Genomic DNA, 45326 nt, shown 5'->3' with positions numbered 1-45326 from the left:
GCCCTCGGCGCCCACCGACGCCGCCCCCCGGTCCGAGGCGGCCGTCCCGCCGGCGGCCCCCGCCGAAACGACGGCGCCCGCGGAAGAGGCGGCAAAGCCCACCAACGCCCTCGCCGGCCCCGCCGAGGTCATCGACACGGCGACCCTGCGCGTGGCGGGCAAGCTCGTGCGCCTGTTCGGCGTCGAGTGGGTGCGGGGCGGGCAGGCCGACGAGCTGACGCGCTACCTCGCCGGACGCACGGTCACGTGCCAGCCCGTGGCGGGCAGCGAGGCGCGCCTGTGCAACGTCGAGGGCCGCGATCTGTCGGAGGTGGTGCTGTTCAACGGCGGCGGCCGCGCCTCGTCGGAAGCGACGCCCGACCTCGTCGCCGCCGAGGATCGCGCCCGCTCGGAGCGCCTGGGGGTCTGGGCCCGGTAGGAACCGAAACGGGCGGATTGCATGAAGATGAAGCAATCCCTGCCCACTCCATGCTCAGGGGGCATAGGTGACCTACCCGCTTTCCCCCTCGTCGTTGCAGTGCACAAACCTTACTTTCCGATCAGACGCCGCCGCACGAGACCCTAGGCGGCGAAGACAAAGCCGGAAAGCAAAGCCCGTGACCCTCTCCCTCATCACCAGCCTCAAGTCCCACTGGAAGGACAACGAAACCGCCCGCCAGATCGCCCGGCTGACGGACCGCGAGCTCGCGGATATCGGCGCCCAGCACATCGGCGGCCGCATCCTGTCCAAGGCCCAGAACTACCGCGTCGCCGACGGCCTGCGCGGAACGCAGTCGCCCCTGCGCTACGCTTCGTTCCCCTCCGCCTAACCGGATGTCCCGGCCAACGCCGGGTCCCCTCGACCGCCTGAACACGCCGGCCCCCGTGGCCGGCGTTTCCATGTGCGAAGCAGCACACGGCGATGCGGTTACCCGAACGCCCCGACCTCGTGCTGGATCATGCCGGAGAGTTCGCGCACCCGGGCGAACGAGCGGCGGATGGGCTCGAACAGGGTGCTGTGCTCGGCTTCATAGGTGCCGACGTCGCGCGGCCCGGCCGGCTCGCCGAAGTTGAGGCCGAGCGTCGGGTCCGGCGTCACCGGGAAGATGTCCTCCAAGAGCGTCAGGCAGCCGTCGATGTCGAGGCGCAGGAAGCGCTCGATGAGCGCCTCGCGGCTGATGCCCGATTGCGGCCGGAACCCGGGGATGTGCACGGCCAGGAACCAGATCCGGTGGATCAGGGCGAGGCGGATGGCGTGCAGCAGGGTCAGGCGGGGCGACATCTTGCCCAGATCGGGGGCCGCCGCCTGGAGGCTGAGCCAGTCGCAGGTGAGCCGCCCGAACAGGCGCCGGAGATCCGGCGCCAGGCGCAGGCGGTCGAGGGCGGTGGCGATGACCACGAGTTCCTCGCGGCGGCCGTCGCGCTGGGTCCGCCGCGCCCGCTCCAGCCACACCGCCGGATCGAGGGTGTCGACGTAGGCGCGCAGCACGTCGAGGTCGCCGACGCTGGCGGCGTGCTGGACCAGGCGGAAGGCGCGGGAGAACCGCACGGACTCGCGGCGCATGTCGCGAAACAGGTCCGGCGCCCGGCCGGCGGCGCGGCCGATGCCGTGCACGGAATTGGCGAGGAAGCCGAGCTGCTGCAGGATCGCGTTGTTGGGGATCGCCCGCATCTGGCGCGGATGGGTGATCATGGTCGGCCCGCCGCCATCGGACTGGCGCGCCACAGGCCGTGAGCCGGTGCGATCCAGAAGGCTCGGGCCGAAGGTCCCCAGAAGCGCCGCGTAGCCCGGATCGTCCACCAGGGTCTCCATGTCCTGGCGCACCACCGTGAAGAACTCGGCCGAGAAGTCAGCCTCGCCGTAGATCGGGTCGTCGGCCTCGTCGGCGCCGCTCGCCGCATCGGACAGAACGTAGTCGGCAAATGAATCGTCGTCGGCGAGGTCGAGGGCGAAGACGTGCTCGGCGATGCGCTCCACCGTGGCCTTGGCCAGCGGCAGGGTGCCGAACATGAGGTAGCCGTCCGAGCCCTGGAAGCTCGATTCGAGGCGGACCCGGATGCCCGCCGCCCGGTTGCGCCGGCGCGCATCCTCGGGGGCGAGGTAGGCGAGGCGGTCGCGCAGGCTCGTCGGGTGGGCGCCCCGGCCGATGGATTCGCCGTGGGTGTCGAAGATCGCGAGTTCGACTCCCGTGAGGTCGTTCTGCACCATGAGTTCGGTGATGCGCAGGCGCAGGCGCTCGATCCAGAAGCTCGCCGCGAGCTGGCCGACGTAGCGGCCGGAATCCGAGTAGCCGAACTGCACCGTGAGCCGGCCGATGCGCTTGAGGTACTGCCGCCAGTGCGGGTTGCGCAGGGCGTCGTCGAGGACGCGGATGCCCTGTTCGAGGGCGGACGCCGTCTCGAACAGGGGGGTGATCTCGACCTTGTCACTGATGCCGTAGTGGCGCGCCAGCCAGAGGGCGGCGAGCAGGGTGTAGCCCGTCTCCGTCTCGGCGATGAGGAAGCGCACGGGATGGGTGCCGTCCACGTGCTTGAGGATCTGGGTGATGGTCATCATCAGCCGGGCGGCCGAGGCCCGCTCGGCGGCGAGGGCCCCGAAATCCACGTCGACGGCGTGGACGTCGTTGAGCAGCGCGTGGATCGTCGAGAGGTGGGAGCGCCGCTGGGCGGCGTCCGTGGGCTCGCCCTCCAGATCCGTCACCCGCCGCACGGCGTTGTGGATCTGGCTGGCGTTTAGCCGGAAATGGGGCAGGGCGTTGGAGAGGCCGTGGGTGGCGATGCCCGAGCGCAGGATCGCGATGGCGCGCCGCTCCTCGTCCGTGGTGACGCCGCCCATGGCCCCGGCGAGGCCGGCGAGGATGGCGGTGGCGTCGGTCTGGGCACGCTCGCGCTCGATGATGAGGGCCAGGGCGAAGCGGTGCACCGACTCCAGGGACGGCTTGGTGCCGAGCCGGGGGGCCACGGCGAGCTGGCGGTTGACGGCGGCCAGCGCCCCGGCCGTGAGATCGCGCACCACCTGCGTCGCTGGCACCTGCGGCAGGTGGCGCATCACCCGGTCGAGCTGCATGCGCTTCGATTCGATGCGGTAGCGCAGGGTGTCCCACCACCCGATATCCGTGCGCCCGTCGGTGTCGCAGCCGACCCAGCTCGCGATGGCGAAGGGCTTTGGCACGAGCTCCGTCCAGCGGTCGGGCCAGCGCTGCCGGGCGGCGTCCAGGAGGGCGTCGTTGAAGGCGTCCAGGGCCGAGCGGCCGTGATTGGCCGCGACGCAGGCCTGGTCGAACTCGTCGTCGAGGGAGATGGCCGGATCGGGCCGGGTCGAGAGGGCGGCGGCCTTCTCCGTTAGGGGCCGGCGCGCGGCCGCATCCGCCTCGCTGGCGGCCTCGGCGATGAGGCGGGCCACGGCCTTGGGCATGCCGAAGGTCGGGTGCGCAGTGAACACCACGGCAAAGCCCGTGCGGCCGACGAGGTCGCGGAACGCCTCGAAATCGCCCTGGCGCTTCGGGATCGCCGCGACGAGGCGGGCCGGCGTGAAGGCCTCGTGCGTCGCGCCCGCATCCCGCTCCAGCCCGACATAGGCCCGCAGGCGCTCGGCCCGGTCCGCCAGGGCGTGGGCCCGCAGCCGGGCGAACAGGCCGTCGAGGGCGTCCTCGTCGATCTCGCCGCGATCGAACCGGCGGGTGATGGCCAGGGTCACGGCCAGCACGGGGTTGCGGAACGGGTCCTCCGCCGCCTGCTCGCGGGATTCCTCGATCAGACCCAAAAGATCCGCTTCGAGGAGATCCGCTTCGAGGGCCTCGGGGTTCGAAACCGCGTGATCCGGGCTGCGGTCATGCATGCGCATCGCTCGACCTTGATGGGGAGGTGGACGGGGACCGTCATAGGACAGTCCGATGACGATCGGGCAATGCCGGCACGGAACGCCCCGGTGGACAGGCGGCGGATGCCGTTGCGCGACCCCGGACCGCCGGACCGGACCGAACGACCCCCGGGCCGCCCGGGCGCCACGCAAGGACCGTTCCGGCCCGCGCGGCCGATCACCGCCCCGGTCGCATCGCCGGCCATCCTGGGGTAACGCTGGTGGCGGCATGGAAACCACCCTGATCCTGGCCGCGATCGCGGCCTTCACCCTGTCGTGCATCGTGGTGATGACCGTGATGGCCCGCGCGCGACGGCCCGAGCTGCGCATGGAGCGCGAGGAAGACCTGATGGAGGATGGCGAGGAGACCCTGATGCGCAGCCTGCAGCCGCCCCGGATCAGCCCCATCGACCGCTCGGCGCCGATCCTGCCCATCGAGCCGCAGGCGGAGGCCCGGCGTCTCCCCCCCGGCGGCGAGCTGCGATGATCGGTCCGCGGATGCGCCCGTCCCGCCTCGCCCTGGCCGCCCTCGTCGCCGCCTGGACACACGCCGCCTCCGCCCAGGCACCGGCCGTGGACGGGCCGGCGGTGGACGCCCCGGCGCCCGCGAAGAAGCCGGCGCCCCGGAAGGCGGTCCCCGCCAAGCCGAAGCCGGTCGCGCCCGCCACCGCCGCGCCCGCCATGACGCCCGCGGCCGTCACGCCCTCAGCCTTGCCGCCGCCCGTGCCCGCCGCGCCGCGTCCGGACCTGACCGTCGCCTGTGCCGAGAAGGCCGCCCTCTACGAGGGGCCGAAGAATTTTTCCGTCTGGGTGACCCGCACGGGGCTCATCGTGGTCGAGAACCCCCTCCTGCCCCTGACGCCGGACTCGGCGCGGGTGCTGCAGGTGGTCATCGCCGGCAAGGTCGCCACGGCCTACGGGCCGGACCTGTTCGCCCTGCGCCGGGGCGGCGCCCCCGCGGTCCTGGAGGGAAGCAAAGGCGGCAGCATCCGCTGGGACGCCACGCCGACGCCCCTGCCCGACACCCTCAACATCGTCTCGGAGGCGGGCCAGCCCCTGGCGCAGCTCGCCTTCCAGTCCTGCGGCGACGCACCGGTGGTCAAGGCGGCGCCGGTGGCGAAGGCGAAGGCGGCCCCGCGCCCGAAACCGGGCAAGCCGGCCGGACAGGCCGAATCCCCTTCGGGCATGCGGATGCCGGCCTCGGCCCTGGAGCCATGATCATGCGACGGGAAGGAGTACCCATGGGCGCAGCACCGGCCGGCCCGACGGCCGCCGAGATCATCGCCCGCTTGGCGCTGGCCCCGCATCCCGAGGGCGGCCATTACCGCGAGACTTTTCGCGATCCCCGCACCCTCGACGGGCGCTCGGTGGGCAGCGCGATCTACTACCTGCTCGATACGGGCGAGGTGTCCGAGTGGCACCGGGTCGATGCCGCCGAGATCTGGCACTGGCACGCCGGCGCGCCCCTGGTGATCACCCAGAGCCCCAACGGCCACGATGCCGCGGCGGCCCATCTCGGCCCCGACCTCGCGCGCGGCCAGCAGCCCCAGATCGTCGTGCCGGCCGGCCATTGGCAGACGGCCACGAGCCTCGGCGCCTGGACGCTCGTCGGCTGCACGGTCTCGCCGGCCTTCGAGTTTTCGGGGTTCGAGATGGCCCCGCCCGACTGGCGGCCGACGCCGCGGGGATAGGTCGGGCCGCATGCATCGCCACCGCGGGCAACGGCGTCCGGGCCTGCGAAGCGCTGTCCGCTTGAAGGATCGCGAAACGCTCCTTATCCGAGGATGGCGAAGCTCTTGGCGTTCTCCAGGCTCAACTCCATCCCCTTGACCATGTCGTCGTAGGTCAGGAACGCCACCGGCGTTCCCTCGATCCGGGTCTTGAAGCGTCGGTGTTCGAAGCGCTTGCGTTCCATCTCATCGACCAGGCTCGCATCGCGTCCGCACACGACGAGGTAGGCACTGTCATGGATCGGGCCGCCGAACGCGGCGGTCAGCACCGTATCGTTGGGGTGATCGTTGCGAATCCACGCCCAGTCCAGCACCTGCCCGAAGCCGTGTTCGAGCCGCCGCGACCAGTGCCGGTACTGTCGGGTTCCGCCGGCAAACAGGCTGTCGGCCTGGGCATCCTCGAACTCGATCAGGGCGAACTGCCGGAAGTGATCGTTCCCCAGGACCAGATCCGTCCGGAACAGACCCTTGAGGGCCAATTCGAACCGGATCAGATCGGGCGCCCTGATTCCGGCATGGGACGCCAGAAGGCAGCACATTTGTGCGCGCGCCCTGATCTGCGCGACCACCTCGGCTTCGCCGAAGAAGGTCCGCCCGGCAAGCCACGCCTTGAAGGAGAGCAATTCGGTTTCGGCAGCCGAAAGACTGTAGGCGATCGGCCTGAACTGGCTCACCGATCAATCGGCGTAGGAGCGATCGAGAATACTGAGAATTTCAGGGCGCCCGCCGTCGGAGCGCTGCCACAACACACGCCGTGCGCCCAGGCGCGACACGAACCGCCCCGTGGGGGTCGGCTGGGTGTTCTCGGGTCTGGCGAACGCGTCGCCCGAGAACAGACGGGTCAGCGCGCGCTTCTCGGGCGGCGGCAGGCGATCCACCTGCATCCGAGCCGACGATGCGACAGCGAACTTGTCGACGCTCATGGCCTTCACCCGGGAGCCGCAGGGGCCGAATCCGTCATCGGCCTGCGGACTACAGTATAGGATACGGCGGCAGATTCTTTAAGGGGCGCTGGACCGGAACGGATGAGGGGTGAACGGCCGGGGGGCCGTCCACCCCGCCGTTTCAGGCGATGTACTGGCCGCCGTTGATGGTGAGGGTCGAGCCGGTGACGAAGCCCGAATCCTCGGCGGCGAGGTACTCGACGGCGCGGGCGATCTCCTCGGCCTCGCCGAGGCGGCCGACGGGGATCGTGGAGATGATCTTGTTGCGGATGTCCTCCGGCACCGCCATCACCATCTCGGTGGCGACGTAGCCCGGCGCGATCACGTTGACGGTGATGCCCTTCGAAGCGCTCTCCTGGGCGAGCGCCTTGGCGAAGCCGATGACGCCGGCCTTGGCGGCCGAGTAGTTGGTCTGGCCGGCCTGGCCCTTCTGGCCGTTGATCGACGAGATCAGGATGATGCGGCCGAAGTTGCGCGAGCGCATGCCTTCGATCAGCGGGCGCGTGCAGGTGAACATCGAGTCGAGGTTGGTCTTGAGGACCGCCTGCCACTTCTCGAAGCTCATCTTGTGGAACGCGCCGTCGCGGGTGATGCCGGCGTTGTTCACCAGGATGTCGATGGGGCCGACCTCGGCCTCGATCTGCTTGATGCCGGCCTCGCAGGCGGCGTAATCGCCGACGTCGAACTTGAAGACCGGGATGCCGGTCTCGGCCTTGAAGGCGTTGGCGGCCTCGTCGTTGCCGCCGTAATTGGCGGCGACCTTGTAGCCCTTGGCCTGGAGGCCCTTCGAGATGGCGGCGCCGATGCCGCGCGTTCCACCCGTGACGAGGGCGACGCGTTCCTGAGCCATGATTTCCTCCGATGTGTCGTTTTTTGGCAGGTTCGTGAGCGGGTCGTGCGCGGCTCTAGCTGGCGAGGCGGCCGTCGCGCGACCCATTTAAATTTGCGGCGGCGTCAAGATTTCCGTGACGCCGCCGCGGGATAGGCCGTCTCAGACGCGCTCGATGCACATGGCGACGCCCATGCCGCCGCCGATGCACAGGGTGGCGAGGCCCTTCTTGGCGTCGCGGCGCTTGAGCTCGTGCAGCAGGGTGACGAGGACGCGGGCACCGGAGGCGCCGATGGGGTGGCCGATGGCGATGGCGCCGCCGTTGACGTTCACCTTGGCCGTGTCCCAGCCCATGTCCTTGTTCACGGCGAGGGCCTGGGCGGCGAAGGCCTCGTTGGCCTCGATCAGGTCGAGGTCGGACGGCGTCCAGCCGGCCTTGTCCAGGGCTTTGCGCGAGGCCGGGATCGGGCCGGTTCCCATCACCTTCGGGTCGACGCCGGCCGTGGCCCAGGACACGATCCGGGCGAGGGGCGTGATGCCCCGACGCTCGGCTTCCGAGGCCGACATCAGCACGATGGCAGCGGCGCCGTCGTTGAGGCCCGACGCGTTGGCGGCCGTCACGGTGCCGTCCTTCGAGAAGGCGGGCTTCAGCTTGGCCATGGTCTCGACGGTGGCGCCGTCCCGGATGTACTCGTCGGTGTCGACGATGGTGTCGCCCTTGCGGCCCGGCACGGTGACGGGGCAGATCTCGTCCTTGAACCGGCCTTCCTTGCGGGCGGCCTCGGCCTTGTTCTGCGACTTCGTCGCGAAGGCGTCCTGCTCCTCGCGGGTGAGCTGGAAGGCCTGGGCCACGTTCTCGGCGGTGGTACCCATGTGGTAGCCGTTGAAGGCGTCCCACAGGCCGTCCTTGATCATGGTGTCGACGAGCTTGACGTCGCCCATCTTCTGGCCGCCGCGCAGGTACTGGGCGTGGGGGCTGAGCGACATGGATTCCTGGCCGCCGGCCACGATCACGGTCGCATCGCCGTTGGCGATCTGCTGCATGCCCAGCGCGACGGTGCGGAGCCCCGAGCCGCAGACCTGGTTGACGCCCCAGGCCGTGGCCTTCTCGGGGATGCCGGCCTTGATGGCGGCCTGACGGGCCGGGTTCTGGCCCGCACCCGCGGTGAGCACCTGGCCGAAGATCACCTCGTCCACGTCGTCGGGGGAGACGCCGGCCCGCTCCAGGGCGGCCTTAATCGCCACGGCCCCGAGGTCGTGCGCGGGCACGGTGTTGAACACTCCGCCGAACGAGCCGACCGCCGTGCGCGCCGCGCCGACGATGACGATATCTTCTGCTGCCATGGTTATGGTCTCCTCATGCCGGCCGGCGCTGCGTTGTCGCTTTCGGGTGAGCGGGCGCGCCTTGTGCCGTAGCGTTCGGATGAAAGCCCACGACCCCGCGAAGTCAAGGCGCTTTGGCGAGGACGCGCGGACGCTGTCACGCCGAGTCCATGCCGGGTCCTCGGCCGGGTCCTCGGCCGAGTGCTTGACCGGGTCCTCGGCCGAGTCCTTGGCCGGGCCGACGCGGAGACCGGCACTATTCCGCGTGGACGGCGGCGAGATAGGTGTTTTCGTCGGCGGGCGAAGGCCTTAAGATGGGATCAGGCGGATCGGGAGCGTTCTCGGCTCCGAGCGTGTCGCCGACGATCGCGCGGCAGAGATCGAGCGACCTGCATGATCGCGTTGGGAGAGGCCCCCAGAAATGGCGGACAACGGTAAGTCCAACCACACCGTTATCAAGAAGTACGCCAACCGGCGCCTCTATCATACCGGCACCTCGACCTACGTCACCCTCGAGGATCTCGCGACGATGGTCCAGAACGGCGAGGACTTCCTCGTCTACGATGCGCGCTCGGGCGACGACATCACCCGCTCCGTGCTGACGCAGATCATCTTCGAGCAGGAGAACAAGGCCGGCGACGACAACCTGCTGCCGGTCGCCTTCCTGCGCCAGCTCATCCGCTTCTACGGCGACAGCATGCGCACCATGGTGCCGAGCTTCCTCGAATTCTCCATGGCCAATTTCGCCCGGGACCAGGACGGTCTTCGCGAAAAGATGACCCAGAGCTTCGCCCCCACCGTGTTCCAGAGCGCCATGGAAGAGCAGGTGCGGGCCAACATGAGCTTCTTCGGCGACGCCATGAAGATGTTCACCGCCTTCGGCACCGGCCCCCTCTCCGGCATGGGCTCGCACCCCTCGGCCGCGCCGCGCCCGGCGCAGGCCGCCGTGGCAGCGGCCCCCGCCGGCGCCGACCTCGACGATCTCAAGCGGCAGATGGCCGAGATGCAGTCGCGCCTCGAGGATCTGTCGAAGAAGTAGGCCCCGATCCGGGTCGGCCCGACCAAAGGTTGACGAACCGTTAACGTCGGCCCACCTCTTGCGCATCTCACCCCGGTTCACGCGGGAATGGATGCCATGGGGCGATTGGGAACAGACGGACGTCCGGAAACGGAACAGGTCCCGGCCTACGACCTCGTGGTGATTCCCGGGACGGGCGAAGCCTACGGCGCCCGCCGCCGCGCCGCCGCGCGTCCCGATGCGGGATTTCTCATCCAGCTCCTCGTCAGCGCCGATCCGGGCCTGCGGTCCGCGCGCCTGGAACGGACCCGGAATGCGGCGGCCACCTACGCCGAGGCGGCCCGGCGCAGCGCCTGACCCAGGCCCCGAACTGACGTCCCGAACCGACACCCCGACGCAAAAAACCGCGCCCGCTCTCGCTGGGCACGGCTCTCGTCGTGGTTCCGACATGGGCCGCCGGAGCGGCCAGCCTCGCCCGCGGACGAAGCCCGCAGGCTCAGGCCTCGGCGGACTTGACCTTGAGGACCTGACGGCCCCGGTACATGCCGGTCTTCAGGTCGATGTGATGGGGACGGCGCAGCTCGCCCGAATCCTTGTCGGCGACGTAGGTCGGGGCCTTGAGGGCGTCGGCGGACCGGCGCATGCCGCGCCGCGAGGGGGAGGTCTTGCGCTTCGGAACGGCCATGGGATGATCCTGTCGATGGCAAAAAGGGCGCCTCAGGCGGTCCCCCTCCGGGAGGACGCCTCGGCACCGTGTTCAAACGGAGATTCGAGGCCGGGCTTATAGCCGCGTGCGGCCGCCCTGGCTAGAGCACGCGTCCGAAAAGTGGAGTCCGCCCTTCGGCCGCCGCCGGGGCCGCAGAGCCATGGCGCGCGTTCATAGCGCAAGTTCAGGACGCATGTTTCGGCGCGTTCGCCCCGGCTTCCGTGACGCGCGGGCGCCGACCGATCAAGACGTCGGATCGTCCCGTCGCCATCTCAGCCGAAATCCGCATCGATGTCGCACCGTTAAGCAGCGGTTCAACCGCGCCTTTCTAAGTCTTCGTTCGAGGGCGGGGCATCGCGACCGCGCCATCGACCCGGGAGTGTCCCATGTTGTCGTCACGTCTGCCGTCATCCCTCCTGCGCAGCCTGACCGTTCTGGCCTGCCTCGCCGCCGCCCCCGCCCTGGCACAGGCGCCGAGCCCCGCGGCCCCGACGACGAAGCCCGCCCCGGCGGTCCCGGTCCCGTCGAATCCGACGCCGCCGACCGTGACGCCGCCCAAGGCCCCGGAGGCGGCCAAACCGGCCGCCAAGCCGGAGACCAAGGCCGACGCCAAATCCGAAAAGGCCGCGCTCATCGACCTCAACAGCGCCAGCCCCGCCGAGCTCGACGCCCTGCCGGGCATCGGCGCCGCCCGCGCGGCCGCCATCGTCAAGGGTCGGCCCTATCGCGGCAAGGACGAGCTCGTCTCCAAGAAGGTGATTCCGCAGGGCGTCTACGACGGCATCAAGGACAAGGTCATCGCCAAGCAGAAATAGGTTTCGCGTAGATCTCGTGTTCGGGCGGAGATCGTCTTCGGACAGGCGCGGCGGATCGACGATCCGCCGCGCTTGTCCGTGAGGGGGGCCGGGTGTTACGCGCGGGTTCGCGTCCCGCTCCCCCGAGAAGTGTTCCATGGCCCCCCAGCCCCTCGTGCGCGTCCATCGCGGCGACCTGCCCGCCGACTACGTCGCCGGCCCCGCCATCGCCATCGACACCGAGACCCTGGGGCTCAACCCGCACCGGGACCGGCTCTGCGTCGTGCAGGTCTCGCGCGGCGACGGCAGCGCCGACGTCGTCCAGATCATCCCCGGCGGGCCGGTGCCGGAGGTCCTGGCACGGGTCATGGGCGATCCGGAAACCCAAAAAATCTTCCATTTCGCCCGGTTCGACCTCGCCGTGCTGTTCAACGCCCTGGGGGTGATGCCGGCGCCGGTCTACTGCACCAAGGTCGCCTCCAAGCTCGCCCGGACCTACACCGACCGCCACGGCCTCAAGGACGTGGTCCGCGAGCTCGTCGGCGTCGATCTCTCGAAGCAGCAGCAATCCTCCGACTGGGGCGCCGATACCCTGAGCCAGGCGCAGGTCGACTACGCGGCCTCCGACGTCCTCTACCTCCACGCCGCCCGCGCCCGCCTCGACGCCATGCTCGCCCGCGAGGGCCGCACGGAGATGGCCCGGGCCTGCTTCGACTTCCTGCCGACCCGCGCCCGCCTCGACCTCGCCGGCTGGCCCGAGACCGACATCTTCGCCCATACCTGAAAGCCGTTCCTCGAAGGTTCGTGCGCCCCCGCACATGATCGCGGCGACGGGCGCCGCCGCCCTTGATGATTTGGCAACCGGGTGGTCATAACTTCGCCATGGCCCGCGCGCATCCGGCGGCATGTTTGGGACGATCATGCACGTGGGTGAGGCCATCCAGACCGAAGCACCGCGCGCCGATGCGCGCCGGACCCGTGCCCACGCGCGGGCGCGCAACCACAGCACCCGGGTGCGGACCCTGCGGCGGGTCATCCCCCTCGTCGCCGGCACGGCGGTGCTGGCGCTCGCCGCCGTGATGTTCAATCCCTTCGGCACCACCCTGCCGGGCGTCAGCATCGGCCCCGTGAGCCTGTCGGGCACCAAGGTGAAGATGGAGAGCCCGCGCCTGTCCGGCTTCCGCCAGGGCGAGCGCGGCTACGAGGTCACCGCCACCGCCGCCTTCCAGGACGTGCGCAAGCCGACCCTCATCGAGCTGCAGGCCATGAAGGGCCACCTCAACACCGACGACAAGGGCGGCATCGCCCATCTCGAGGCGGCCTCGGGCCTGTTCGACACGGCGCGGGAATCCCTGACCCTCGAACAGGACATCCGCATCTGGACCGACAAGGGCGAGGAGATCCGCCTGAAATCGGCCGCCGTCGATTTCAAGGCCGGCACCGTCAAGTCGAACGAGACCGTGGCGGTGGCGATCCCGAGCGGCACCGTGACGGCCGACACCCTCGACGTCACCGACAGCGGCCACGTCATCTCCTTCGTGGGCAACGTCCACACGGTGCTGCACGAGCTCGAGAAGCCGGACAAGCCGGCGAAGCCCGCCCGCGTCCTCACCTCCGCCGCGGAACCGCACGACGGCGAGGGCCGGCGGTGACGGCGGCGCGGTCCCTCGGCTGGGTGGTGCTCGTCGCCGGTCTGGCCCTGGCGGCGCCGGCCGGCGCGCAGACGGCCGCGCCGAAGAAGGAGAAGGCGACGAGCGGCCTCGGCAACCTCGGCGGCGGCGGCAAGGAGCCGATCAAGATCGACGCCGACCGCCTCGACGTGTTCGACCGCGAGAACAAGGCGGTGTTCGCCGGCAACGTCGTGGCCGTGCAGGGCGACAGCACCATCCGCTGCTCCAGCATGACCGTGCGGTACAAGCGGGCCAAAAAGGACGACAAGTCCAAGGACGACAAGAAGGGCGAAGCGGCGAAAGAGCCCGCCGCCGACACGGCCGACGCTTCGGAGAAGCCCGCCGGCGGGATGGGCGAGAACGGCATTCAGCGCGTCGAGTGCGCCGGCCCCGTCACCGTGGTGCAGAAGGACCAGGTCGCCACCGGCGACAGCGCCGTGTTCGATCAGGAGGCCAAGCGCATCGTGCTCACCGGCAACGTCGTCCTGAGCCAGTGCCAGAACGTGACGCGCGGCTCGCGCCTCGTCTACGACATGAACACCGGCCGGGCGAACATGGACCCCGTGGCCGGCGGCCGGGTCTCGGCCCTGTTCGTGCCGCAGAAGGAGGACGGCCCCAAGACCGGCAAGGGCTGCGCCCAGCCGCCCGCCGCCGCCAAGGCGGCTCCGAAGCCGGCAGAGAAGCCCGCCGAGGCGATCAAGCCCCGGGCGCAGGCCAATTGAGCGACGCGTCACCGGTGTCCGCCGCCCCGGTCCGGCCCTCCCTGTTCGGCCGCCTGTTCGGTCGGGGCCGCCGCGACGCGGCCGCCGCGCGCGAGGCCGCGATTCTCGCCGAGGGCGGCGGTCCGGGCATTCTCCACGTGCGCGGCCTGCGCAAGAGCTACGGCGCCCGCACCGTCGTGCACGAGGCCGGCCTCACCGTGCGCAACGGCGAAGCCGTGGGGCTGCTCGGCCCCAACGGCGCCGGCAAGACCACGATCTTCTACATGATCACCGGCCTGGTCTCGGCCGATCGCGGCTCCATCAGCCTCGACGGCCTGCCGATCACCCACCTGCCCATGTACCAGCGCGCGAGGCTGGGCATCGGCTACCTGCCGCAGGAGGCCTCGATCTTTCGCGGCCTCACGGTGGAGGACAACATCCGCGCCGTGCTGGAGGTGGCCGAGCCCGACCGCAAGGAGCGCGCGAAAAAACTCGAATCCCTGCTGGAGGAGTTCGACATCGCGCGCCTGCGCAAATCCCCCTCCATCGCCCTGTCGGGCGGCGAGCGCCGCCGCTGCGAGATCGCCCGGGCGCTGGCCTCGTCCCCGAGCTTCATGCTGCTGGACGAGCCCTTCGCCGGCATCGACCCCATCGCCGTGGGCGACATCCAGGATCTGGTGAAGCACCTGAAGCAGCGCGGCATCGGCGTGCTCATCACCGACCACAACGTCCGCGAGACCCTCGGCCTCATCGACCGGGCCTACATCGCCCATTCGGGCCGCATCCTCACGGAGGGGACGCCCGCCGAGATCGTCGCCAACGCCGACGCGCGCCGGCTCTACCTCGGCGAAGATTTTCGGCTCTAGGATTCCGGCTCCCGGACGGGTTTTCGCGGAGTCCGCGATGCCTGCGATGCCTGCGAGAAATTCCGCACCAGACCGCAATCCGCGATGGGCCCAGGCTCGAACGCCGTCGAAGCTGTGGCCTGCGAGAAGGCCCGGCGACCGCCCCCGCTGTGATGCCGACACCACGCCGCCCCGGCGATCCATGAGCGTGGGCATTTTTTAGGCAGGGCCGGCCCAACACGCTTTGACGTCCGGGCGGGTTGGGTCTAAACCTTGGAACAGTAAAAAGAAGCAAGATTGATGCCGGTGTTCGGCCCGCGGTGACGCGCGCCGTCGGGCGGCGGTGCGACTCGGGGATCGGGACCTTATCATGAGTCTGGTGCAACGGCTGGAAATGCGCCAGGGCCAGGCCCTGGTGATGACGCCTCAGCTCCTGCAGGCGATCAAGCTCCTTCAACTCTCGCATCTCGACCTCACCGCCTACGTCGACGCCGAACTCGAGCGCAATCCGCTCCTCGAACGCGCCGAGGGCGAGACCGGGGACGAGCGCCCGCCCGGCGAGACCCCATCCGAATCCTCCGTCGATCGCCCCGCCGACGGCGAGGCAAGCGATTTCGACGGCAGCGATTTCGACGGCGGCGACGAACCCTGGATCGCCACCACCCTGACGGCGAGCGGCGCCGACATGGAGAGCGCCCTCGACACCCGCCTCGACAACGTGTTCGCCGACGAGAACCCGACCCATGCCCGCGAGGCGGCGTCGGGCGACATGCTGTCCCTGACCCCGGCGCCCTACGGCAACACCGGCGGCTCCTTCGACGGCGACGCCCCGGATTTCGAGGCGACGCTCACCTCCGAGATGTCCCTGCGCGAGCACCTGGCCGCGCAGCTCGACCTCGCCACCCGCGATCCCGTCGACCGCCTCATCGGCGGCTTCCTCATCGATGCGGTGGACGACGCCGGCTACTTTCGCGAGTCCATCGACGAGGTCGCCGAGCGCCTGGGCACGCCCCTCGACACCGTCGCCCGCGTGCTGAAGCTGGTGCAGAGCTTCGAGCCGGCGGGCATCGCCGCCCGCGACCTCGCCGAATGCCTCGCCCTCCAGCTGCGCGACCGCGACCGGTTCGATCCGGCGATGCAGGCCCTGGTCTCGCGCCTTGACCTCGTGGCCAAGCGCGATTTCGCGTCCCTGCGCCGCCTCTGCGGCGTCGACGACGAGGACCTCGTCGACATGCTGGCCGAGCTGCGCCGCCTCGATCCGAAGCCCGGCCGCGCCTTCGGGGCGCGGGCCGTCGAGGTGCTGATCCCCGACGTGTTCGTGCGGGCCGCCCCCGACGGGTCGTGGCTGGTGGAGCTCAACGCCGAGGCCCTGCCGCGGGTGCTGGTGAACCAGAGCTACTACGCCCGGGTCTCGCGCGGGGCGCAGGCCGAGGGCGACAAGGCGTTCCTGTCCGAGTGCCTGCAGACGGCGAACTGGCTCACCCGCAGCCTGGAGCAGCGCGCCCGCACCATCCTCAAGGTCGCCTCCGAGATCGTGCGCCAGCAGGACGCGTTCTTCCTGCACGGGGTCGCGCACCTGCGCCCCCTCAACCTCAAGACCGTGGCCGAGGCCATCGGCATGCACGAATCCACCGTCTCGCGGGTGACCTCCAACAAGTCCATCGGCACCAGCCGGGGCACCCTGGAGATGAAGTACTTCTTCACCGCGGCGATTCCCGGTGCGGCCGGCACGGCTTCGCACTCGTCGGAGGCCGTGCGCCACCGCATCAAGCAGCTCGTCGACGGCGAGGCCCGCAGCGACGTGCTCTCCGACGACGCCCTGGTGCAGCGCCTGCGCGACGAGGGCATCGACATCGCCCGACGCACGGTGGCGAAGTACCGGGAATCCTTACGGATTCCGTCCTCCATCGAGCGTCGCCGCGAGCATTTCGCCTACGCGCGCTGACGCAGAGCGCGCCTCAATACCCCTCGGCAAGGGTCCCGCGCTGGCGGGGATCGGCGGCCCCGGCCACGAGCCCGTCGACGGCCATCACCGAATTGGCCGAGCCCGAGGCCGGGGCCACCACCACCCGGTGGCCGCGCGCCCGCAGGATGGCGAGGGTGTCGGGCGAGACGCCTTCCTCGACGGTGAGCACGTCCGGGCGCCACTGGTGGTGGATGCGCGGGGCCGCCACCGCCTGCAGCAGGGTCATGCGGAAATCGACGACGTTGACGATGGTCTGCAGCACCGTCGAGATGATGCGGCTGCCGCCCGGACTCCCCGTCACCAGCAACAGCTTGCCGTCGCGGAACACGAAGGCCGGCGTCATCGAGGACAGGGGCCGGGCGCCGGGCGCCACGGCGTTGGCCTTGCCGCCGACGAGGCCGTAGGCGTTCAGCGCCCCGGTCTTGGCGGAGAAATCGTCCATTTCGTTGTTGAGCAGCACCCCGGTGCCCGGTGCGACGAGGCCCATGCCGTAGGAGAAGTTCAGGGTGGTGGTGTTGGAGACGGCGTTGCCCTCGGCATCCATCACCGAGAAATGCGTGGTCTGGTCGGATTCGTGGGGGAGGGGATCGCCGGCCCTGACCTCCGCCGCCGGGCGGGCGCGGGCGGGGTCGATGGCCGCGCGCAACCCCGCGGCGTAGGATTTCGCCGTCAGCCCCTCGACAGGAATCTGCGAGCGGGTCGGGTCGCCGAGCCAGGTGGCACGGTCGGCATAGGCCGGCTTCATGGCCTCGGCGAGGGTGTGGATCGCGTCGGCGCTGCCGGCCCCCATCTTCGCCAGATCGAAGCCCTCCAGCACGTTGAGGATCTCGACGAGGTGGATGCCGCCCGAACTCGGCGGCGGCATCGACGCGATCGACAGGCCGCGATAGGTGCCGCGCACGGGTTGGCGGATCACCGGTCGGTAGGCGGCTAAGTCGTCCGCCGTCATGACCCCACCGGCGTCGCGCACCGCTTGCGCGATGCCCTGCGCGATGGGTCCGGTGTGGAACGCGTCGGGTCCGTCTTTCGCGATGGATTGCAGGGTCTTGGCGAGGTCGGTCTGGACGAGGCGCTCGCCGCGTCCCAGCGGTCTGTCGCCGGCAAAAAAGATCGCCCGGCTCGACGGCCAAACTCCCAAAAGATCGGCGGCGCGGGGCAGGGAATCGGCGAGCCCGGCTTCGACGTCGATGCCGTCGCGCGCCAGGCGCTCGGCCGGCGCGACGAGGTCGGCGAGGGTGAAGCGGCCCGAGCCGTAGCGCCGGTGCGCCTCGGCGAGGCCCCGCACGGTGCCGGGCACGCCCACCGCCTTGCCCGTGCGGGTGGAGGCGGCGTGGTCGGGCTCGCCCCGCGTGTCGAGGAACATGTCGGCGCTGGCGGCGGCCGGGGCGGTCTCGCGGTAATCGATGGCCACGGTCTCGGCCGTTCGCGCCAGATGCACCATCATGAAGCCGCCGCCGCCGAGGTTGCCCGCCCTCGGCAGGGTGACGGCGAGGGCGAAGCCCACGGCCACGGCCGCATCGACGGCGTTGCCGCCGGCCTTCAGGATCGCGACGCCGACCCGCGTCGCCTGGGCGTCCTGGGACGAGACCATGCCGTGGGCCGCCAGCACCGGCAGCATCCGGGCGGTGTCCGCCTGGATCGGCGAGGAATCCGCCTGGGCCCACGCCGCGTGTGGGAGGCCGAGCAGGAGGCAGAGGGCGAGCCAAGGAGCGGAGGGGCGGCGCATTCACACGGCTCCGTCGCGCGGGCCGAAGCGACCCGCCACCAGCCAGTAGACGAGGCCCGAGGCCGCGCCCGTCAGGAACAGGATGGCGGTGATGCGGCCCTCCTGGGCGAAGGCCTGTGGGTCGCCGCCACGGGCCGTAGTCCGGGCGAGCCACGGCACGAGGGCCGTGAGGAGGCCGGTGCCGGCGCCGTACCACGCGGGGCTCCGCCAGTTCAGGGTCTCGCCGATGACCGCCATGGCGACGGGCGGCGCCACGAGGAGGAGAAACAGGGCGCGGGCGAAGGCCGCGAGGGCGAACAGGATGGTTTCGGGGCCGATGCCGGAGGCGAGATCGTTCAGCCCCTCGAACAGGCCGACCAATCCGAGGCTCCCGAGCACGTCCCGCGAGACCGGATCGAGCATGGCGCCGAGGCCGAGCACGAACGCGCCGCAGGGGATCGCCAGGACCAGGGCGAGGCACCCGACGAAGACGCGGCCGAGGAACCGCATGGTGAAGCCCCTATGGGTTTGTCGGATGAACGGTCGTTCGCCGTTCTTTTTGCTTCGCAAGCCTAGCAAACCTACGTCTTCGGGAAAGGCGCAGGTCCCTCTCCTGAAAGGAGAGGGACAGGGTGAGGTGTGGGACCTATTCGGAGAGTTCGCACACCTCACCCCAACCCTCTCCTTCCAGGAGAGGGAGTCCGTCGCGTCTCGCACCGTCACGCGCGGTCTTCGCGATACCAGCTTCGTCACCGCCACAAGGCGGAGGGCATTGCCCAAAAAATCAATCGTCGTCGCCGTCGTCGGCGCCCGCGTAGACGCCCTCGGCGCCGATGCCGTCCTCCAGCATCATCCGGGCGCGGGCGCGCAGCTTCTCGGTCTCGCTCTTGAGCTGGCCGCAGGCGGCGAGGATGTCGCGGCCGCGCGGGGTGCGCACGGGGGAGGCGTAGCCGGCCTCGTAGACGATCTCGGAGAAGCGCTCGATGCGCTCCCAGTCCGAGCACTCGTAGACGCTGCCGGGCCAGGGGTTGAACGGGATCAGGTTGATCTTGGCCGGAATGCCCTGGAGCAGGCGCACGAGCTCGCGGGCATCGGCGTCGGTGTCGTTGATACCTTTGAGCATCACGTACTCGAAGGTGATGCGCCGGGCGTTGTTGAGGCCGGGATAGTTGCGGCAGGCGGCGATGAGTTCGGCGAGCGGATACTTGCGGTTCAGCGGCACCAGGGTATCGCGCAGGTCGTCGCGGACGGCGTGGAGCGAGATCGCCAGCATGGCGTGGGCGTCGGTGCCGAGGCGCTGCATCTGCGGCACGACGCCGGAGGTGGAGACGGTGATGCGCCGGCGCGACAGGCCCAGCCCCTCCTGGTCGGCCATGACGCCGACGGAATCGATGACGTTGTCGATGTTGTAGAGGGGCTCGCCCATGCCCATGAACACGATGTTGGTGACCGCGCGGCGGACCTCGTCGGCCCCGGCCGGCGTCGGGTTCTGGCCGGCCCAGTCGTTGAGGTGATCGCGGGCCACCACCACCTGCGCGACGATCTCGGCCGCCGTCAGGTTGCGCACGAGGCGCTGGGTGCCCGTGTGGCAGAACGAGCAGGTGAGGGTGCAGCCGACCTGGCTCGAGACACAGAGGGTGCCCCGTCCCCGGCCGGGAATGTAGACGCACTCGATCTCGGCGCCGCGGTTGTGGTCGTGCTTGCCCGTGGGCGCCATGCGCATGAGCCACTTGCGGGTGCCGTCCCGCGAGACCTGCTCGGTGATCACCTCCGGGCGGTCGAGGGTGTAGGCGCTGGCGAGGTCCGCCTTCAGGCCCTTGCCGACATTGGTCATGTCGTCGAAGTGCTTGGCGCCGCGCACGTTGACCCAGTGCCAGATCTGGCCCGAACGCATGCGCTGCTCGCGCTCGGACACGCCGATGGCCGACAGCCGCGCCTTGAGGTCGTCCCGGGTCAGGCCGACGAGGGACGTGCGTCCGAGGGGGCCTCCCAGGGGGCCTCCAAGCGGCGCGGAGGCCGGCTCGAACTCGGGCAGCTTCTCGATTGCGGGGGCGGCGCTCGCGTCGCCCCGGGCGGTGTCGAACGACGCCGTCGCCATGGTCTTGGAACCTTCGATCTGGAATCGGTCCGATATAGGCGATCGGCGCGTCAAACGCGAATACGGGGGCGCATGGGCGGGGTGCGCCGGGTGTGATACCGGGTCCACGCCTGTTTGCCCGCGAGGTTCGCCGTGATTCCCTGGGTCGCCCTCGACACCGCCCCGATCCCGGGCACGACCGACGAGCTGCGCCTGCTCCAGCGCGGCCACGAATTCCTCATCCGGATCGGCCGGGACGACCTGATGAACAGCCGCCTCAGCGGTTCGGAGGAGGCCCTGGCGACCCTGACGGCGGCGCGGATCGGCGGACGGGCCGGGGCAAAGATCCTCATCGGCGGCTTCGGCATGGGCTTCACCCTGCGGGCGGCTCTCGACGCCCTGGGGCCGGATGCCCGCCTCGTGGTGGCCGAACTGGTGCCGGCGGTGCTCGCCTGGGGGCGCGGTCCCCTCGCCCACATCTCCGCCGATTCCCTGTCCGACCCCCGGGTCGAGGCGCGCGAGGCCGACGTCGCCGGCCTGATCCGGTCCTCGGCGCTCGCCTGGGACGCGATCCTCCTCGACGTCGACAACGGCCCCGAGGGGCTGACCCGGGCGGAGAACGACCGGCTCTACGATGCCGGCGGGCTGGCGGCGGCGCGGAATGCCCTGCGCCCCGGCGGCGTGCTCGCCGTGTGGTCGGCCCACCCCGATCCGGCCTTCACCCAGCGCCTCGTCCGCGCCGGCTTCGCCGTGGAGGCGGTGCCCGTGCGGGCCGGGCGCGGGCGCGGCGCCCGCCATACCGTCTGGCTCGCCGTGCGGCCGGAGCGGGGACGGTGAGTCGAAGTCAGCCGGCGGCGCGCAACCGGTCGCGCCGGCGACTCAGGCGGGTGGCGCCGTAGACGGCCGCGAGTTCGCGCCGGGCCGCCTTGACCGGCGGGGCGTCGCGCTCGGCGCAGGCCGCCGCGATGGTCCGCAGGGTGTCGGCGACGGAACGCTGCAGGCGCAGATCGCCGGGTTGCCGCGCGACGGGTTCGATGGTGTTCATGACGATGGCCCCTCGGTGCCGGCCCTCTCACGGGGCGTCGGGGCCAGCATCGGCACGGGGCTTGGCCGCAACAAGGCAGCTTGGCCGTGGGGACCGCCATCGCGCGCCCGCTCTATTCCCGGCCGGCGCCTTCGGTGAACCGGTCGTGGCAGGTGTATCCGACAAAGCAGCGCGCCGCGTCGCGGGTCGCCTCGAAGGCGGGCTTGGGCACCTCCGGCAGGGGGCAGAAGCCGCCGTCGCGGACGAGGCGGGCATAGGTGAACGGCCCCGTCGTCAGCACGATGGCGCCGGTCCGGGTCACGAGACCGGCCGCCTCGGCACAGGTCATGTCCGGCGTCGCCAAGCGCGCCTGGGCCACGGCCGCGCCCGCGGGGACGAGCAGAAGGACGCCGGTGAACAGGGTCCGTCGCATGGCGGTCACCTCACGGGCGCGTCGCGCGCCGGGCCCCACACTGGCCTCACGCGGCGGCCAGCGCCAGGGTGAAGTCGAACGCCTCGGTCACCCCTTCCTGCCACAGGGAGACCGGCGTCGGGTGGGCGAGGTGGAGGGCGCCCTCGGATTCGCCGCCCGCCATCCGCAGGTCGACGCCGGCCCGGGCCGCGAGGCCGAGCATCGGCCGGTTGCGGGCGAGGCAGCGCACGCGGAGATCCCGCACGCCGCGGTTGCGCGCCGCCCCGGCGATGCGGCGAAACAGCGCCTGGCCGAGGCCGTTGCGCTGGTAGTCGCGTTCCACCGCGAAGGCGGCTTCCGCGTCGGGGCCGAGGGAGAAGCCCGGCGGCGGGGCGCGGGTCGGGCGCAGTTCGCCCAGGGCCCGCAGGGTGCCGTCGACGAAGGCGCCGAAGACGACGCCGTCGACCTTCAGGGCCCGGCGGGCATAGGCGAGGGCCGCCGCGTCGCTCAGGGTGCCCATGAAGCGGCTGGCGCGGGTCTCGGGATCGAGGCGCAGGAAGTAGGCCTCCACGGCGGCGGCGTCGCTCGGCCACAGGCGGCGGATGAGGGGGTGCAAGGGGCTGGATTCGGCGCGGGGCTCGGGTCGGGGTTCTGGCATGGTGATGCCTTTCCGGTGCTGGGGCGCGCTCGTCGCGCCGGGGTCCGGACGTCACCTCCCTCAAGGTCAGGCAGATGTGGCACCGCTGCCAGTTTTGTGCAATGCAACAAAACGTCCTGCCGCCGGTGTTTCTGGCATACCAACCATTCGGCTTGATCGGGCCTCGGGCCCGCGGCAGACCCGGAGCGGGCCGCCCGTTCCGGTCCGGCCCACGCGTCGAGGCTTTGTCCGTCGTGAGTTCATCAGCCCCTCCGGCCCCCTCCGATCACGCCCGCTCCGGCGCGATCCCCCACGGTCCGGTTCTGGAGCGCTACGAGGCCCTGGTGGGTTCCGGCGCCATCGAGCGCGACCCGGCGCAGGTCCACCTCGTGCGGGCGCTGGACGGCCTGGCGCAGGAACTCGGCCGGCGCCGGCGCGCCCGCAAGGGCAGCGCGCTGGGCTGGCTGTTTTCCCGCAAGGACGACCCGGCCGCCGTGCCGAAGGGCCTCTACATCTGGGGCTCCGTCGGGCGCGGCAAGACCATGCTCATGGACCTGTTCCACGAGGCGGCGCCCGGCCCGAAGCGCCGGGTGCATTTCCACGGCTTCCTCGCCGACGCGCACGAGCGCATCCACGCCCACCGCCAGGCCCTCAAGGCCGGCACGGCCAAGGGCGACGACCCGATCCCCGTGGTCGCCGATGCCCTCGCCGACGAGGCCACCCTGCTGTGCTTCGACGAGTTCACCGTCACCGACATCGCCGACGCGATGATCCTCGGCCGCCTGTTCGACGCCCTGTTCCGCCGCGGCGTCACCGTGGTGGCGACCTCCAACGTCGAGCCCGACCGGCTCTACGAAGGCGGGCTCAACCGGGCCCTGTTCCTGCCGTTCGTCGCCGAACTGACGTCCCGCGTCGCAGTCCTGCGCCTCGATTCGCGCACGGATTTCCGCCTGGAGAAGCTCGGCGGCGCCGCGGTCTACCACGTGCCCGCCGACGCCGACGCCGAGGCGGCCCTGGCCCGCGCCTTCAAGGGCCTCACCGGCAAGGCCCGGGGCAGGCCCGCCGCCGTGCGGGTGAAGGGCCGCGACGTCTCCGTGCCGGAGGAGGCGGCCGGGGTCGCGCGCTTCACCTTCGCCGATCTCTGCGCCCAGCCCCTCGGGGCCTCCGACTACATGGCCGTGGCGCGGGCCTTCCACACGGTGATCCTCGCCGACATCCCGGTGATGAGCGCGGAGACCCGCAACGAGGCCAAGCGCTTCATCACCCTGGTCGACACCCTCTACGACGCCCACGTGAAGCTCGTGGCCTCGGCGGCGGCCGAGCCGCAGGGGCTCTACACGGCCACCGATGGCCGGGAGGCCTTCGAGTTCGACCGGACCGTGTCGCGCCTCATGGAGATGCGCTCGTCGGACTACCTCGCCCTGCCGCACGGCGCCGGGCATTCGGAGGCGTCGGGGTCGAGCGCGGGCCTGGTCGAGACCTGACCCGGCCACGGGCCTCGGCCTGAACACGACCGCCGGCCGCCCTTTGTCTGACAACGGCCACCGGCCGTCCCTGCCGTCAGCGGCGGGCGGTCGCACCGCTGGCCGTACCCCTGGTGCGCCATCGCACATACGCCATGCCGAAACGTCCCGGGCACGGAGCCTGATCGGACCGGCGGCGTTGCACTGCAGCACGCGCTGCATTTAATTGGTCTCATTCCGAAGAACGGCGACGCGCCCGCCGCGCCGCGTCCGCCGCCGCATCCCGGCGGCAGCCGTTCCTGCAGGAAGCCGGGGCTCTCCGCGCGAGCGATCGATGCGGGACCGCGACACGGATCGCGTGCCCGGACGCCGACGACGTGGCTCATGAGTGGCGACCCAGACGGGCAACCGGCGGATCACGACCGCCGGCCTCGCCCGATTCAGGACAGGATAGACCGATGATCAAACTCACCGTGAACGGGGCTGAACGCAGCTTCGACGGCGATCCCGACATGCCGCTGCTGTGGTACCTGCGCGACGAGATCGGGCTGACCGGAACCAAGTTCGGCTGCGGCCAGGCGCTGTGCGGCGCCTGTACCATCCATGTCGGCGGCACCGCCGTGCGCGGCTGCGTGACGCCGGTCTCGGCCGCCGAGGGCCAGGCCGTGGTCACCATCGAGGGCCTGTCCCCCGACGGCAACCACCCGGTCCAGGCCGCGTGGCGCGACCTCAACGTCGCCCAGTGCGGCTACTGCCAGTGCGGGCAGATGATGCAGGCCGCCTCCCTGCTGACCGACACCCCGAAGCCCACGGACGCGCAGATCGACGAGGCCATGAGCGGGAACCTGTGCCGCTGCGGCACCTACCCGCGCATCCGCGCCGCCATCCATCAGGCCGCCGGTCAGGCTGCCCCCGCCGCCAAGGGAGAGCGCCTGTGATCCACGATTCCCAGATGATGTCCGACACGCTCGTCTCCGAGCCGACCACGACCGCCCCGACCGCCCTCGCTAATGTCAGCCGCCGCGCCATGCTCGGCGGCATGGGCGCCCTGGTGCTCGCCCTGTCGTGGCGTGATTCGGCGAAAGCCGAGGACAAGACGAACGAGCCGAAAAAGTTCGGTGCCGATGCCATGCCGCATGGCTGGCAGGACGACCCGAAGGTGTTCGTCGCCATTGCGCCGGACGGCACCGTGACGGTGACCTGCCACCGGGCCGAGATGGGCCAGGGGGTTCGCACCTCCATCGCCTTCGTGGTCGCCGACGAACTCGAAGCCACCTGGGACAAGGTGAAGGTCACGCAGGCCTGGGGCGACGAGACCCGCTTCGGCAACCAGGATACGGACGGCTCGCGCTCGCTCCGCCACTTCTTCCAGCACCTGCGCCACGCCGGTGCGGCCGCCCGCCTGATGCTGGTCCAGGCCGCCGCCAAGCAGTGGAACGTGCCGGTCTCGGAAGTGAAGGCCGAGAACCACGTCGTCACCCACGCCAAGTCCAAGCGCACGCTGGGTTACGGCGAGATCGCGGCGGCGGCCGCCGAACTGCCGGTGCCCGCCCGCGAATCCGTGACCCTGAAGGAGTCGAAGGACTTCAAGTACATCGGCAAGGGCAAGATCGGCCTTGTCGACAACCGCGACATCACCACGGGCAAGGCCGTCTACGGCCTCGACACCAAGATCGACGGGATGCTCTACGCCCTCGTCGCCCGCCCGCCGGTCTTCGGCGGCAAGGTCGCGAGCTACGACGACACCGAGGCCAGGAAGGTCGCCGGGGTGGTCAAGATCTTCAAGATCGACGCTCCCGAAGCCCCGGTGGAGTTCCAGCCGCTGGGCGGCGTCGCGGTCATTGCGAAAAACACCTGGGCGGCGATGAAGGCCCGCGAGGCCCTCAAGATCACCTGGGACGATGGCCCCAACGCCACCTACGATTCCGTCGCCTTCCGGGGCGAGTTGGAGAAGGCGGCGCGGGCACCCGGCAAGGTCGTGCGCAACCAGGGCGACGTCGACGGCGCCATGGCGAAGGCTAAGAAGCGGGTCGAGGCCGAATACTTCGTGCCCCACCTCGTCCAGGCCCCGATGGAGCCCCCGGCCGCCGTGGTGCGGATCAAGGACGGGTTCTGCGAGGCCTGGGCCTGCACCCAGGCGCCGCAGGCGACCCATGATCGGCTGGCGAAGAAGCTGAACCTCGCGGCCGACAAGGTGCGGGTCAACCAGACCCTGCTCGGCGGCGGCTTCGGCCGCAAGTCGAAGCCCGACTACGTCCTGGAGGCGGCCCTGTGCTCTCAGGCCGTGGACGGCGCCCCGGTGAAGCTCACCTGGACCCGTGAGGACGACCTGCACCACGGCTACTACCACACCATCTCGGTGGAGCGCCTGGAAGCCGGCCTCGACGACAAGGGCATGCCGGTGGCCTGGCTCCACCGTTCGGCCGCCCCCACCATCGGGTCGATCTTCGCGGCGGGCGCCAAGAACGAACTCCCGTTCGAGCTCGGCATGGGGCTCACCAACACGCCGTTCGACGTGCCCAACATCCGCCTGGAGAACCCGGCCGCCGACGCGCACGTGCGCATCGGCTGGTTCCGCTCGGTCTCGAACATCCCGCACGCCTTCGCGATCCAGTCCTTCGTGTCGGAACTCGCGCATGAAGCCGGTCGGGACCCGAAGGAGTACCTGCTCGCCCTCATCGGTCCCGATCGCAAGATCGACCCGACCACCCTCGGCGACGTCTGGAACTACGGCGAGGACCCGGCCCGCTATCCCATCGACACGGCACGCCTGCGCGGGGTCATCGAAGCGGCGGCCAAGGGCATCGGCTGGGGCCGCAAGATGGCGAAGAACACCGGTCTCGGCATCGCCGGACACTACAGCTTCGTCACCCACACGGCGGTCGCCGCCGAAGTGGAGGTCGGGGCCAAGGGTGAAGTCGTGGTCAAGCGCGTCGACATCGCCGTCGATTGCGGGCCGCAGGTGAACCCGGAGCGCATCCGCTCGCAGATGGAGGGCGCCGTGGTCATGGGCATGGGCCTCGCCCTCTCGGCCGAGATCACGTTCAAGGACGGGCGTGCCCAGCAGAACAACTTCGACGGCTACGAGATCACCCGCATCGACGCGGCGCCGAAGGAGATCCACGTCCACCTGCTGCCGAACCCGAATTTTTCGGGGCCGCTGGGCGGCGTCGGCGAGCCGGGGGTTCCCCCGGTGGCCCCGGCCATCGCCAACGCGATCTTTGCCGCCACCGGCCGGCGCATCCGGCAGCTGCCGATCCGCGACCAGCTGAGCGCCTGACCCGGCGCCCCTTCGGGGGTCCATCACGACCGGGGGGTGTCGCATCGCGCGGCACCCCTTTTTCGTGGCGTTCGTCAGGAAAAGCGCCGGTTCCGTCCCCCGGCCCGGAGCCCTCGGGCGTCCTGGCGGGTTGACGGAGGGACGCAGCCTTCCGCCCATTCTTTCAGGACAGACGCAACGATGACATCGAACACATGGCTCGCGGCCGGCCTCCTCGCCGCCGCCCTCGCGGCTGCGGCCGGCCCGGCCCACGCCTCGCCCTGCACGGACCAGATCGCGGCCCTCGAGGCCAAGGTGAAGGATCAGGCGAAGGAGTCGATCTCGGCCTCGACGGGCGGCCAGGCCGACGCCGGTGCGCGGGGCGGCGAGGGCGGCGCGGCCGGAGGCAAGGTGGACACGCCGCCGACGGCGCCGCCCGAGAAATCCGCCGAGGCCGGCAAGGGCGGCGACAAGGCGATGCAGGCCAAGGTCGCCCTCGACGAGGCGCGCACCGCCGACGGGAAGGGCGATGCCAAGGGCTGCATGGACGCCCTCGGGCGGGCCAGACAGCAGCTCGACGCGGCCCCCTGAACTTCTAGCGCCGGATTTCGTCCGTGCCCCTCGCTCGGGACGAGGGTCGAAGGGGGGGGTGGCTGCGCCGCGGCGGCCGGGTCAACCGAAGGCCGCCGGGCAGTCCCTCAGGCCGCGGCGCTGAGGGCGTGCTTGTTGCCGTTGAGACCGGCACACAGGTCGTCGATGTCGGCCAGATCCAGGGAGTCGCCGGAATGACTGGCGATGGCGTCGATCAAATGGTCCTGCTGCGGATTGAATGGATTTCCCTGAAGTCGGTAGAACTGATAATACCGCAGCGCAGCAATCAATGTATCCCGCTCACGCTCGGTCACAGATATACTCTGCATTCCGCTCACCTCGACCTCCTGTGACTGTGAGATGGCCAGGCGCCGATCGCACTCACGCCTCAGCAGTGGATGTAGACCGGTATCGAGGCTGACGTCTACCACTTGACAACGAGGCTAAAACGGTCCGCGCGCGGGGCCGAAGCACCGGACCCGCGCCAAGTCCCTGACGCCGTGCCGTTTCCCGCGGATCGGGTGATTCGCGTTTTATTTGCTGCCCCGCACCCGGGTCGCGCCGGGTCGGGACGGCGGGGCGGAAACCTTCCTTAACCCTGCCGTGAGATCCTCGACGATGGCCGATGGCGCCGGGTTCGGTGCCGTTGCGACAACGCGGCGGGAAGGGGACTTCCACATGCCCATCATACGAGGCGGGAACCCCCGGATCCGTCAGACCGGCGCACGGGACAGCGGCACAGGGGCCGATGCGCGGACGGCGCATTCCGGACCGCCGCCCCTCGCGCCGAATATCCGCCGCCACCTCGGCCTCAGCCTGCGGACCCTCTACGCCGCCACCCTGGCCGAGCCCGTGGACGACCGGATCGCCGCCCTGCTGGACCGGCTCGGCGAGGAACCGCCGGCAAACCCGCTGTCCTGATTCGAGTCGCGCGCGATCCTCAAGATTCGCGCAAGACGGTTCGCTCACGTTGGTCGGCCGGCCGGACCCCGGCGTTCACGAACGGGCCGGACCCGCGACCGTAGGGTGCGGCTCCCGATCCTCGAACGCCGCGTCATCCCACCCTGCGCGTCCTCACCCGCGTCGTCGGCAACGTCCTGTCGGCGGTCCCGTTCTCCCGCCGCCGCGGGCGCCGCTGACCGTGCCGGCCGACACCGGCCGGTGATCGGTCCCGTCCGTTCGTTGCCGGCGTGGATCGACCCGCCGGGAAATTCATGCTCGATGCGAGGCTCCCGCGTCTCGGCCCACGGGCCGCCTTTCGGAGCCTGCCACCGCATGAACACCACCGCCCTCTCGACGACCTGGGCTCCGCGCCTCCTCAGCGTCCTGCGCATCATGGCGGGGCTGCTGTTCCTCGCCCACGGCACCCAGAAGCTCCTCGGCTTTCCCCCGCGCATGGGCGGCGGCGGCGCGCCGGAGCTGATCTCCCTCATGGGGCTGGCGGGGCTGCTCGAACTCGTCGGCGGCGCGCTGATGGTGCTCGGCCTGTTCACCCGGCCGGTGGCCTTCCTCCTGTCGGGCCAGATGGCGGTGGCCTACTTCATGGCGCATGCGCCCAAGAGCCCGCTCCCGGCCCTCAACGGCGGCGACGCGGCGATCCTGTTCTGCTTCGTGTTCCTCTACCTCGCCGCCGCCGGCGCCGGCCCGTGGAGCCTCGACGCCCAGCGCCGCGGCCGGTTCTAAAAAAAAGCGCCGCCGGCGGTTCCGGTCGCCCGCGGCGGACCGTAAGCTGTGCCGTTCGTCACCGCGTTGGCGGCGGCGGCACGGCATCGTCCCTCCCCACGGGCCGATCGCGGCCGGACGGACCTTCAGACGATGAGCGCTTCCCTCTCGCCGACCCCCTGGGACGGCACGACGGCTCCCACCGGGCCGGCGGCGGGCGCCCATCGCCTGCCGCTCGCCCTGAAGCTCGCCTACACGGCCTTCATGGCCGTGCTGGTGCCGACCTACGGCTGGTATTACGGGCCGACGAACTTCCTGTACTTCTGCGACATCGCCCTGATCCTGACCCTCGTCGGGATCTGGACCGAGCGCGCGCTCCCGGATCTCCATGGGCGCCGTCGGCATCCTGGCGCCGCAGGTGATCTGGGTGGCGGATTTCGCCGCCGGCCTGTTCGAGATGCCGCTCACGGGCATGACCGACTACATGTTCAAGCAGGAGAACTCGGCGTTCCTGCGCGGCCTGTCGCTGTTCCACGGCTGGCTGCCGTTCCTGCTCGTCTACCTCGTCTGGCGCCTCGGCTACGACCGCCGCGCCTGGGCCGCGTGGTCGGCCCTCGCCGTGGTGGTGCTGGCGGTCTGCTTCTTCGCCATGCCGGCGCCCCGGCCCGATCCGGGCCTCACCCCGGTCAACATCAACTACGTCTGGGGCATGAGCGACATTGCCGCCCAGACCTGGATGCCGGCCTACGCCTGGTTCGGACTCCTCGTCGTCGGCATCCCCCTGGCCCTGTGCGGGCCGACGCACCTCGTCCTGCGGGCCGTGATGCCGAACCCCCCTCAGGCGGTGAAGCGCCAGACGCTGCTCCGCTTGATCTCGGCATCCTCCAGGGAGCGGCTCACGGGCACCGCGTAGGTGGCGAGCCGTTCGAGCCGGTCGCGCGGCAGGTAGGACCGGCCGGGATCGCCCACCAGCACGGTGGCGCCGCGCGTGTGCAGCCCTGCGAGCCATTCGGTGACGCGGCCGGCCAGATCGCACTCGTAAAAGATGTCGGCGGCGAGCACGACGGCGCTGCCGGGGTCGGAACCGATGAGGTCGTCCGACACGGCCGCGATGCGGTCGGCGACGCCGTTGGCCGCCGCGTTGAGGCCGATGGCGGGGATCGCGAAGCCGTCGAGGTCGCTCGCCGTGACGTGGACCGCCCCGGCCTTGGCCGCCGCGATGGCGACGAGGCCGGAGCCCGAGGCGAAATCGAGGACGCGGCGCCCGGCCACCACGTGCGGGTTGTCGAGGATGTAGCGGGCGAGCGCCTGGCCCCCCGCCCAGGCGAAGGCCCAGAACGGCGGCGGCAGGCCGATGGCCTCGAGCTCGTCCTCGGTCTTCTGCCACAGGGCGGTGGCCTCGTCGGCGACGTGCAGCACGATCTCGGGCGCATGGGGCACCGGCATCAGCCGGGTGTTTTCGCGAATGAAGGCGAGGGGATCGGGCGAGGCGATCATGCGATCAGTTCCGCGTAGATCGCACACACGGCGCGGCTCACGGCCGTCTCCGTGAAGCCGCCCTCGCGGATGCGACGCCGCGCGGCGTCGCCCAGGCGCGCCACGAGGCGGGGATCGGCGGCGAGGCGCGTGAGGGCGGCGGCCAGGGCGGCGGGATCGTCGGGGGGGACGACGAGCCCCTCGATCCCATCGCGCACCAGGGTCCGGCAGCCCGGCACGTCGGTGGTGAGAAGGGCCCGCCCGCAGGCGGCGGCTTCCAGCAGGGTGCGGGGCAGGCCCTCGCCGCCGCGGGAGGGCAGGCAGGCGACGTGGTGGGCGGCGTAGGCTCCGGCGACGTCGGCGGTGGCGCCGTGCCAGGTGATCCCGTCGCCCGACCACTCCCGCAGCGTCGCCTCGGGGATCGCCCGGCGATTCGACGGGTCGGGCGCGCCGTAGAGCGAGAGCTCCACGGCCACGCCGTCGGCGCGGGCGAGGCGCACGGCCGCCACCGCCGTGTCGACGCCCTTCGACCACAGCATCCTGGCCACCAGGGCGACCCGCAGGGGCGGGGCCGGCGGCAGGGGCCGGGGCGCGAAGGCGTCGGGATCGACGCCGGCGCCGCCCACGAGGGTGACGGTCGCGTCGGCCGGGTCGAGGCCGAGGGCCCGGGCGTCGTCGGGATTCTCGAACAGGAAACGGGTCTTCTTCGAGGCGAGGGGTCCCCGTATCAGGCCGCGGAGCGCCAGGCGCGACAGGCGTCCGGTGGCGTCGGCGCGGGCGCCCAGCAGCCCGAGGCCGGTGAGGGCGTAGACCCGCGCCGGGATGCCCGCCATGGCGGCGGCGGTGCCGCCGACGAGGATGGCGCGCAGCGCGATGCAGTGGACGATGTCGGCCTTCAGCGCCTTGAGGATGCCGGCGAGCTGGCCCGCCGCGTAGCCGGCCGCCATGGGGTTGAGGCTGGAGCGCTCGGCCTCCAGATGGACCACCCGCGCCCCCGTGGCCTCGATGAGGGCGCGGTGGTCGCGCACCCGCGTCACCACCGCCACGGTGAGACCCATGGCGACGGCCGCCTGCGCCAGGGGCAGGAAGTGCGAGGCGAAGAACCAGTCCTCGGTGACGACGAAGACCAGGGTTTTTGGCGATGCGGCAGGGCGAGGGGGCGGCGTATCCATCGGGCAGCCTGTAGCATGTCTCGCCGCGCAGGGAGGCCAACCATGGACACGACCGAGGGCCTGACCATCCGGCCGTTCGAAGCCGGCGACCGCGCGGCGGTGATCGCCCTGTGGCGGGCCTGCGGCCTCGTGGTGGCCCACAACGATCCGGAGACGGACATCGACCGCGCCGCCGGCCGGGCGAATTCCGACGTCCTCGTCGGCGTCACGGCGGACGGGCGGGTGGCGGCGAGCGTGATGGTCGGCCATGACGGCCATCGCGGCTGGCTCTACTACGTCGCCGTCGCGGCGGACGCGCGGGGCCGGGGCCACGGCCGGGCCATCGTCGCCGCCGCCGAGGCGTAGCTGCGCGCCCGCGAGGTCCCGAAGGCGCAGCTCCTGATCCGCGACACCAACGCGGCCGTGCGCGACTTCTACGCCGGCCTCGGCTGGGACGAGAGTCCGCGCATCGTGATGGAACGCCGGCTCTAGAACGCAGTGTCGCGCCCGGAACGCGGCTGCCCGGCCACCGGTTGTCGCCCTACGAAACCATCCGGGGGAGCAGGAGAATGGCGTCGGATCGGGACGAGGACGGCACCGTCGCCGATCCGCGCGACGCGGCCGAGGAGGCGGGCCTCGCCTATGTCGACGACGCGACGCCGGGCCTGACCCGCCGCCGGAGCGGCACGGGCTTCTCCTACTGCGATCCCAAGGGCGCGCCCGTGCGCGACGCGAAGACCCTGGCCCGCATCCGGGCGCTGGCCATTCCGCCGGCCTACACCGACGTGTGGATCTGCGCCCGCGCCAACGGCCACATCCAGGCCACGGGGCGCGACGCCAAGGGGCGCAAGCAGTACCGCTACCACGCCGATTTCCGCGCCGCCCGGGACCAGACCAAGTTCGAGCACATCATGACCTTCGCCGACGTGCTGCCGGGTCTGCGCGCCCGCGTCGACGCCGACATGAGCAAGGCCGGCCTGCCCCGCGAAAAGGTGCTGGCGACGGTGGTGCACCTCCTCGAGACCACCCTGATCCGGGTCGGCAACGACGATTACGCCCGCACCAACAAGAGCTTCGGCCTCACCACCCTGCGCGACCGGCACGCCACCATCGCGGGCGCCGCGCTCAGCTTCCGGTTCAAGGGCAAGAGCGGCAAGACCTGGGACCTCGGCGTCAGGGACCGGCGCGTCGCCCGGATCGTCAAGGCCTGCCAGGATCTGCCCGGCCAGGAGCTGTTCCAGTACCGCGACGCCGACGGCACGGTCCGCGACGTGACCTCGGCCGACGTGAACGCCTATCTCCGCGAGATCACCGGCCAGCCCGTCACCGCCAAGGACTTTCGCACCTGGGCAGGCACGGTGCTGGCCGCCCTGGCCCTGCAGGAATTCGAGGCGTTCGACAGCGCGGCCGCCGCCAAGAAGAACCTGCGCGCCGCCATCGAGAGCGTGGCGAGCCGGCTCGGCAACACCCCAACCATCTGCCGCAAGTGCTACATCCATCCGCAGGTCCTTGACGGCTACCTCGAAGGCGACCTGCTGCTGCAGGTGAAGGACGCCGTCGAGGACGAGCTGCGCCACGACCTCACCCGCCTGAAGCCCGAGGAGGCGGCCGTGCTCGGCCTGCTCCATGCCCGCCTCGCCAAAGCGAGCCAGGCCACGCCGGCCAAGACCGTCGCCAAGGCCGCGGGCAAGGCCAAGGCCAAGACGGCCGGCAGGACATCGGCCGGCAGGACATCGGCCGGACGGGACGCGTCGTCCGGCGCCAAGACCCGCGCCAAGACCCTGGCGAAGGCGGCCTCGGATGCCGGGACGGCGGACCGGCCCGCCGCCTGAGCCCATGCCGCTGCGAAGCCGTGTCGTTTGGGCACGCCGCCCGACCGCAACCCCAGCCGAAAACGCCCGTTGCCGAGGACGCGTCCGGGCCGGTTCGGCGGACGGACAGGGACTCCAAAAAATGGCACGCATCGCGGTCGTCACGGGCGGGACCGCCGGCATCGGGCTGGCGACGGCGGAGCTGTTCGCCAAGCGCGGCTGGGCGGTGGCCGTCATCGCCCGCGATCCCGAACGTCTGGCGCAGGTGCGCGACAGGCTGGCCGTCCATGGGCGGCCCGTCCTCGCCCTCGCGGCCGACGTGGCGGATGCCGAGGCCGTCGCGGGGGCGGCCGAGCGGGTGGAGCGCGAACTCGGGCCCATCGACGCCTGGGTCAACAACGCCATGGCGACCATCGTCAACCCGGCCGACCGGATCACCCCGGAGGAGTACCGGCGGGTCACCGAGACGACGTATCTCAGCCAGGTCTACGGGACGCTCGCGGCCCTGCGGTCCATGAAGCCGCGCAACCGCGGCGCCATCATCCAGGTGTCCTCGGGCCTCGCCATCCGGGCCGCCCCCCTCCAGGCGCCGTACTGCGCCGCGAAGTTCGCCGTCACCGGCTTCACCGACGCCCTGCGCTGCGAACTCATCCACGACCGGGTCGGGGTGTCGCTCAGCATCGTCTACCTGCCGGCCGTCAACACGCCGCAGTTCAACTGGGCCCGCAACCGCACGGGCCACGGCCAGTACGCCCCCGATCCGGTCTACGATCCGCGCCTGTGCGCCGAGGCCATCGTCGCCACGGCGGTGACGCCGCAGCGGGACGTCTGGGTCGGTCGCAGCGTGCTGATGATGCATGCCGCGCAAGTGATCGCGCCGGGCTTCGCCGACCGGAAGGCCGCCAGCATGTGGGACGCCCAGTTGACCGACGCGCCGGCCCCGGACAAGGCCGGCAACCTGTTCGCGCCCGTGCCGGGACCGGCCCGCATCGACGGGCGCTTCGGCGACCGCACGGAGACCACGCGCAGCGAGTACTGGACCAGCCGCGAGCGCGACTGGCTGCTCGCCGGCCTCGGCGGCCTCGCGGCGATCGGCTTCGTCGGTGCCCTGGCCCTGGCGCGGGGACCGCGCCGTTTGCCGCCGCGCCGCTAAGGTCCGAGCCGGGTGTTCGAAGCTGCGACCAAGCCGCGCCGCGCGGATGGATTTGCATTAGAGTAGACCGAATCGGCCGCGTTGTTTGCTGACGCTGCGGGCCGAACGGGAGGATGACCCATGGACGTCGACGCGCTTCTGCTCTCGCGGATTCAGTTCGGCTTCACCATGGCCTTCCACATCATCTTCCCGGCCTTCACCATCGGGCTGGCGAGCTTCCTCGCCCGCCTCGAAGGCCAGTGGCTGTGGACCGGCAACCCCCTGTACCGGAACCTCTACCGGTTCTGGGTCAAGGTGTTCGCGGTGTCGTTCGGCCTCGGCGTCGTGTCCGGCATCGTCATGAGCTACCAGCTCGGCACCAACTGGTCGCGCTACTCCGACTTCACCGGCAACGTCCTCGGGCCCCTGATCCAGTACGAGGTGATCACGGCGTTCTTCCTCGAGGCCGGCTTCCTCGGGATCATGCTGTTCGGCTGGGAACGGGTGGGGGACCGCCTGCACTTCGTCTCCACCTGCATGGTGGCCTTCGGCACCCTGGTCTCGGCGTTCTGGATCCTGTCGGCCAATTCCTGGATGCAGACACCGGCGGGCTTCGTCATCGAGAACGGCCGGGCCGTGGCCACCGACTGGTGGCAGGTGATCTTCAACCCGTCCTTCCCGATCCGCTACGCCCACATGGTGATGGGCTGCTTCCTCACCACGGCCTTCGCGGTGGCGGGCATGTCGGCCTGGATGATTCTTCGCGGGCGCAAGGAGCCGCCGGCCAAGGTGGTCGGCGCCCGCGTCTCCCTGTCCATGGCCCTGTGGTTCGCGGTGATCTGCACGCCGCTCCAGATCATGATCGGCGATTCGCACGGCCTCGCCGTGCTCAAGCACCAGCCGACGAAGCTCGCGGCCATCGAGGCGAACTGGGATCGGCAGGCCAACATGCCGCTGCTGCTGTTCGCGATCCCGAACATGGCGGAGGAGAAGAACGACTTCGAGATCGGCATCCCGAAGCTCGGCTCGTTCATCCTCACCCACGACTTCTCCGGGGTGGTGCCGGGCCTGAAGGACGTGCCGCGCAACCAGCGGCCCCCGGTCTGGCCGGTGTTCTACTCGTTCCGCATCATGGTTGCCATCGGGATGGCGATGCTGGGCCTGAGCCTCTGGAGCCTGGTCCTGCGCTGGCGCGGCACGCTCTACACCAACCGTTGGTTCCTCAACGCCGCGATGCTGATGACGCCGTCCGGGTTCGGGGCCGTGCTGTTCGGCTGGTTCACCGCCGAGATCGGGCGCCAGCCCTACATCGTCTACGGGCAGCTGCGGACGGCGGACGCGCACTCGCCGCTCACGGTCAGCGCGGTCACCACCTCCCTCGTGGCGTTCCTCATCGCCTACACGATCATCTTCGGCTTCGGCTCGTACTACCTCGCCAAGCTCCTGCGCAAAGGCCCCGAGCCCCTGGAGGAGGCGATCCGCGGCGAGGATCTCGCCCGCAAGCCCAAGCGGCCGCTCTCGGCGGTCAGCGAAACGCTGCGCTCGGCCTGACCGTCAGAGCGCGGCCGGGGCCGTGAACGCGGCGGGGGACGGCCCGGCGGCGCGGCGCACGGACACGGCGCCGTCGGCCTCCGTCACGGGCGCGAGGCCGAGATGGCGGGCCAGGGCGACGAGGTCCTTGAGGCGGCCGGTCTGGGTCTTGCGGCGCAGGTTGAGCCGGTGGGTCTCCACCGTGCGGACGCTGAGGTTGAGGCGGCGGGCCACCTCCTTGTTGCTGAATCCGGCGCTGAGGAACCGCAGGATCTCCGCCTCGCGGGGGGTCAGGCCGTCCGTGGGGTCGACGGTCCGCGCCGCCGCGGGCAGGCCGGCCAGGGCGAGGATGGCGGCGCAGACGACGCGGGCGCAGGCGCTGCGGGCGACGAAGACATCGGCGCCGGCCGCGACCAGGCGGCCCGACGCCGCGGCGTCCAGGGTCTCGAAGGCGGCGAGGATCTTGAGGCCGGGACACCGCGCACGCAGGCGCTCGATCCGGGCCGCACCGCCGCCGGAATCCCCGGCGCCGACGATCACGAGGGCGACGGTGGCACCGGGCATGTCCGGGCCGCCCCGAATCAGGTCGGCCTCGCTCACCGTGTGCAGGGCGGGCTCGTGCTCGAGGACCGCCCGAAAGGTCGGCTCGAGCCCATACGGTTCGTCGACGATCAACACCCCAACGGCCTGATGCATGCCGCGATCCCCCTCATGTGCCGCCACGAGACACCGCAGCAGGACTGTGAGAGTTCACTTCAAGACTTGTTCCAGACCTCCGTCGACGACGTCTTGCGCCGTTTCAGGGTGAACACCCACGGGGCCGGTGGACGATGGCCGGAGAACTGGCGCCGACCTCGCCGAACCCGTCTCGCAACGGCACAGACCGGAGTCCCGATGGGAGAAGCGGCCGCCGGATCAGCCGGCGCGGGCGAGGAGCAGGTCGGCGGTGGCGGTGACGACGCGGTTGCGGCCCGTCGACTTCGCCTCGTAGAGCGCGATGTCGGCGCGCTTGACCAGACCCTCCACGGTGTCCCCCTCGATCCAGTCGCTGACGCCGAAGCTGCAGGTGAGGCGGATCGGCGCCCGCGCGCCGCGGATGCGCAGGGCCTCGATGCCCCGGCGCAGGCGCCCGGCCAGGGTCTCGGCCTCCGTCCCCGGGCGATGCGGCAGGATCACCCCGAACTCCTCGCCGCCGAGACGCCCGACGATGCCCTCGGCGCCGATCTCGCGGGCGACGGCCTGGATCGCCGCATCGCCGACATCGTGGCCGTACTCGTCGTTGATGCGCTTGAAGTGATCGATGTCGAGGAGGATCGCCGACATCCTGCCGTGGTTGCCGACGCGCTCGGCCGCCTCGTGGGACCGCTGGAGGAAGGCGCGGCGGTTGAGGAGGCCCGTGAGCGAATCGGTCTGGGCCAGGCGGATGAGTTCGCCCTGCATGCTGGTGAGCCGGTCGGCGGCGCGCAGGCGCGCATGCAGCTCTTCGGGGCCGGGCGGCTTCTCGATGAAATCATCGGCGCCGCTGTCGAGGGCCTCGGCAAGGTTCCGGGCGTTGCGGGCGGACGACATGGTGATGACGTAGAGGGGCCGGTTCGATTCGGCGAGCAGGCGGGCGGACCAGCACAGTTCCAGGCCGCTCAGGGGCCGGACTTCAAGGCTGGTGATCAGCACTCGCACGGATGGGGTGGTCTCGACGAAGTCGAGGGCCTCGGTGGAGTTCGTGAAGACGCTGACCGTGTGCCCGTTGGGTTCGAGCAGGGCGGCGATCATCTTGAGGACCACCCGACTGGTATCGACGAGAACGATGTGCATGGCGTAGCGGCTCCCCGTATCGGGCAACGATGACGCCAAGAGATTAACTTGTTGCCACTTTCTCCGGTGGCGACTTGGCACCGCCGGAGCGCGCGATCGCCGTCAGCGCAGGGCCGCCTGCCGATGGGGGACGGTCACGGTGACGACGCGCGCGCCGCCCGTCGACACCGCCGGGGCGGCGGCCGGCCTCGCCGAGACCCCGGCCGTCCGGTTGCGCGTGACGACCCGCGGGCGCGCCGCCTGCCGGCGCACCGTCGGGGCGGGGGCGTCGATCACGTAGACCGTCGGCGTGCCGACGGGGGCCGGATGGATTCCGGCGACGGTGGGGACCCCGTAGGTGCCGTAACCCCATGCGCTCGGGACGATCTGGTCGGGGCGGGGAAACCGGGTGAGGGGCGCACCGACATAGTCGCCCCGGATGGCCGACCCGGCATAGCCGTAGGTCGAGACCACCGCGTAACCGGCCTCGTCGGAAGCGTATTGCGCCTGGGCGCTTCCGAGGGCGGTGCAGGACAGGGCGGCCCCGAGCAGGGCGGCCGTGAGGCGTGACGGCATGGACGACGAACTCCCGTGCGGGACCTTAAGTCCTCGGCGGCATCATGGGAGACAAACCGCACGGCCGCACGGGTGTTCCGGACGGCGGGCCACGGGAAGACTGCGTAGGCGGGTCGGCTTGCTCCGTGCGATGCGGATGCCTTCGCGCGAAAATCCCGCCTAGCGGCGGGGATTGTCGCGGGATCGCCTCAGCGGCAGGTGGTGACGCGGCGGACGATCCAGCCCTCGCCATCGACCCAGAGCCGGCGACGGGTGCGGCTGCAATTGGTCAGTTCGTCGTCCTCGGCCATGGCGGCGACGGCGGTGATCGGCCGGTTGGCGAGCTGGGTGACCTCGGCCGGCGCCTGGGGCGCGGCCGGAGCCGCCTGGGCGCCCGACAGGCCGGCCATGGCGAAGAGGACGACGCCTGCCGTGAGGAATCCGCGCGTATGAAAGACCAGCATGCCTGAACCCCGACCGCGCGCCACCCTGGCGCGCCCCATCGCCGTCCGGAACAGGCACGAGACCCGTCCGTCCTTGCGAAAGGTTAAATCCCGGCGGGCCGGAAGGGTTGCAGGAATTCAGGCGGTTGGATGGCAGAAAAACGTCGGCCGCCCCAAGATGTCAGTCCCGACGCGAACGCCGGCTCAAGGCGTCGCCGTCACCGTGATCATCGGCAGGGTCACGGCGAGCCGGGTCTCCCCCGGCAGGGTGCCGGGCAAGGCACCGGGCAGGGTCGGCAGCAGGATGGCACCGAGCCCGAGGAGCAGGCTGAAGCCGAGCAGGGAGACCTCGATGCCGCGATAGAACCGGTCCATGACAACCCCCCCCCGCCCTGCGTGACGCCGATCATCATCGGCGCAACTCCCTGAGGAAAGGGTAACCCGTCGCTGAATTTTTTGGAGGGCCGGATCTTTTCGGGATGACCAGTCTTCGAACGCGCGCCGTCTTCGCGTAGGCGCAATCGTCGAAGGGACGATATCTCGTCAGGCGGAGCCGGCCACGGGCATGCGGATCAGGTTCGTCTGCGGCGGGTGGAGCAGGGCGGCGGCGAGGTTGGCCTCGAGGACGATGAGGTCGCAGTCGGGATCGGGCTCCCAGCCGCAGCCGCAACCGCCGGGCTGCTCGTGGGCCCGCGCCACCTGACGGTAGAGCGTGCCGAGGGTCCGGGCGGCCACTTCGAGGGCGTGCATGGCCGGCAGGGGAGCGCGGTTGAGGCTCTGCCAGAACGCCCGGCGCAGGGCCTCGTCCAGGGTGTCCTCCGCCGGGACCACCTCGGCGCAGGTGTGGTGGGCGGGGCGGACGTTCATGCGGAGGTTCCCCGGCGGAGGTGGGCCGGGGCCGGCTCCGGCGCGCCGGCGACGAAGTCGAGGAAATCCGTGAAGCGATGCAGGCGCAGGTCGAGGCAGGACCCGTCCCACCAAGCGAGTTGCGCGTAGCCCCGGACCCAATCCAACGCCCGTTCCATCATCATCGCCTCCCTACCCGCCGCCGAATCGACGACAGCAGCAATGCGGCGCAACAACTTGGATTTCAACCGTATTGGGAAAGATTGGAACGCGTATAAATCAAGGCTTGTAGCCTCTCGACCGGAGTTTCGAGTTGGATCAATTCCAGATCTTCGATGAAACCCGAGGTCCGGCGCGGGTTTGTGCAGCTCTGGCGCGACGGGTCCGTCGAAGGGCCGGCCGCACGGCGGGTTCGATAAAAAAAACTGCGGCGCGCTACAGGACCACCCGCATGGCCATGAGGCCGAGGAGCAGGCCGCCGAGGCCGAGGCCGACGGAGCCGAAGATGTAGGCCAGCGCCGCGGCGGTCTCGCCGCGCTGCAGGAGGAGGATTCCGTCGAGGGCGTAGGTCGAGAACGTGGTGAAGCCGCCGAGCACCCCGGTGGCGAGGAACAAGCGCAGGGGCTGGCTGCCGCCGCGCATGGCGTACCAGCCGACGAGGACGCCCATCAGGGTCGAACCCACGATGTTGATGGCGAGGATGCCGAACGGAAAGGTCGAGCCGAGGCGCACGGCGGCGAGGCCGACGCCGTGGCGGGCCATGCCGCCGATACCCGATCCGAGGAAGACGAGGAGGAACCCCATGGCGGCGGCCCTGGAGGGCGTCAGCCGCGGGTGCCCCAGCGGGTCCCCATCCGGCTCGGCCGGGTGGCGTCGGGGCCCAGCGCCGGGCCGCTCGGCTTCGACGGCACGTAGGGCACCGGAGCCAGGGTCTCGGGCACTTCGGATTCGGCCGCGACCCGGGGCTTGGCGAACTGGCCGGCCTTGCGGAAGGTCCAGAGGTAGCCGGGCACCACCGCTTCCATGGTGGTGGGCTGCAGGCCGATCCCTTCCAGGGTGCGCCCCTCCGCCCTGGCCGCGTCGGAGACGACGTTGTCGGTCTGGAGCAGGGTGACCTGATCGCGGGTGAGCTTGAGGGAATCCGGCAGGAGGCCGAGGGTGAGGGTGTCGACGATCTCCAGGGCCCGTGCCTGCAGGCGGGCGACGGGCAGGGGCAGGTCGAGGACCTTGCGGCGGCGCATGGTGACCGTGAGCATGTAGCGCACGAGGGCCTCGAGGGTGGCGACCTCGGGGCCGCCGAGTTCGTACACCGCGCCGGCGGGCACACGGCCCTCGACGGCGCGGGTCACCGCCTCGGCGACGTCGCCGACATAGACCGGCTGGAACCGGGTCTGGGCGCCGGCGAGCGGCAGCACCGGCAGGACGGTGGTCAGGGCCGCGAAGCGGTTGAAGAAGCTGTCGCCCGGTCCGAACACCAGGGACGGGCGCAGGACGACGTGGTCGCCGCCGGCCTCGCGGATGCGGGCCTCGCCCAGCGCCTTGGTGCGGGCATAGGCCGAGGGCGAATCGGCATCCGCCCCGATGGCCGAGACGTGGACGAGGGGGGCGCCGATGGCGGCCGCCGCGCGGGCGATCTCGCCGGCCCCGTCGGCCTGGAGCCGGGAGAAGCTCTGGCGCCCCGTCTCCTGCAGGATGCCGACGAGGTTGACCACCACGTCCGAGCCGTGGACCGCCGCCGCGATGGATTCGAGATACCGCAGGTTGGCCTGCACGGCGACGATCTGGCCGACCTTGCCCAGCGGCTGGAGGAACAGGGCCAGATCGGGCCGGCGCACGGCGACCCGGATGCGGTAGCCGCGTTTGGCGAGCGCCCGGACCACGTGGCGGCCGAGGAAGCCGGAGCCGCCGAACACCGTGACGAGCTGGTCGGCGGGGCGGGTGAGGGGAAGGGTCTCGAAGCCGGTCATCGCGCTCTTAAGGTCTCGAAAAAGCGGCCCCGGTGCGCCCTGCCGTGGCCCCGATCGGGGCACGGGTCCGCGCCGGTCCTTGACGGGTGCCGAAACCGGTTCGGCCTCGACGGGGACTATCTAGGACAGTTCCGGCCGGTGGGGGAGCCGTGGGCGCACGAAAAGCGCCGGCCTGTCACGGGCGGGCCGTCCTCAGCGCAGGCGCGCCTGCGTCTCGGGCGGAGCCAGCGGGGTGCGCCGGCTCAGGCCCTTGTGGACGTGGACCATCAGGGCGATGCCGAACAGGGGGGTGAGCAGGTTGAGCACCGGCACCACCATGAGGCCGGCCAGGAGCGCACCGGCCGTGAGGGTGGTCGGCCCGAAATGGCGGCGCATGGCGCCGGCCTCGTCCAGGGGCCGGAAGCGCCCGGCGGCGAGCTCGAAATACTCCCGCGAGAGCAGGTAGGCGTTGGCGCCGAAGAACGCGATGAGGTTCACGCCCGGCACGAAGAACAGGATCAGGGCGACGAGGTTCACCAGGAGGGCGAGGCCGGCGAAGCGCACGGCGTAGAGCATCGCCCGGCCGAGCGGCAGGGCGGTGCCCGGGGGATCGTGGGGAAAATCCGTGCGCTCGACGATCTCGGCCGCGTCGTCGAGGAAGAAGCCCGCCACCAGGATCGAGATGGCCGGCATCACGTAGGCGAGGCCGACGAACAGGCCCGCACCGGCGAAGAACACCGCCAGGGTGTCGAGGAAGGGATAGTCCACGGAGAGGTGGTGCTGGGACAGGAACCAGTTGATCGCCCGGGTGAGCCCGGCCCAGACCACGAACAGAAGGCCGACGGTGAGTCCGAGGGACTTCCACAGGATCGCCCGCAGGGGCGGCGAGAAGACCTGCCGGAGGGCGGCGAAGGCAGCCTTGAACAGCATGACCGTTGCGAATCCCGTGGTCGTGTCGGTGGGTGCCGGGCGTCGCCCCCGCCGCCCGTTCGCCGGAGGTTTTGGCGGCGCGCGCCGGCGGACGCAAGGGCGTCCGGGCAAGCGAAGGGCGTCCCGGCCGGCAAGGGCGTGCCCGCACGGGCCGATCCCGCGCAGCCATCGACCCTCGCGGCGCGTTCGGACTCAAGGCGGCCCACCGGAGCGGACATCATGCGTGCCCTGATCCTCACCCTCGCCATCGCTGTCGGCACCCTGCCCGTGCGCGCCCACGAGTCCGGGACGGCCGGACTCTGGAGCCGCGCCGCGCCGGCCCCCGCCCCGCGCTCGGAGGTGGCCGTCGCCGAACTCGCCGGCCGCGCCTACGTGATCGGCGACTACAACGGGGGGACCGGGCTGCTCATCTACGATCCGGCGACGGGCGGGTGGCGGACGGGCGCGCCGTTCCCCACGCCCATCCACCACGCCATGGCGGTGGGGCATGGCGACCGCGTCTACGTGTTCGGCGGCTACGGCGCCGGCTGGCGGGCGAGCGACCGGGTCTGGGCCTACGATCCGAAGGCCGATGCCTGGAGCCCGCGGGCGCCGATGCCCTCCGTCCGCGCGGCCGGCGGGGCGGCGGTGATCGACGGCCGCATCCACGTGGTCGGCGGCAGCGTCTCGGGCGGCGCCAACGCGTCGGGCCACGCGGTCTACGATCCGGCGCGCGATGCCTGGAGCGCGGCGGCGCCCCTGCCGACCCGGCGCGACCACCTCGCCGTCCAGGCCCTGGGCGGCCGCCTCGTCGCCATCGGCGGACGCATGGACGGCGATCCCGACCGCAACCTCGCCGTCACCGAGATCTACGACCCGGCCACCGACGGCTGGCGCACGGGGGCGCCGATGCCGACGGCCCGCAGCGGCGCCGCCGCGGCGGTTCTCGGGGGCGAGGTCTTCGTGATGGGGGGCGAATCGAACGCCCGCACCTTCGGCGCCGTCGAGGCCTACGATCCGGCCCGGGATGCCTGGACCCGGCGCACGCCCCTGCCGACGCCGCGCCACGGCTTCGGCGCCATCGTCCAGGCCGGGCGCATCCACACCCTGGTGGGCAGCCCGAATCCGGGGGGCGACCGCTCGGACCGCGTCGAGGTGCTCGACCCCGAAATGCACGACCCCGAAGGACTCGCCCCCGGGGACGGGGCCCGGCGCTGACCCTCGCGCGTTGCCGCGCATCGCCGGCCTCTGGTAGGCCGGCCTCCCACCCGAGCCCCGGACGCCCCGATGCGCAGACCCGAGCACGACAGCCTGCCGCCCAGCATCGCGCCGCGCTTCGTCCCCCTGCCGGCCGAGCCGGAGGTGATCGTGATCGGCGCCGGTGCGGCCGGGATCGCGGCGGCGCGCGAACTCGACCGGGCCGGCATCGCCGTGGCGGTGCTGGAAGCCCGCGGCCGCGTCGGCGGACGGGTGGCGACGGCGGCCCTGCGCGGCCACGCCGTCGATCTCGGCGCCCATTGGCTCCATGCGGGACCGATCAATCCCCTGGTGCGCCTCGCCGAGGCACGGGGCGAGCCCCTGCGGATCGCCGCCCAGGAGAGCCACGTCCGGGTCGGGCGCCGGCCCGGACGGCCGTCCGAGGCCGCCGCCCTCGGCCGCGCCTTCACGGTGGCCGACCGGGCCATGACCGACGGCGCCGCGCGCGGCGGGCCGGACCGTCCCGCCGTCAGCGCCCTGCCGCCGGGGCTCGGGCCCTGGGGCCGGCGGGTGGAACGGGTCCACGGCCTCGTCTCGGGCCGGCCCCTCGGGGAGGTCTCCCTCCAGGATTTCCCCAGCATGGAGTACGGCGACAACCGCTTCATCGCCGGGGGCTACGGCGGCTACCTCGCCCGCCTCGCGCAGGGGCTGCCCATCGCCCTCGACACGCCGGTGACCGGCCTCGACTGGACCGGGCCGGGCGTGCGCGTCGCCTGCGCCGGCGGCGGGACCTTTTCGGCCAAGGCTGTGATCGTGACGATCCCCACCATGGTCCTGCGGCGGGCGTCGCTGTTCACCCCGGCCCTGACGCCTGCGGTGGCGGCGGCCCTCGACGGCTTCTCCGTCGGACTCTACGAGCACGCGGTGCTGCACTGGCCGTCCTGCCCGTTCCGGGGGAACGACCGCCTCGCCAGCCTCGTCGGCGGGCACCATCCCGTGCCGGGGCTCCTCACCCGCATCGACGGCACGCCGTTCCACTACTTCGAGCTCGATTACGCCATGACGGCCGCCCTCGACGCGCGCCGGGCCGGGCCGGACGGGGCGCGGCGCCTGGTCCGGCGGGCCCTGGAACAGCATTTCGGCGCGCGCGCCCTCCACGACCTGTCGATCCCGGTGGTCAGCGAATGGCGCCACGACCCGTGGTCGCGCGGCTCCTGGGCGGTGGTGCCGCCGGGCCATGCCGGCGCCCGCCAGGCGTTGCAGGCGCCCGTGGGCGAGCGGATCTGGTTCGCCGGCGAGGCCCTGTCGCGTCTGCAATGGGGTACCGCCGGGGGTGCCTATGCGG

The 45326-nt window shown here is 71.2% G+C and carries 50 protein-coding genes and 2 pseudogenes; 27 read left to right on the top strand and 25 right to left on the bottom strand.

Translation table 11 applies throughout. The annotated features are described in order from the left end of the window. Window positions 1-418 (top strand): annotated as a pseudogene (locus tag FV218_RS10685) (hypothetical protein); the annotation flags it as partial. 178 nt (window positions 419-596) lie between these two features. Beyond that, window positions 597-809, top strand: a complete 213-nt coding sequence (locus FV218_RS10680; protein ID WP_056089820.1) for a DUF1127 domain-containing protein — start codon at window positions 597-599, stop codon at window positions 807-809. 98 nt (window positions 810-907) lie between these two features. Here the strand turns inward: FV218_RS10680 and FV218_RS10675 are convergent, their stop codons facing one another. Further along, window positions 908-3823 carry a phosphoenolpyruvate carboxylase gene (locus tag FV218_RS10675; protein WP_147709687.1) on the bottom strand — a complete coding sequence of 972 codons (2916 nt, stop codon included), beginning with the start codon at window positions 3821-3823 and terminating at the stop codon, window positions 908-910. Between the two features lie 244 nt (window positions 3824-4067). Here FV218_RS10675 and FV218_RS10670 point away from each other — a divergent pair, with 244 nt between their 5' ends. Genes FV218_RS10670 through FV218_RS10660 form a run of 3 tightly spaced genes read left to right on the top strand, consistent with a single transcriptional unit; the run spans window position 4068 to window position 5529 of the window. Next, window positions 4068-4325: a hypothetical protein gene (locus FV218_RS10670; protein WP_147709686.1), complete on the top strand. Its 258-nt coding sequence runs from the start codon at window positions 4068-4070 to the stop codon at window positions 4323-4325. Window positions 4326-4336: 11 nt separating this feature from the next. Continuing rightward, a complete protein-coding gene (locus FV218_RS10665; protein WP_246685069.1) occupies window positions 4337-5056 on the top strand; it encodes a hypothetical protein in 720 nt (239 codons plus the stop codon). Between the two features lie 23 nt (window positions 5057-5079). Further along, window positions 5080-5529 carry a cupin domain-containing protein gene (locus tag FV218_RS10660; protein ID WP_056089828.1) on the top strand — a complete coding sequence of 150 codons (450 nt, stop codon included), beginning with the start codon at window positions 5080-5082 and terminating at the stop codon, window positions 5527-5529. 83 nt (window positions 5530-5612) lie between these two features. Here FV218_RS10660 and FV218_RS10655 read toward each other — a convergent pair whose 3' ends face one another. The 4 genes from FV218_RS10655 to FV218_RS10640 all read right to left on the bottom strand — a co-directional run bounded on the left by FV218_RS10655 (window position 5613) and on the right by FV218_RS10640 (window position 8685). Further along, on the bottom strand, window positions 5613-6242 hold the full coding sequence (locus FV218_RS10655; protein ID WP_147709685.1) for a Shedu anti-phage system protein SduA domain-containing protein: 630 nt from the start codon (window positions 6240-6242) through the stop codon (window positions 5613-5615). 3 nt (window positions 6243-6245) lie between these two features. Further along, window positions 6246-6491: a hypothetical protein gene (locus FV218_RS10650; RefSeq protein ID WP_147709684.1), complete on the bottom strand. Its 246-nt coding sequence runs from the start codon at window positions 6489-6491 to the stop codon at window positions 6246-6248. A gap of 142 nt (window positions 6492-6633) precedes the next feature. Next, window positions 6634-7362, bottom strand: coding sequence for an acetoacetyl-CoA reductase (gene phbB / locus FV218_RS10645; protein WP_147709683.1), 729 nt, complete (start codon window positions 7360-7362; stop codon window positions 6634-6636). Window positions 7363-7503: 141 nt separating this feature from the next. Beyond that, window positions 7504-8685 (bottom strand): acetyl-CoA C-acetyltransferase, encoded by a 1182-nt coding sequence (locus FV218_RS10640; RefSeq protein ID WP_147709682.1) that lies wholly within the window; start codon window positions 8683-8685, stop codon window positions 7504-7506. Between the two features lie 400 nt (window positions 8686-9085). On the opposite strand from FV218_RS10640, the gene phaR reads away from it, so the two are divergent. Continuing rightward, a complete protein-coding gene (phaR, locus tag FV218_RS10635; RefSeq protein WP_056089843.1) occupies window positions 9086-9703 on the top strand; it encodes a polyhydroxyalkanoate synthesis repressor PhaR in 618 nt (205 codons plus the stop codon). A 96-nt stretch (window positions 9704-9799) separates the two neighbouring features. Further along, entirely contained in the window at window positions 9800-10039 is a 240-nt protein-coding gene (locus FV218_RS10630) for a hypothetical protein (RefSeq protein WP_147709681.1), read from the top strand. A 139-nt stretch (window positions 10040-10178) separates the two neighbouring features. On the opposite strand, the gene rpmF is transcribed toward FV218_RS10630, so the two are convergent. Beyond that, window positions 10179-10367, bottom strand: a complete 189-nt coding sequence (gene rpmF, locus FV218_RS10625) for a 50S ribosomal protein L32 (RefSeq protein WP_018046018.1) — start codon at window positions 10365-10367, stop codon at window positions 10179-10181. 422 nt (window positions 10368-10789) lie between these two features. On the opposite strand from rpmF, the gene FV218_RS10620 reads away from it, so the two are divergent. The 6 genes from FV218_RS10620 (at window position 10790) to rpoN (ending at window position 16343) form a co-directional block, all read left to right on the top strand. Continuing rightward, on the top strand, window positions 10790-11203 hold the full coding sequence (locus FV218_RS10620; protein ID WP_147709688.1) for a helix-hairpin-helix domain-containing protein: 414 nt from the start codon (window positions 10790-10792) through the stop codon (window positions 11201-11203). Window positions 11204-11339: 136 nt separating this feature from the next. Further along, window positions 11340-11966, top strand: a complete 627-nt coding sequence (locus FV218_RS10615; RefSeq protein ID WP_056089850.1) for a ribonuclease D — start codon at window positions 11340-11342, stop codon at window positions 11964-11966. Between the two features lie 142 nt (window positions 11967-12108). Further along, window positions 12109-12834, top strand: coding sequence for a lipopolysaccharide-assembly, LptC-related protein (locus FV218_RS10610; RefSeq protein WP_244474927.1), 726 nt, complete (start codon window positions 12109-12111; stop codon window positions 12832-12834). Then, window positions 12831-13574: an LptA/OstA family protein gene (locus FV218_RS10605; protein ID WP_056089856.1), complete on the top strand. Its 744-nt coding sequence runs from the start codon at window positions 12831-12833 to the stop codon at window positions 13572-13574. Before FV218_RS10610 ends, FV218_RS10605 begins: the two co-directional genes overlap by 4 nt. A gap of 53 nt (window positions 13575-13627) precedes the next feature. After that, window positions 13628-14419 (top strand): LPS export ABC transporter ATP-binding protein, encoded by a 792-nt coding sequence (lptB, locus tag FV218_RS10600; protein WP_246685071.1) that lies wholly within the window; start codon window positions 13628-13630, stop codon window positions 14417-14419. A 349-nt stretch (window positions 14420-14768) separates the two neighbouring features. Continuing rightward, window positions 14769-16343, top strand: coding sequence for an RNA polymerase factor sigma-54 (gene rpoN, locus FV218_RS10595; RefSeq protein WP_082476051.1), 1575 nt, complete (start codon window positions 14769-14771; stop codon window positions 16341-16343). Between the two features lie 13 nt (window positions 16344-16356). On the opposite strand, the gene ggt is transcribed toward rpoN, so the two are convergent. From ggt to rlmN, 3 genes are all read right to left on the bottom strand, one after another. Continuing rightward, window positions 16357-18090 carry a gamma-glutamyltransferase gene (gene ggt, locus FV218_RS10590; RefSeq protein WP_147709680.1) on the bottom strand — a complete coding sequence of 578 codons (1734 nt, stop codon included), beginning with the start codon at window positions 18088-18090 and terminating at the stop codon, window positions 16357-16359. Then, on the bottom strand, window positions 18091-18579 hold the full coding sequence (locus FV218_RS10585) for a hypothetical protein (RefSeq protein ID WP_056089867.1): 489 nt from the start codon (window positions 18577-18579) through the stop codon (window positions 18091-18093). It abuts the gene before it with no gap. Window positions 18580-18853: 274 nt separating this feature from the next. Next, window positions 18854-20167, bottom strand: coding sequence for a 23S rRNA (adenine(2503)-C(2))-methyltransferase RlmN (gene rlmN / locus FV218_RS10580; RefSeq protein WP_056089870.1), 1314 nt, complete (start codon window positions 20165-20167; stop codon window positions 18854-18856). A 132-nt stretch (window positions 20168-20299) separates the two neighbouring features. On the opposite strand from rlmN, the gene FV218_RS10575 reads away from it, so the two are divergent. After that, complete coding sequence (locus FV218_RS10575; RefSeq protein WP_056089873.1) at window positions 20300-20983, top strand: spermidine synthase; 684 nt, start codon at window positions 20300-20302, stop codon at window positions 20981-20983. 7 nt (window positions 20984-20990) lie between these two features. Here the strand turns inward: FV218_RS10575 and FV218_RS10570 are convergent, their stop codons facing one another. The 3 genes from FV218_RS10570 to FV218_RS10560 all read right to left on the bottom strand — a co-directional run bounded on the left by FV218_RS10570 (window position 20991) and on the right by FV218_RS10560 (window position 22240). After that, window positions 20991-21191, bottom strand: a complete 201-nt coding sequence (locus FV218_RS10570) for a hypothetical protein (protein ID WP_147709679.1) — start codon at window positions 21189-21191, stop codon at window positions 20991-20993. Between the two features lie 112 nt (window positions 21192-21303). Further along, window positions 21304-21603: a hypothetical protein gene (locus FV218_RS10565; protein WP_147709678.1), complete on the bottom strand. Its 300-nt coding sequence runs from the start codon at window positions 21601-21603 to the stop codon at window positions 21304-21306. 46 nt (window positions 21604-21649) lie between these two features. After that, on the bottom strand, window positions 21650-22240 hold the full coding sequence (locus FV218_RS10560; RefSeq protein ID WP_147709677.1) for a GNAT family N-acetyltransferase: 591 nt from the start codon (window positions 22238-22240) through the stop codon (window positions 21650-21652). 284 nt (window positions 22241-22524) lie between these two features. Between FV218_RS10560 and zapE the strand changes: the two genes are divergently transcribed. The 4 genes from zapE (at window position 22525) to FV218_RS10540 (ending at window position 27532) form a co-directional block, all read left to right on the top strand. Further along, window positions 22525-23703, top strand: a complete 1179-nt coding sequence (gene zapE, locus FV218_RS10555) for a cell division protein ZapE (protein WP_246685070.1) — start codon at window positions 22525-22527, stop codon at window positions 23701-23703. Between the two features lie 437 nt (window positions 23704-24140). Beyond that, window positions 24141-24620, top strand: coding sequence for a (2Fe-2S)-binding protein (locus tag FV218_RS10550; protein WP_147709675.1), 480 nt, complete (start codon window positions 24141-24143; stop codon window positions 24618-24620). Beyond that, complete coding sequence (locus tag FV218_RS10545) at window positions 24617-26962, top strand: xanthine dehydrogenase family protein molybdopterin-binding subunit (protein ID WP_147709674.1); 2346 nt, start codon at window positions 24617-24619, stop codon at window positions 26960-26962. The genes FV218_RS10550 and FV218_RS10545 overlap by 4 nt, the downstream gene beginning before the upstream one ends. 180 nt (window positions 26963-27142) lie before the next feature. Then, entirely contained in the window at window positions 27143-27532 is a 390-nt protein-coding gene (locus tag FV218_RS10540; RefSeq protein ID WP_147709673.1) for a hypothetical protein, read from the top strand. Between the two features lie 107 nt (window positions 27533-27639). Here FV218_RS10540 and FV218_RS10535 read toward each other — a convergent pair whose 3' ends face one another. Continuing rightward, the gene (locus FV218_RS10535) at window positions 27640-27861 is read right to left on the bottom strand and encodes a hypothetical protein (protein WP_056089896.1); all 222 of its coding nucleotides are present in this window, start codon (window positions 27859-27861) and stop codon (window positions 27640-27642) included. A gap of 349 nt (window positions 27862-28210) precedes the next feature. Between FV218_RS10535 and FV218_RS10530 the strand changes: the two genes are divergently transcribed. The 3 genes and pseudogenes from FV218_RS10530 (at window position 28211) to FV218_RS10520 (ending at window position 30107) form a co-directional block, all read left to right on the top strand. After that, window positions 28211-28453: an anti-sigma factor gene (locus FV218_RS10530; protein ID WP_147709672.1), complete on the top strand. Its 243-nt coding sequence runs from the start codon at window positions 28211-28213 to the stop codon at window positions 28451-28453. A gap of 354 nt (window positions 28454-28807) precedes the next feature. Then, window positions 28808-29215, top strand: coding sequence for a DoxX family protein (locus FV218_RS10525; protein ID WP_147709671.1), 408 nt, complete (start codon window positions 28808-28810; stop codon window positions 29213-29215). A gap of 132 nt (window positions 29216-29347) precedes the next feature. Further along, a pseudogene (locus tag FV218_RS10520) lies at window positions 29348-30107 on the top strand (hypothetical protein). Here the strand turns inward: FV218_RS10520 and FV218_RS10515 are convergent. Then, the gene (locus FV218_RS10515; protein ID WP_147709670.1) at window positions 30032-30691 is read right to left on the bottom strand and encodes a methyltransferase; all 660 of its coding nucleotides are present in this window, start codon (window positions 30689-30691) and stop codon (window positions 30032-30034) included. The pseudogene FV218_RS10520 and the gene FV218_RS10515 overlap by 76 nt on opposite strands. After that, on the bottom strand, window positions 30688-31842 hold the full coding sequence (locus FV218_RS10510; protein ID WP_147709669.1) for a glycosyltransferase: 1155 nt from the start codon (window positions 31840-31842) through the stop codon (window positions 30688-30690). Before FV218_RS10510 ends, FV218_RS10515 begins: the two co-directional genes overlap by 4 nt. Before the next feature lie 42 nt (window positions 31843-31884). Here FV218_RS10510 and FV218_RS10505 point away from each other — a divergent pair, with 42 nt between their 5' ends. The 4 genes from FV218_RS10505 (at window position 31885) to FV218_RS10490 (ending at window position 36315) form a co-directional block, all read left to right on the top strand. Next, the gene (locus FV218_RS10505; RefSeq protein ID WP_348642023.1) at window positions 31885-32187 is read left to right on the top strand and encodes a GNAT family N-acetyltransferase; all 303 of its coding nucleotides are present in this window, start codon (window positions 31885-31887) and stop codon (window positions 32185-32187) included. A gap of 203 nt (window positions 32188-32390) precedes the next feature. Continuing rightward, window positions 32391-33653, top strand: a complete 1263-nt coding sequence (locus tag FV218_RS10500; RefSeq protein WP_147709668.1) for a DNA topoisomerase IB — start codon at window positions 32391-32393, stop codon at window positions 33651-33653. A 121-nt stretch (window positions 33654-33774) separates the two neighbouring features. Next, window positions 33775-34785 carry an SDR family oxidoreductase gene (locus tag FV218_RS10495; protein WP_147709667.1) on the top strand — a complete coding sequence of 337 codons (1011 nt, stop codon included), beginning with the start codon at window positions 33775-33777 and terminating at the stop codon, window positions 34783-34785. A gap of 120 nt (window positions 34786-34905) precedes the next feature. Beyond that, entirely contained in the window at window positions 34906-36315 is a 1410-nt protein-coding gene (locus FV218_RS10490; RefSeq protein WP_147709666.1) for a cytochrome ubiquinol oxidase subunit I, read from the top strand. Between the two features lie 3 nt (window positions 36316-36318). Here FV218_RS10490 and FV218_RS10485 read toward each other — a convergent pair whose 3' ends face one another. The 10 genes from FV218_RS10485 to FV218_RS10450 form a co-directional block, all read right to left on the bottom strand. After that, on the bottom strand, window positions 36319-36990 hold the full coding sequence (locus tag FV218_RS10485; protein WP_056089919.1) for a LuxR C-terminal-related transcriptional regulator: 672 nt from the start codon (window positions 36988-36990) through the stop codon (window positions 36319-36321). A 219-nt stretch (window positions 36991-37209) separates the two neighbouring features. Beyond that, entirely contained in the window at window positions 37210-38106 is an 897-nt protein-coding gene (locus tag FV218_RS10480) for a diguanylate cyclase (protein ID WP_056089922.1), read from the bottom strand. 102 nt (window positions 38107-38208) lie between these two features. Continuing rightward, on the bottom strand, window positions 38209-38661 hold the full coding sequence (locus FV218_RS10475; RefSeq protein WP_147709665.1) for a hypothetical protein: 453 nt from the start codon (window positions 38659-38661) through the stop codon (window positions 38209-38211). Window positions 38662-38849: 188 nt separating this feature from the next. Continuing rightward, on the bottom strand, window positions 38850-39104 hold the full coding sequence (locus FV218_RS10470) for a hypothetical protein (RefSeq protein WP_147709664.1): 255 nt from the start codon (window positions 39102-39104) through the stop codon (window positions 38850-38852). A 183-nt stretch (window positions 39105-39287) separates the two neighbouring features. Further along, a complete protein-coding gene (locus FV218_RS22740) occupies window positions 39288-39458 on the bottom strand; it encodes a hypothetical protein (protein WP_187273021.1) in 171 nt (56 codons plus the stop codon). 168 nt (window positions 39459-39626) lie between these two features. Beyond that, the gene (locus FV218_RS10465) at window positions 39627-39950 is read right to left on the bottom strand and encodes a hypothetical protein (protein WP_147709663.1); all 324 of its coding nucleotides are present in this window, start codon (window positions 39948-39950) and stop codon (window positions 39627-39629) included. Continuing rightward, window positions 39947-40108, bottom strand: a complete 162-nt coding sequence (locus FV218_RS22735; RefSeq protein ID WP_162239966.1) for a hypothetical protein — start codon at window positions 40106-40108, stop codon at window positions 39947-39949. Before FV218_RS22735 ends, FV218_RS10465 begins: the two co-directional genes overlap by 4 nt. A gap of 256 nt (window positions 40109-40364) precedes the next feature. Next, complete coding sequence (crcB, locus tag FV218_RS10460; protein ID WP_056089933.1) at window positions 40365-40733, bottom strand: fluoride efflux transporter CrcB; 369 nt, start codon at window positions 40731-40733, stop codon at window positions 40365-40367. 20 nt (window positions 40734-40753) lie between these two features. Beyond that, complete coding sequence (locus FV218_RS10455) at window positions 40754-41896, bottom strand: complex I NDUFA9 subunit family protein (RefSeq protein WP_147709662.1); 1143 nt, start codon at window positions 41894-41896, stop codon at window positions 40754-40756. A gap of 192 nt (window positions 41897-42088) precedes the next feature. Further along, window positions 42089-42805: a sulfate transporter family protein gene (locus FV218_RS10450; RefSeq protein WP_147709661.1), complete on the bottom strand. Its 717-nt coding sequence runs from the start codon at window positions 42803-42805 to the stop codon at window positions 42089-42091. Window positions 42806-43024: 219 nt separating this feature from the next. Between FV218_RS10450 and FV218_RS10445 the strand changes: the two genes are divergently transcribed. Together FV218_RS10445 and FV218_RS10440 are read left to right on the top strand one after the other, a co-directional pair. After that, the gene (locus tag FV218_RS10445) at window positions 43025-44002 is read left to right on the top strand and encodes a kelch repeat-containing protein (RefSeq protein ID WP_147709660.1); all 978 of its coding nucleotides are present in this window, start codon (window positions 43025-43027) and stop codon (window positions 44000-44002) included. A 69-nt stretch (window positions 44003-44071) separates the two neighbouring features. Beyond that, on the top strand, window positions 44072-45326 hold a 1255-nt coding region (locus FV218_RS10440), incomplete at its 3' end, for an NAD(P)/FAD-dependent oxidoreductase (protein ID WP_147709659.1).

It is taken from the genome of Methylobacterium sp. WL69, assembly GCF_008039485.1.
Taxonomy (GTDB): Bacteria; Pseudomonadota; Alphaproteobacteria; order Rhizobiales; family Beijerinckiaceae; genus Methylobacterium.
This window is presented reverse-complemented; position numbering and strand designations above follow the sequence as displayed.

Bases quoted from the DNA above. Each gene is read 5' to 3' on its own strand.
- FV218_RS10675 (WP_147709687.1), bottom strand. From the start codon at position 3,823: ATGCGCATGCATGACCGCAGCCCGGATCACGCGGTTTCGAACCCCGAG.
- FV218_RS10670 (WP_147709686.1), top strand. From the start codon at position 4,068: ATGGAAACCACCCTGATCCTGGCCGCGATCGCGGCCTTCACCCTGTCG.
- FV218_RS10665 (WP_246685069.1), top strand. From the start codon at position 4,337: ATGCGCCCGTCCCGCCTCGCCCTGGCCGCCCTCGTCGCCGCCTGGACA.
- FV218_RS10660 (WP_056089828.1), top strand. From the start codon at position 5,080: ATGGGCGCAGCACCGGCCGGCCCGACGGCCGCCGAGATCATCGCCCGC.
- FV218_RS10650 (WP_147709684.1), bottom strand. From the start codon at position 6,491: ATGAGCGTCGACAAGTTCGCTGTCGCATCGTCGGCTCGGATGCAGGTG.
- phbB (WP_147709683.1), bottom strand. From the start codon at position 7,362: ATGGCTCAGGAACGCGTCGCCCTCGTCACGGGTGGAACGCGCGGCATC.
- FV218_RS10640 (WP_147709682.1), bottom strand. From the start codon at position 8,685: ATGGCAGCAGAAGATATCGTCATCGTCGGCGCGGCGCGCACGGCGGTC.
- phaR (WP_056089843.1), top strand. From the start codon at position 9,086: ATGGCGGACAACGGTAAGTCCAACCACACCGTTATCAAGAAGTACGCC.
- FV218_RS10630 (WP_147709681.1), top strand. From the start codon at position 9,800: ATGGGGCGATTGGGAACAGACGGACGTCCGGAAACGGAACAGGTCCCG.
- rpmF (WP_018046018.1), bottom strand. From the start codon at position 10,367: ATGGCCGTTCCGAAGCGCAAGACCTCCCCCTCGCGGCGCGGCATGCGC.
- FV218_RS10615 (WP_056089850.1), top strand. From the start codon at position 11,340: ATGGCCCCCCAGCCCCTCGTGCGCGTCCATCGCGGCGACCTGCCCGCC.
- rpoN (WP_082476051.1), top strand. From the start codon at position 14,769: ATGAGTCTGGTGCAACGGCTGGAAATGCGCCAGGGCCAGGCCCTGGTG.
- ggt (WP_147709680.1), bottom strand. From the start codon at position 18,090: ATGCGCCGCCCCTCCGCTCCTTGGCTCGCCCTCTGCCTCCTGCTCGGC.
- FV218_RS10585 (WP_056089867.1), bottom strand. From the start codon at position 18,579: ATGCGGTTCCTCGGCCGCGTCTTCGTCGGGTGCCTCGCCCTGGTCCTG.
- rlmN (WP_056089870.1), bottom strand. From the start codon at position 20,167: ATGGCGACGGCGTCGTTCGACACCGCCCGGGGCGACGCGAGCGCCGCC.
- FV218_RS10570 (WP_147709679.1), bottom strand. From the start codon at position 21,191: ATGAACACCATCGAACCCGTCGCGCGGCAACCCGGCGATCTGCGCCTG.
- FV218_RS10565 (WP_147709678.1), bottom strand. From the start codon at position 21,603: ATGCGACGGACCCTGTTCACCGGCGTCCTTCTGCTCGTCCCCGCGGGC.
- FV218_RS10560 (WP_147709677.1), bottom strand. From the start codon at position 22,240: ATGCCAGAACCCCGACCCGAGCCCCGCGCCGAATCCAGCCCCTTGCAC.
- FV218_RS10550 (WP_147709675.1), top strand. From the start codon at position 24,141: ATGATCAAACTCACCGTGAACGGGGCTGAACGCAGCTTCGACGGCGAT.
- FV218_RS10540 (WP_147709673.1), top strand. From the start codon at position 27,143: ATGACATCGAACACATGGCTCGCGGCCGGCCTCCTCGCCGCCGCCCTC.
- FV218_RS10535 (WP_056089896.1), bottom strand. From the start codon at position 27,861: ATGCAGAGTATATCTGTGACCGAGCGTGAGCGGGATACATTGATTGCT.
- FV218_RS10530 (WP_147709672.1), top strand. From the start codon at position 28,211: ATGCCCATCATACGAGGCGGGAACCCCCGGATCCGTCAGACCGGCGCA.
- FV218_RS10525 (WP_147709671.1), top strand. From the start codon at position 28,808: ATGAACACCACCGCCCTCTCGACGACCTGGGCTCCGCGCCTCCTCAGC.
- FV218_RS10515 (WP_147709670.1), bottom strand. From the start codon at position 30,691: ATGATCGCCTCGCCCGATCCCCTCGCCTTCATTCGCGAAAACACCCGG.
- FV218_RS10510 (WP_147709669.1), bottom strand. From the start codon at position 31,842: ATGGATACGCCGCCCCCTCGCCCTGCCGCATCGCCAAAAACCCTGGTC.
- FV218_RS10505 (WP_348642023.1), top strand. From the start codon at position 31,885: ATGGACACGACCGAGGGCCTGACCATCCGGCCGTTCGAAGCCGGCGAC.
- FV218_RS10500 (WP_147709668.1), top strand. From the start codon at position 32,391: ATGGCGTCGGATCGGGACGAGGACGGCACCGTCGCCGATCCGCGCGAC.
- FV218_RS10495 (WP_147709667.1), top strand. From the start codon at position 33,775: ATGGCACGCATCGCGGTCGTCACGGGCGGGACCGCCGGCATCGGGCTG.
- FV218_RS10490 (WP_147709666.1), top strand. From the start codon at position 34,906: ATGGACGTCGACGCGCTTCTGCTCTCGCGGATTCAGTTCGGCTTCACC.
- FV218_RS10485 (WP_056089919.1), bottom strand. From the start codon at position 36,990: ATGCATCAGGCCGTTGGGGTGTTGATCGTCGACGAACCGTATGGGCTC.
- FV218_RS10480 (WP_056089922.1), bottom strand. From the start codon at position 38,106: ATGCACATCGTTCTCGTCGATACCAGTCGGGTGGTCCTCAAGATGATC.
- FV218_RS10475 (WP_147709665.1), bottom strand. From the start codon at position 38,661: ATGCCGTCACGCCTCACGGCCGCCCTGCTCGGGGCCGCCCTGTCCTGC.
- FV218_RS10470 (WP_147709664.1), bottom strand. From the start codon at position 39,104: ATGCTGGTCTTTCATACGCGCGGATTCCTCACGGCAGGCGTCGTCCTC.
- FV218_RS22740 (WP_187273021.1), bottom strand. From the start codon at position 39,458: ATGGACCGGTTCTATCGCGGCATCGAGGTCTCCCTGCTCGGCTTCAGC.
- FV218_RS10465 (WP_147709663.1), bottom strand. From the start codon at position 39,950: ATGAACGTCCGCCCCGCCCACCACACCTGCGCCGAGGTGGTCCCGGCG.
- FV218_RS22735 (WP_162239966.1), bottom strand. From the start codon at position 40,108: ATGGAACGGGCGTTGGATTGGGTCCGGGGCTACGCGCAACTCGCTTGG.
- crcB (WP_056089933.1), bottom strand. From the start codon at position 40,733: ATGGGGTTCCTCCTCGTCTTCCTCGGATCGGGTATCGGCGGCATGGCC.
- FV218_RS10455 (WP_147709662.1), bottom strand. From the start codon at position 41,896: ATGACCGGCTTCGAGACCCTTCCCCTCACCCGCCCCGCCGACCAGCTC.
- FV218_RS10450 (WP_147709661.1), bottom strand. From the start codon at position 42,805: ATGCTGTTCAAGGCTGCCTTCGCCGCCCTCCGGCAGGTCTTCTCGCCG.
- FV218_RS10445 (WP_147709660.1), top strand. From the start codon at position 43,025: ATGCGTGCCCTGATCCTCACCCTCGCCATCGCTGTCGGCACCCTGCCC.